This is a genomic window from Oceanisphaera submarina, assembly GCF_046521305.1.
GTDB lineage: Bacteria > Pseudomonadota > Gammaproteobacteria > Enterobacterales > Aeromonadaceae > Oceanimonas > Oceanimonas submarina.
This window is the reverse complement of the sequence record NZ_JBKGFN010000013.1, coordinates 57,055-113,892: the sequence shown is the minus strand read 5'-3', so window position 1 is coordinate 113,892 and position 56,838 is coordinate 57,055. Positions and strand designations below refer to the sequence as shown.

The window sequence follows — 56,838 nt, the reverse complement described above, 5'->3', positions numbered from 1 at the left end:
CTGGATGAGCAGGTGGTGGTCATTACCGCCACCGATGCAGGACTGGCAGAAGAGCTGGCCGGCTCCATCACCCGTGGCACCCTGCCCCCGGTGGCGGCAACGGCTCCCCCGCTGGTGCTGGTACTGCTCTATGCCCTGCTCGGCGGCCTGATCCTCAACATCATGCCCTGTGTACTGCCGGTGCTGGGGCTCAAGCTCAACAGCCTGCTGCTGGGGCACCGCACCCGATCAGAAGTACGCCGTCCCCTGCTGTGGTCCGCCCTCGGCATCATGCTGTCGTTCTGGGCGCTGGCGGGCTTTATGCTGGCGCTGACCTGGTCCGGCGCTCAACTCGGCTGGGGCATACAGTTCCAGCAACCGGGCTTTATCGGCTTCATGCTGCTGGTCACCGCCTTGTTTTCGCTTAACCTGTTCGGGCTGTTCGAACTGCGCCTGCCCACGGCCATGAGTACCTGGCTGGCCACCCGTCCCGGCCACGGCAACGGCGGCCATCTGCTGCAGGGCATGTTCGCCACCCTGCTCGCCACCCCCTGCTCGGCCCCCTTCCTCGGCACCGCAGTCGCGGTGGCGCTGGCGTCTTCGCCGCTGGTGCTGATTGCCATCTTCACCGGTCTGGGGCTGGGCATGGCGCTGCCCTGGCTGGTGCTGGCGCTGTTCCCCGGTGTCATCGGTCTCCTGCCCAGACCCGGCGCCTGGATGATCAAGGTGAAGTGGCTGTTCGGCCTGATGCTGCTCGCCACCAGCCTCTGGCTGCTGTCGCTGCTGCAATATACCCTGGGTAGCACCGCCACCCTGGCGCTGGCCATCCTGCTGATCGCGCTGCCGATAGGGTCACTGCTGCGTCATTACGGCGCCCGGGGTCTGGTGTTCAGCCTGGCCGGCCTGATGCTGCTGGGCGCCGCCGGGGGCGTCACCGCCCTGCTTACTCAATCTCGTTGGGTCAGCCCGGTGAAGGATGAGCTGAACTGGCAGCCGCTGGATCCGGCGCGTATCGAACGCGAAGTAGCCGCCGGCAAGCGGGTCTTTGTCGACATCACCGCCGACTGGTGCATTACCTGCCAGGCCAACAAGATAGGCGTGACACTGCGTGACCCTGTCTACTCGGCCCTGCAGGAAGACGACATGGTGCTGATGCGCGGCGACTGGACTCGCCCCGACGCCGCCATTACCGATTATCTGCATGCCAACCGGCGCGCCGGTATTCCCTTCAATCAGGTGTTCGGCCCCGGCCTGCCTCAGGGCAAGGCACTTGAGGTGCTGCTGACCAGCGAGAAGGTGATCGATGCCCTCAATGAGGCAAAACCGTGAGGTCGAAGACGAAAAGCGGCAGCTGGGGCAAGCAAATAGGCTCAGGCTTTATCTACCTGCTGTTGATTGCCACAGTGGTAACGGCCGCCGATCTGTGGCGCAGCCGGGATCTGCCCACCGAGGTAGCGGCCCTCAGCAGCATGACCACGCTAAGCGGAGACACCATCGACCTCGATGCCATGAGCCGGGAACAACCTGTGCTGGTCTATGTGTGGGCCAGTTGGTGCGGCGTGTGCAGGCTGGTGTCACCCATGGTGAATCTGGTCGGCGCGCCGGTCGTCAGCATCGCCATCGCCTCGGGCCCGGATGCCAAGGTCGCCGGCTATGTACGGGAAAAGGGATATGATTTTGCGGTGGTGAACGACAAGGATCATCGACTGGGCCAGACGCTGGGCGTCGGCGTGACCCCCACCCTGATGGTGGCCAGCCGGGGCAAGCTGCGTTTCGCCACCGCCGGCATCACCACGCTGCCGGGCATGTACCTGCGATTATGGCTGGCCCGCTTGATGGGCTAAACTCATTTGCTAACTGATAAAACCAGAACAAAAGGCCGTACTCATAAAGAGCACGGCCTTTTTATTTCGGATCGATACCGACGGCTACAACCAAACAGAATAAATAAAGGCAGAACCCTGCCGACGAACCCGGTGGCATGCCTCCATTCCGCAGATTCTAGCGGAAAACCAGGAGACCCGGGTGTCTGCCAATCCTGCTTCTTGTAGCCAAAGAGGTTCAGCATTCTTCGCTCACTCCTATGTTGATCATACTCACCCAGCGCCCGCCAGGTTTGCTTCATATATGTCGATATCTATTCCTGAATAGGTATAATACAGGGTGACTTATAACCAAAAGTCATATCCTAAGGGGTGGCAGCCATGACTGCCTGAGATGCGAATGATGCGAACCCTTTGAACCTGATCCGGCTAATACCGGCGTAGGAATAGGAAGCCGCAACGCCCTGCCCTGCTCTTGTTGTTACCGGGTTTTCGTACCTATACGGAGACTTGAAGTGCCCAAATTGATCCCTTTTTTCCCCTCCGCCATTGCCTTGAGCATTATGGCTGCGCTGCCTGCGTATGCTGCCGATAACCAGGACGGGGTTTACACCCTGGCACCCACCCTGGTGACGTCCAGTTTTCGCGAAGACAGCCTGCAAGGCACCGCCAGCAGCGTCAGCGTGCTGGATGAAGCCGAGCTCAATAAGCCCGGCAACAACCATCTGGAAGATGTGCTGGCCCAGACGCCCAACGTCAACCTGAGTGCCGGCGCCTCTCGCGGCAAGTACTATCAAATTCGCGGTGTGGGCGAGCGCAGCCAGTTCATCGGCGTGGTTAACCCCTCGGTGGGCGTGCTGGTAGACGGCATAGACATGAGCGCCATGACCATGGGCGCCACCCTGCTGGATGCAAATCAAGTGGAAGTATTACGAGGCCCGCAAAGCAGCCTCTATGGCGCCAACGCCCTGGCCGGCCTCATCAACATTCGCGCCAACGAGCCCACAGATACTCTGGAAGGCAATGTGGAACTCACGGTGGCCGAGTACGACACCCATAATCTGGCCGCTGCCGTGGGGGGGCCGCTCAGCGACAAGGTGGCGTATCGCATCGCCGCGCAGCGTAATACCAGTGACGGCTTTATTAAAAACGATTATCTGAGTCGCGACGATACCAATAACATCGACGAGACGCTGCTGCGCACCAAGTTCCGCATTGCCGCCAGCGACGATCTGGACCTGGATCTGACCGCCTTCTACGCCAATATCGACAACGGTTACGACGCCTTCTCCCTCGACAACAGCCGCCACACCCTGTCGGATAATCCAGGGCACGACCGCCAGGAAACCCTGGCACTGTCGGGCAAAAGCAGCTGGTATGGCAACAGCGCCTTTACTCTGGAAACCGCTATCAGCGTGAACAAGAGTGAACTGGAATACGGCTTCGATGTGGACTGGACTTACCCCGGTTTGCACCCGGACACCTACAGTGCCACCGACAATTACTACCGCGAAGAGCGCGGTGCCACCGCCGATGTACGCTTCATCTCCACCGAAGAATCCATGCTGTTCAACGACACTACCGACTGGACCGGCGGCCTCTATTACTTTCATCGCAGCTCGGACCTGAACCGCGAGTACACCTATCTACCCAGCAACTTTACCAGTGAATATGAAGCTAACCGATTTGCCGGCTATGGCGAGCTGGAAACGGCGCTCACCGACAGGCTGACCTGGATCAATGGCCTGCGCCTGGAGCAAGACCGTACCTTTTATAGCGACAGCGACGGTAACCGCAGCAAGCCCACGGATCTGTTGTGGGGCGGCCGGGTAGCGCTGGAATATCAGACCAGTGACAGCCAAATGTTGTACGCACTGATCGCCCGGGGCTACAAGGTCGGCGGCTATAACTCAAACGGCGACCTGCCCAACGCACTACGCGATTTTGCCGCCGAAACCCTGTGGAACTACGAACTGGGCGCCAAGCACAACTTGCTGAATGACAGCCTGCAGACACAAGTAGCGGTGTTCTTTCAACAACGAGACGACGCACAAATCAACGCCTCGCGCACCGTAATACGTCCCGACAACTCCAGTACTTATACCGACTACACTGCCAACGCCGAGCGGGCCTACAGCTATGGTCTGGAAGCCCAGGCTCAATGGCAGGCCACCGACGCCATGCGTTTGCACGCCAGCCTGGGTTTGCTGAACACCCAACTGAAAGAGCCCGACGCCAACTTTGATGGCCGCGATGCGGCGCACGCTCCCGAATATCAATTCGCGCTGGGTGCAAGCCTGGATCACGGCCAGGGCTGGTTTTCCGGTCTTGATGTAGAAGGAAAAGACCAGTTTTACTTCTCCGACAGTCACAGTGCGCGATCTGATGCCTACGCTCTGCTACACGCCCGTCTGGGCTACCAGCAAGATAACTGGAGCGTCACCCTGTGGGGCAAAAACCTGACCGATGAAGAGTACGCGGTGCGTGGCTTTCAGTTCCCCAACGATCCTCGCAAGGGCTATATCACAGAGCAATACGTACAGCTGGGTGCGCCCCGCATGTTTGGTGTGACCACCAAGCTCTCGTTTTAAACCACGCCGGCGTGAAACGTCATACCGGCTGACCCCGTTGGTTACCCCTAAAAAAGCCGCCCTTGTCACGAGGGCGGCTTTTGGCTGGCTGCCCGCTTGAAACTCGCTGTACATTTTGGTGCATCCAGGCCAGCCACACACTGCCGGAGACAAGCGAGCGGGAGGGAGCAGCGATTTTATAGTTCTAGATTCATCTGCCGGCCATAAAAAAGGCCGTACTCTTGAAGAGCACGGCCTTTTTCTTTCACCGACTGAACGTTAGCCTAAAACAACACTCGTCGGCCCTTGATGCAGTCCCGGCATACGGGTTCGCCCTGCAGGGAACCCAGCAGCTCGGGTGCGCAGCGTTTGCCGCAGCTGCTGCATTCGTGAAACGACTTCAGCCTCAGGGCTATGGTGTCTTCTACCAGCATCATCAACTGTTCCAGGCTGCCATTACGTGCCTCTACCACCCCCTGGGAACGGGGTTTGACGGTATGAATGTCGTGATGACGCCACTGCATGGCCGGTAGCAGCACCTCTACCCTGTCGTGCTGAAACGCCACTATGACCAGAGCAGGAGCTCCGATAAACAGCGTCTGTGCTCCCTGTACCGGATAGGGCAGCTGGCTCTTGAGGTGTTGCCGCCACGACTCAAGAGTGGCAGGTAGCGGCATTGCCAGCAGCAGGGCGTCCAACAGCTTGGATGGCATAATATCCTCTCTTCACCATGCACCGGCGACCAGGGTCGCCGGTGTGTCTATTCAGCAATGTGCGATTAGTCGCGGATCAGGTAATCCGCCTGGCCTATCCACTTGTAGCTGGTCAGCTCTTCCAACCCCATGGGGCCGCGGGCATGCAGCTTCTGGGTCGAGACCGCCACTTCGGCACCCAGACCAAACTGAGCGCCGTCGGTAAAGCGGGTAGAGGCATTCACATAGACCGCCGCCGAGGGGGCGCCGTTGATAAAGCGCTCGGCATTGCTCAGGCTGCTGGTGAGAATGGCATCGGAATGACTGGCATTATAATCGCGCAGATGCGTCAGCGCCTCATCCACGCCCGATACCAGTTTTACGCCCAGGGTCAGACTCAGCCACTCGGTGTCGAAGTCCCCTTCCACGGCGGCACGCACTCGGGCCGCCCCCGTCGTCAGAAGCGCCAGCGCCTCGTCATCGGCCACCAGCTCCACACCCTTCACCGCCATCCTTTCACTCAGCTTAGGCAACAGCTCGACTGCTATCCCCCGATCCACCAGCAAGGTATCCAGGGCGTTGCAAGCACTTGGCCTGTGGGTCTTGGCGTTATCGATGACCTCGATAGAACGCACCAGATCGGCGCTGTCGTCGACGAAAACATGGCTGATGCCGAAGCCGCCGATGATCACCGGTATGGTCGCCTGTTCCTTACACAAGCGATGCAGACCGGGGCCACCGCGAGGAATGATCATGTCCACGTACTGATCGAGCTTGAGCAGGCCGCTGACCCACTCCCGGCCCGGCTCGCTGATGTACTGCACACAGCCTTGCGGCAGTTGGCTTGCCGCCAGCGCCTGCCGGATCACCTTCACCAATTCCTGATTGGTATGAAAGGTTTCCCGACCGCCGCGCAGAATGCTGGCGTTACCCGTTTTCAGACAGAGGGCGGCGATGTCGATGGTGACATTGGGGCGTGCTTCATAAATCACCCCCACCACGCCGAGCGGTACCCGGCGACGCGACAGTCGCATACCGTTTTCCAGCACCCGCGAGTCCAGCTCGCTGCCCACCGGGTCAGGCAGTGACACCACGTTGCGCACGTCGTCGGCAATGGCCTTGAGCCGCGCCGGATTCAGCATCAGCCGATCCAGCATGGCATCGCCGATACCGTTGTCACGGGCCGCGTCCAGGTCCCTGGCGTTGGCAGCCAGAATATCCTCTGCGGCCGCCTCGAGGGCGTCGGCCATCACCAGCAGGGCCTGATTCTTGGCCCGGGTAGAGGTTTCGGCCAGGGTATAGGCGGCAGCGCGCGCGGCCTGTCCCATCTGTTCCAGATTCATACTATCTCCTACAAGAGCACCAGATCGTCGCGATGAATGGCCACGTTGCCGTAGCCATAGCCCAGCACCGATTCAATCTGCTCTGAGTGTTGTCCTTTGATTCGATTCAGGTCGAGTGCATCGTAACGACAGATGCCTCGTGCCAGCTCCCGCCCTTCGGGATTGACGATACGCACCGCCTCACCCCGGCGAAAGCGTCCTTCTATACGTACTATGCCCTTCGGCAGCAGGCTGGATCCTTTCTCGCGCACCGCCTTGACCGCCCCGGCATCGATATGGATTTCGCCGTGCGGAGGGGGACCGGCCAGGATCCAGCGCTTGCGACTTTCAAGCGGGGTAGCCAACGCCGGAAAACGGGTACCGATACGATCACCCTCGGCCAGGCGGCCGATCACTTCCGGCACCTGGCCGGTGGCGATCACCACGTCGATACCGGCGCGGCGGGCTACATCTGCCGCCTGCAGCTTGGTGGCCATGCCACCGGTGCCCAGGCCACCTATGCTGCCACCGGCCAGTTTACGCAGGGTGTCGTCTATGGTCTGTACTTCTTCGATCAGTTGCGCCTTGGGATCGTTACGGGGATCGGCGGTAAAGAGTCCCTTCTGGTCGGTCAGCAGGATCAGCAGATCCGCCTCGGCCAGAATGGCGGCCCGGGCCGATAAATTGTCGTTGTCGCCAACCTTGATTTCGTTGGTCGCTACCGCATCGTTTTCGTTGATCACCGGAATGATACGATGAGCAAGCAAGGCCCGCAGGGTGTCGCGGGCATTAAGATAGCGTTCCCGGTCTTCCAGATCGGCCCGGGTCAGCAGGATCTGGCCCACATGCAATCCATAGAGATTGAACAGTGACTGCCAAGTCTGGATCAGCTGGGTCTGGCCCACGGCGGCCAGCATCTGCTTGTTGGCCATGGTGCTGGCCAGCTCGGGAAAGCCCAGGTGTTCGCGTCCGGCGGCAATGGCCGCCGAGGTCACCACAATAATCTGATGGCCGGCCCGGTGCAGGCTGGCACACTGGCGCACCAGCTCGACCATGTGGCCCCGATCCAGATGACGGGAACCGCCGGTGAGCACACTGGTGCCCAGTTTTACAACAATGGTTTTGCCTTTCATGGAACGCCCTGCGGCTCCTTACTAACAGCAATGCCGGCAGAGCCGGCAATATAATAAAATGAGGCGCATCCGGGCCACGGATAGTAACGGCTATCGCCGCAAATGATGATCGGCTCAGGCTACGCTCAACAGATGATTGTTTCCCAACGCGGGAGAAGGACGAGCAGTAAGCGACAAGCCGTCCAGGCAAACGCCCAGCTTGTCGTAAAAATCACGCAGCGTACGAGCCACCTCCGCTTCATGTTTTTTGGGCAAGGCTCGCCGTTGCCACTCTCCGCTCGCATCAAAAAAACCGAGCTGATAATGAAACTCGAAATTCACGCCGTCTTCGGTGCTCAGTGTCAACCACCAGCCCCAGAACTCACGCGCCTCCGGCTCGGCCTTGGCACTGACACACACCGACAGGCAGTCGAAAAAATATTGCGATTCACTCGACTTCAGTTCCCGCAGATAGGGACCGATGGCGGTGAATTTTCGTACCAGTTTACGATGAGCAACCTTGTCTATGGTCATGAACACCTCCCTGTTAACTTGCCTATATGTAACGTTTTTTTGGACGGGGGTAAAGGCCGCCCTTGGTCCTTGCCATAAAAAACGCCATCGGCAGTCAAGGGGAGTGACACGTCTCACTCAATGACGGCTATAAAAAAGGCTCCAGAGGAGCCTTTTATCACGCTTTGTCTTGCTCGCACAGCGGCGGAGCAAAAACCACCCCCATGTCCCAGGGCTGCTCTATCCAGGTATCCTGGCCCACGCGCACTTCAAAATCATCCACCAACGGCTCGCCCTTTGGCTTGGCAAACACGGTAATGAACCTGGCTTTGGGATACATCTCGCGGATGATTCTGGCGGTATTGCCGGTGTCCACCAGATCGTCGATGATCAGAAAGCCTTCTCCATCACCTTCCGCCTGTTTGAGCACTTGTAAATCAGAACGCTGCTGATTGTGGTCGTAGCTGGAGATACACAGGGTATCTACATGACGGATGCCCAGTTCCCGCGCCATGATGGCGGCCGGTACCAGACCACCACGACTGACGGCGATAATCCCTTTCCACTGACTGGCTGGCAACTGACGTTCGGCCAGCTTACGCGTTTCGCGCTGAAATGAGTCCCAGGTGACGACGAATTTGTTGGACATAAAAAAGAACCTTTGGGTGTTAGCTTTCAAGACAAGATGGTCACCGCTGCTCACTGCCCTCTTTCAGACCACGCCTAAATTCGGCCAGCCTCAGTCAAACAACGAGCAAACAATGGTCGCATTATAGAGATCCCTCCCATTCTTGACCAGAGTTACAGCTTTTTATTGCGATACCCTTGCTTACACCGAAGAGCCATTCCTGGCCTTCATGGGCCGGTATTCTTCCCGGAGGTGGTTAATGAATGGATAAAAACACCACTGGAGCGGTAAGCTATCGATCTCATCCGTTGATTCAAACAAGGTATGCCATGTCCCCTGTCAGCCAACTTTCCCCTCGCCTGCTATGGCAATTTTTCGACACCCTGTGCGGCATTCCCCACCCGTCCGGTCACGAGGCCGCCCTGCGTCAGTGGATTGCCGGTTGGGCGGTTGAGCAGGGGCTCGACGTGATACAGGACACCATCGGCAACCTGATTATCCGCAAGGCAGCCACCGCGGGTATGGAAAAGTGTAAAGGGGTGATATTGCAAGCCCACATGGACATGGTGCCTCAGGCCAATGCCGATACCGTGCATGATTTCACCCGGGATCCGATACAGCCTTATATCGATGGCGACTGGGTGCGCGCCCGCGGTACTACCCTGGGTGCCGATAACGGTATCGGCCTGTCCGCCTGTCTGGCGGTGCTGGCCGATGACCAGGTTCAGCATGGTCCGCTGGAAGTACTGCTGACCATAGACGAAGAAAGCGGCATGACCGGCGCCTTTGGTCTGGCGCCTGGCATCCTGAAGGGCGAGATCCTGCTCAACACCGACTCCGAACAGGACGGTGATGTCTACATGGGCTGTGCCGGCGGCGTCGACGCCAACATAGTCCTGCCCTATGAGCCGGAGCCGGTACCGGCCGGACACCAGGCCCTGCGCCTGACCATCACGGGTCTGCGCGGCGGCCATTCCGGCATCAATATTCATCAGGGCCGGGCCAGCGCCAACAAACTGCTGGCCGAGCTGCTGACGGATATCAATCAGCATGCCGGGATCCGTCTGGCCGCACTCGACGGCGGTACCCTGCGCAATGCCATCGCCCGGGAGGCCTCGGCACTGCTGACGCTACCCGCCGGCGCAATGAATACCCTGTCTGCCTTACTGGAACGGCGCCAACAGCAATACCGACGCGAGTTTGCCGGGGTCGATGATTTCATCAAACTGGAGCTGGTTCCGGCCACTCTCCCCGCCCGGGTCATGAGCATCTCTCTGCAACAGCGACTGAGCGCCGCCCTGCTCGCCTGCCCTCATGGAGTCATGGAAATGAGTCGCGGCATGGACGGCGTGGTACAGAGCTCTACCAACCTGGGGGTGATCGGCACCCAGCCTGAGCATATTCATGTGCAGTGTCTGATCCGTTCACTCAACGATGAGGGCCGTGATCGGGTCGCCGAGATGACGGCGGCGGTATTTCGCCTGGCCGGGGCCAGTTGCCATTTCGACGGCGCCTATCCCGGCTGGCAGCCGGATCCGGACTCCGCCGTGATGCAACTGCTGCTGGATACCCACAAGAAACTGTTTGGCGTACTACCCGAGGTCAAGGTGATCCACGCCGGGCTCGAATGCGGCCTGTTCAAGGCGGTCTACCCCGAATGGGACATGGTTTCTTTCGGACCCACCATTCAGGGCGCCCACTCACCGGACGAACGGGTACACATAGAAGCGGTCTCCCGATTCTGGCAGTTATTGGTGCGGGTGCTGAAGCAAATACCTGAAGTTTAATAAACATACGGTGTGAGACCGTCTCTTGGGCACCAACCATCAAGCGCTGGTTTCCCCACGATAAAGAGGCAACACGGCTACCTCTCCCGATACGCAACCAGTACATCCATGCCGGCTCGCACCTGTCACCCATAACATGTGCCGGTCGGCGTAGCTGATCCCTATCATTCTCACTGATGACGACACAACAGGCGACGCCGGGGCGGGCTTTTTGGGCGATACTCTGGGTCATGCCATGATTCAAGGCGTCAGTAATCGGCCCATTCCCTGCCTATGCGGTATTCAAGCAGCGTCATTTGGCTTATGCTTGCGGGCAGAATCTAACGGAGGTAACCGCCATGAAAAGCGTCCCTTTCTACCTGCTGCTGACCTTGCTGGCCACGCCGGCGATGGCCGGTAACCCATTCAGTAGCATCATCGATTTTGGTCGCGAGGTGCTGGACGAAACTCGCAAGCTGGCCCCCGGTATCCAGCACGACAAACGCAATGAAACACCCCCTGTTGCGGCAACGGCACCGGATGATGGCCGTGACAGCCCGGCGCTAGACGGTTCGGCAGCCAGCCATTCCGCGGCCAATAAGGCCACCGTGGTTATAGCGCCACCCGCCGCCGCTTCACAGCCTGCACCGCCTTCCGCCAACCATGGCTGGCAGTTCGTCGAAGAAGACCATATGAACGGCGGCAAATCCTGAATCGGATGAGTATTTATTTGTACTCAATACCCGACGATAGTTCCTGCCCCTCTGGATTTCGTCGGATTTTACAATCTATTTCAAAATGTTAAGGTAATTAGACATCAAAGCTTAATAAGGAGCCCAAGATGAAAACACCTTCCATTGCCCTGTTCCTGGCCCTGAGCGCCGGTTATCTGGAGGCCGCCTCGGCCGAGCCCTTACCGAACAAGGCGCAACAAGCCGACAAAAAAATCGTGGAAAGCAGTGGCGAACATGACAGCGTTGGCAAACAGGATGCGGTCGATAAAACCCTGGCTCCTCCGCGGAAAAACGGCGCCCAGGAAGACTGAGCAACCGCCGGCCAGGAGCAAGTCGAGCTTACCAGTCAAAATTCAGTTGCTCGGCCTGAGCGACCTGCTCATTGCCTTCGTGAGACAACTCGACACTTACCCCCACCAGCCGAACTCCTCGCCCCCGCGCACGCTCCCAGGCTTCGATACACAGTCGTTCGGCCAGAGACACTTGTGGGCTGAAGCAACGGCGTGACAATGTGGTCTGGGTAAAGTCATCGAATTTCAGCTTGATGCAAAGTCCCTTGATGGCGCGACCGGCCAGGCGTCGTATCAGCTCGGGCCACAAGCGCAGCAAGACCTGTACCCCCTGCTCCGGCTGATGAATATCGGCTACCAGGGTGGTTTCGACCCCCACCGATTTTCTTACCCGCTCGGTCTGCACTTCCCGCTCGTCGATGCCCTGACCGCGCTGCCACAGCAGCCGGCCGAACTTGCCGAAGCGACGGATCAGCTCCGTCTCGCCCACCTCAAGCAGCTGACAGCAATGCTCCAGCCCCAGGGCGGTGAGCTTTTCCGCCGTCTTGCGCCCCACCCCGGGCAGCTTGGCCAGCGGTAACTGACGGACAAAGTCGGCCACCGCCGCGGGCGGCAGCACGAAAAGCCCGTTCGGTTTATTTTCTTCCGAGGCGATTTTGGCCAGAAACTTGTTCGGCGCCACCCCGGCCGAGGCGGTCAGTTGCAGCTCGTCATTGATGGCTCGGCGAATGTCTTCGGCTATCAGGGTGGCACTGCCGCCAAACCAGGGGCTGTCGCTCACATCCAGATAGGCTTCGTCCAGCGACAGGGGCTCGACCAGCTCGGTATAGCGATGAAAGATCTCCCGGATCTGCCGTGATACCGCCTTGTACTCGGCCATGTTGCCGGGGATCAGCAACAGCTGTGGGCACCGTTGCAACGCCTGATGGCTGGCCATGGCCGAGCGTATCCCGTAGGCCCGGGCCGGATAGTTGCAGGTGGCGATGACCCCGCGCCGGCTGGCGCTGCCGCCGATGGCCAGCGGAATGTCACGCCACTCGGGATGATCCCGCATCTCTACTGCGGCAAAGAAGCAGTCCATATCGACATGAATGATTTTGCGCATTGACCGAGCTGGATAAACAGACAGTAGTTAAATACTAACCCGGAGTCGGTGCAGCGAAAAGCGCCAGGTGACATTTTGAGAAGGTGGAGGGAATATCGGCACCGGCGAAGGCCGCCGGCGCCGGATAGATCAGATGATGCGGTTTTCTCCCAGCATCTGCCGGCGGGCTTCTTCCTTGGCCATTTTCTTCTTGCGGCTTTCGCAAGGGTCCGGACAGTCGCAGGCTTTTTCTATCCCTACACCACCCAGGCCGCCACAGGAGCCGGCAATGGTCTTGCGCTGCACTATATAGCCGATGGCCATGGCAAAAATCACCAGGGCAAAGACCGCGAAGGTAATCAGAAAATACAACATATCAACCTCTTGAATACTTCTTGAAGGCGCTGGTCATGTCCACTCTGAAGCCGTCATCCGTCTTGGTCAGCAGATACACCGCCAGCCGGTGTTGCTCGGCAAACGCCAGTGCCTGCTCGGGCCCCATGACCGTCAGTGCGGTCGCCAAACCGTCCGCAATCATACAGGATGGATGGATCACTGTCACCGATGCCAACTGATGGGTAATGGGCTGGCCGGTCCTGGGATCTATGGTGTGAGACAGCCGTTGCCCGTCCAGCTCATAGTAATTACGGTAGTCGCCGGAGGTCGCCACGCTGCTGTTGCCCACCGCAATCACCTGTTGCACCGAGCCGGTAGCGGGGCCCGGCTTTTCCACCGCTATGGTCCAGGGCTGGCCGTGACGATTGAGGCCACTGAGCCGTACCTCGCCACCGATTTCCACCAGATGATCGGTCACCCCCTCTTCCGCCAGGTACTCGGACACCATGTCCACCCCGAAGCCCTTGGCGATGGCGGACAGATCCACATAGAGCTCCGGCAATTGCTTGTACAGATACTCGGCTTCACTGTCGATCCCCACCCGCAGGTGCTGCAGCCCGGTTCGCGCCCGGGTCTCGGCCAGCAACTGCAGACTCGGTATCCGGCTCGGCCTGGCGTCAGGACCGAAGCCCCACAGGTTGACCAGAGGACCGACGGTGACGTCCAGCGCGCCGTCGGTCATTCGCCCCAGTTGCAGTGCCGCCGTCACCACCCGGGCGGTGTCGGCAGACACAGGAACAGGATCCGCTCCCTGATGCCGGTTGAAGCGACTCAGCTCCGAGTCTTCCCGATAGGTGGACATCTGATCGTTGAGCTGTTCCAACCGGCGGTCTATCTCCGCCTGCAGCACCCGGGCCCGGGACGCATCGACATCCACTACCTTGACCGAGTAGTAGGTGCCCATGGTGTTACCGGTCAAATGCTGCTGCGGCCGCTCGACCGTCGCCGGTTTACAGGCGACCAATAAAAAGGCCAGCCCCAGGGGGGCCAGCCATTTGATTACATAAGAATTCATCAGTGTTTAACCACCAAAGTCATCCAGCAGAATGTTGTCTTCTTCCACACCCAAATCCTTGAGCATGTTGATGACGGCGGCGTTCATCACGGGCGGACCACACATGTAGTATTCACAGTCTTCGGGCGCGTCGTGATCCCGCAGATAGTTTTCATACAGCACGTTGTGGATAAAGCCGGTGTGGCCGGTCCAGTTGTCTTCCGGCAGTGCGTCACTCAGTGCCACATGCCACTGGAAGTTCTCGCATTGCTCCTGCAGACCGTCGAAGTCTTCCACGTAGAACATTTCGCGCTTGGAACGGGCGCCGTACCAGAAGCTGATCTTGCGCTTGGAGTTCAGGCGCTTGAGCTGATCGAAGATGTGCGAGCGCATCGGCGCCATACCGGCACCACCGCCGATAAATACCATCTCGGCGTCGGTATCCTTGGCGAAGAACTCACCGAAGGGACCGGAAATGGTGGCCTTGTCACCCGGTTTCAGCGACCAGATATAGGAAGACATCTTGCCCGGAGGCGCGCTCCAGTTACGTGGCGGCGGGGTCGCAATCCGCACGTTGAGCATGATGATGCCTTCTTCTTCCGGATAGTTGGCCATGGAGTAGGCGCGGATGGTTTCCTCGTCTACCTTGGACTCCAGCTCGAAGATCTTGAACTTGTCCCAGTCTTCCCGGTATTCCTCGGGCACATCGAAGTCTTTGTACTGGATGTGGTGAGCCGGCGCTTCAATCTGAATATAACCACCGGCACGGAAAGGCACGCTTTCGCCGTTGGGGATCTTCAGCTTCAGTTCCTTGATGAAGGTGGCCTTGTTATCGTTGGAGATAACTTCACAATCCCACTTCTTGATGCCGAACACTTCTTCCGGCAGCTCGATCTTCATGTCCTGCTTGACGTTGACCTGGCAAGACAGACGCTCACCTTCTCGGGCCTCGCGCTTGGAGATGTGATCCTGTTCGGTCGGCAGTATTTCACCGCCCCCTTCCAGAATGCGCACCCGGCACTGGCCGCAGGTACCGCCGCCACCACAGGCAGAAGAGACGAAGATGCCATTGGCCGCCAGCGCGCCCAACAGCTTGCCGCTGGCACCGGTGGTGATCGCCTTCTCGGGATCGTCGTTGATGCTGATAGTCACATCCCCTTCCGCGACCAGCTTGGACTTGGCAAACAGGATAATGCCTACCAGGACCAGCACGATCACGGTGAACATGACCACGCCTAGAATGATTTCCATCGATTATTCCTTTTCTATCACTGGGTTTACAGGGATATGCCAGAGAAAGACATGAAGCCAAGCGCCATCAGGCCGGCGGAGACAAAGGTGATCCCCAAGCCACGCAGACCGTCAGGTACATCCGAATACTTCATTTTCTCACGCAGACCGGCCAGCAAGACGATTGCCAGCATCCAGCCAATGCCGGAGCCAAAGCCGTATACGATGGACTCGGCGAAGTTATAGTCCCGCTGTACCATGAAGGACACACCACCGAAGATGGCGCAGTTCACGGTAATCAACGGCAGGAAAATACCCAGCGCGTTGTAGAGTGCCGGGAAAAACTTGTCCAGGGTCATTTCCAGGATCTGAACCAGAGCCGCAATTACCCCGATAAAGGTAATGAAGTTCAGGAAACTCAGATCCACCCCCTCGACCAGGGCGCCGTCTTTCAGGATGAAGTTGTAGATCAGGTTATTGACCGGTACCGAAATGGTCAGTACCACCACAACCGCTACGCCCAGACCGAACGAGGTCTTGACCTTCTTGGACACCGCCAGGAAGGTACACATCCCCAGGAAGAAGGCCAGAGCCAGGTTTTCGATGAAGACGGCACGAACAAACAAACTCAGAAAATGTTCCATCTATTACTCCTTCGCCTCCACCTGTTCCGGACGCAGGGTACGCAGTACCCAGATAATGCCACCTATGATGAAGAAGGCGCTCGGCGGCAACAGCAGCAAGCCGTTGGCCTGATACCAGCCACCGTTCTTGATCAGCGGCAGTATTTCGATGCCGAACCAGGTACCGGAGCCGAACAGCTCCCGAATGGTCGCCACCACCAGCAGGATCAGGCCGTAGCCCAGGCCGTTACCGATGCCGTCCAGGAAGGACATCATGGGCGGGCTCTTCATGGCATACGCCTCGGCACGTCCCATTACGATACAGTTGGTGATGATGAGTCCAACAAATACCGACAGCTGCTTGGAGATGTCGTAGGCATAGGCCTTGAGGATCTGGTCAACCACGATAACCAGAGAGGCGATAATCGCCATCTGGGCGATAATTCGCACCGAGTTGGGGATCTGATTACGCACCAGCGAGATAAACAGGTTCGAGAAGGCCGTTACCGCGATAACCGCCAGTGACATTACGAATGCGGTCTGCATCTGTGAGGTCACCGCCAATGCCGAACAGATGCCCAGCACCTGCAACGCAATGGGGTTATTGCCGATGATAGGTCCGAACAGCACCTTTTTCATTTCAGCTTTATCAGCCATTGTTCAGCTCTCCTTTACGAACCTTCGCCAGGAAAGGACCGAAGCCTTGCTCACCCAGCCAGAATTCAAAGGTGTGTTGCACGCCGTTGGAGGTCAGGGTAGCGCCGGACAGGCCATCTACACTGGAGGGAGCCCCTTCGGGCGCACCACCTTTCACCACTTTCAGGGCCGGCTTGCCGCTTTCATCAAACAGCTGCTTGCCGACAAACTGGGCACGCCAGTTGGGGTTTTCTACCTCACCACCGAGCCCGGGGGTTTCACCCTGCTCGTAGTAGGTAATGCCCTTGATGGTGTTGCCATCGGGTGCAACGGCGACGAAGGCGTACATGGTAGACCAGAGGCCCTGACCATGCATGGGCAGTATTATGCTGTCCAGGTTGCCGTCTTCATCTTTGGCCATGTATACCGGCACCAGATTGGCACGGCGACGAATGCTCGCCGGATCTTCACTCTGGCTCAGCTTGATGCTGGTCGCGGGATCCTTGGCGGCATTGCGCTGGTTGTAGCCCTGTACCGACTTGTCCGAGAACTCACCGGTAGTCAGGTTCAACAAGCGGGCATCGATGAAGCGTTCGTAGTTTTCGGCCACATTGGCACGACCCAGACCCGCCACATCGACGATGTTGGTCTGTACGTCCAGGGCCTGGTTACGCTGCTGGGTCGGTTTCAGCAAGACTGCTGCACCGGATACCACCACAGAACACACCAGACACAAGACGCCGATTACGGCAAAGGTTCTGCCGACAGTTTCTTTCTTAGCCACGAGCCAGTCTCCGTTTGATGTTAGCCTGCACCACGAAGTGGTCAAACAAGGGAGCGAACAGGTTGGCGAACAGAATGGCCAGCATCATGCCTTCGGGGAAGGCCGGGTTAACCACACGGATCAAAACCACCATGATGCCGATCAGGGCGCCATACCACCATTTACCCTTGTTGGTAAAGGAAGCGGATACCGGGTCGGTTGCCATGAACATCATGCCGAAGGCAAAGCCGCCCAACACCAGGTGCCAGTACCAGGGCATGCTGAACATGGCGTTGGTATCGGAGCCGAGGAAGTTGAACAGGGTTGCGGTGGCAATCATGCCGATCATCACGCCCGCCACGATACGCCAGGAGGCAATCCCCATATAGATGATGAAGAGGCCGCCCAGCAGAATCGCCAGGGTAGACACTTCACCAATCGACCCTTGAATGTTACCGATAAAGGCATCCATCCAGCTGATCATGGAACCGGTGTTGGCATCCATCAGCGCCGCCTGACCACCAGAAGCCCACTGGCCCAGGGCGGTAGCGCCGGAGAAGCCGTCAACGGCGGTCCAGACGGTGTCACCTGAAATCTCGGCCGGATAGGCGAAGAACAGGAAGGCACGGCCGGCCAGAGCCGGGTTGAGGAAGTTTTTACCGGTACCGCCGAAGATTTCCTTGGCCATCACCACGCCGAAGGTAATACCCAGCGCCGCCTGCCACAGGGGCAGAGTCGAGGGCACGATCAGCGCGAACAGCACAGAGGTCACGAAGAAGCCTTCGTTCACTTCATGCTTGCGTACGGTGGCAAACAGTACTTCCCAGAAACCACCGACGATGAACACCGTCAGGTAGATAGGCAGAAAGTAAGTCGCACCCAGCAGCATCTTGCTGCCCCAGCCGGCCCCCTCACCCAGGGTAGCCCCCAGGCTCTGTGCCAGACCATAACGCCAGTTACCGTCAATGACCGAGGCCAGATCTGCCGGGCTGTACATGTTCATCAGGGCATTGATGGTCTGCCCGCCGGAGTTGTACATACCGAAGAACATGGCCGGAAAGGTCGCCATCCACACCATGATCATGATGCGCTTCAGATCGATACTGTCGCGCACATGAGAGGCGTTGCGGGTAACCATGCCCGGGGTATAGAGCACGGTGGCAACCGCTTCATAAAGGGCGTAAAACTTTTCGTATTTACCACCCGGCTCGAAATGGTGTTCGAGCTTTTCCAGAGTGTGTTTCAAGCTCATTTACTTAGCCCTCTAGCTCAATCGTGGTCAGACACTTGCGCAGGGCCTGGCCATAATCGTATTTGCCCGGACACACATAGGTACACAGTGCCAGATCTTCTTCATCCAGCTCCATGCAGCCCATGGTCTGGGCGCTTTCGGTATCGTTGGACAACAGATCACGCAGCAGCAGGGTCGGCAGAATATCCAGCGGCATAATGCGCTCATAGTTACCGATGGGTACCATGGCACGGGCTGAGCCGTTGGTGGTGGTGGTCAGGTCGAACAGCTTACCCTTGGTCAAATGACTCAGGTAGGCGCGGGTCACAGAGAATTTATTGGCACCCGGCGCAAGCCAGCCCATAAATTCTTTTTCGCGACCTTCGGCCAGTACCGATATCTGCAGGTGATAACGTCCCAGATAGGCATGAGGACCATAGGCAGTGGTGCCGTACAGCACAGAACCGGAAATAACACGGTTCTCACCATCCTGCAGCTCACCCGCGGTCAGTTCACTCACGGAGGCACCGATGCGGGTACGCAGCAGACGGGGCTTCTGTACCACGGGGCCACCCAGGGCGACAACGCGATCGGTAAACAGCTCACCGGTAGTGAACAGCTTGCCGAAGGCAATCACATCCTGATAGTTGATATACCAGACCACCTTACCGGGCACGATGGGGTCGATAAAATGAATGTGAGTGCCCGGCAGACCGGCTGGATGCACGCCACCGAACACTTGTTCCGTGATGTTGCCAGCCTGAGCCTGAGGCAGACTGCCTTCGCCCTTACAGACGTGCACCTGACCTTCGGTCAACCGACTCAGCACCTGCAGACCATCGGTAAAGGCCTGGGCACTTTCCTTGATGATCAACTCGGCGTTCGCGCTCAACGGATTGGAGTCCATGGCGGTGACGAAGATGGAGCTAGGGGTGGAACCGATGGCCGGCACCTTGCTGAAAGGGCGGGTGCGCAGCGCCGTCCACAGGCCGGATTCAACCAGCTGTTCGCGAACGGTTTCGGGTTCCAGTTTGGAAAGTTCAGCAGAAGCGTATTTTGAGAAAGTAATCTGATCTTCGCTGTCATCGACTGCAATCACGACCGATTGCAGTATGCGTTTGGCGCCACGGTTGATTTCAACCACGGTACCGCCGGCAGGAGCTGTGAACTTAACGCCCGGGTTCTTCTTGTCTTCGAAGATCACCTGACCTTTTTTGACACGATCCTCTACCTTGACATACATGGTAGGGCGCATGCCCACAAACTCCTCGCCCAGCGTAGCAACGCGCTTGATGGCAGGACCATCGTAGATTACTTGCTCTGGGGCCCCGGAAATCGGGAGGTCCAGTCCTTTTTTAATTGTAATCATACTCACTTGCACTACTTGTTAGGGGAAGACAGGTACTTGCCATGCCAGACATGACAACATGCTGATGAGTCGCTACCGGTCTGCCTCTATCGTGTTGAAACAGCATGACTACAGTCCGGTAACATCCAGCCCGATATAAAAGGCGCATAATTCTAGCACTTTTAACGCGGCGGCTGCCATGGCAATTACCATAATTTACCGCCTCTTTCGGTTAATCCCGGTTGTACGAAGTTTCACCTAGCAAAAATAAGGCCATGATATTTGGCCACTTATTATGCTTTGGTCTTATGGCGACCGGGCAGACTCACGGCCAGAGGTGCAACAAAACTCTCAATGTCGAATAACATTCGTTGTCAGCCCGACACGCCGCTCTGACCACGACAGGCCGGGCTGTCGAGCACGCCTTCGCGCGCCTGCCATTCGGCGGGGGTCAGGGTGTGCAACGCCAGGGCGTGAACACCACCGGCCAGTTCGTCGGCCAGCAGCGTATTCAACGCCCTATGCCGGGCCAGCAGACGCTGTCCCTCGAACTGCTCGCTGACCACCACCAGCTTGAAGTGGGTCTCCGATCCCGGCGCTACCCGGTGCATGTAGCTTTCGTTGATCACTTCCAGATGCGTCGGCGCCAGCGCCGCCTGCACCTTGCTTTCGATAAGGCGTTGTATCGACATAAGGAACTCCTGAGTAAACGACAATAATGCAAGACTGTGGAGATGGGGCGTTCTCCCCTCCCCCCTCTTTATATCAAATAACGAAACGTCAGATTGATGCGTGCCCTGTCTGCCGCTCCGGCTCTGGGCAAGGCATGCTGCCAATGATGCTGCATTTCACCCGCCATCACCAGCAAACTGCCGTGGTTCAGCTGCAGCTGACGACGCTCGCCGTTGTGGTGGCGCAACACAAAGCGCCGCGTCGCGCCTAGACTGACCGAGGCAATCACCGGCTTTGGCCCCAGCCCGGGCTCGTTGTCCGCGTGCCAGCCCATGCTATCCCGGCCATGGCGATACAAATTGAGTAGCACACCGTTGAAGGGCTGTTCGCAGATGGCTTGCACCTGCTTTCGAATCTCGTTTACCAGCGGGTGCCAGGGAGTGGGTTCCCGGGTCTTGCCGGAATAACGGTACGCCGCCTCCCCCATCCAGCAAGACAGCCGGGGCTCGTCGTGTTCGCGCCCGAACAACTGCAACCGATGCTGCTGCCAGGGGATCTCGGTCATGAGTTGCCCGAGCCAGGCATCCGCCTCGGAGATGAAGGCATCCGGCCACCACAGCAGCCGCCCCTGAGGCAGGGATATCCATTCGGGCGAGTCGGCCCACAGCTCCATACTGCTTTCTCCCATTAACTGCTAAAATGCTCTTTTTTCTGTCGAGCCATCGCATCATGAATCTTCACCTTCCCCTGCCCGAGGGGGGCGAGCTGCAGTTGCAGCGCTACCCTCGCTCTGCCCAGCACAGCCTGCAAGCCTGGGATGCGGCCGATGAATATATCATAGCCGAGCTGATGACTCGGGAATGGGACCAGAGCGCTCCCCTGCTGATCCTCAACGACGGCTTCGGCGCCCTCACCCTGGCGCTGCATCAACATAGTCCCTGCAGTTTTACCGACTCGCGCATTGCCGAGCTGGCACTGGCCGCCAATGCCCGGGACAACAACCTCGAGCCGGGCTGGCAGCCGCTGAACAGCCTGTCAGACGGGCCACTTGTCGATGAGCAGGCGCCGGGGCTGGTGCTGATGAAGCTGCCCAAGACCAACGCCATGCTGGAATATCAACTGGCTGCCCTGAGCCGGGTGATGGGACCCAACACCCTGCTTATCGCGGGCGCCAAGGCCAGGGATATTCACAGTTCGACCCTGAAGCTGTTCGAGCACTATCTCGGCCCCACCCATACCAGCCTGGCCAGGAAAAAGGCCCGGCTGATCTTCTGCCGGCCGGATTCGAACAAGCGCCCGGCACCGCTGCCCGCTCCCCTGGCATGGCCGCTGGAAGGCACCGATTTCATCATTCACAACCATGCCAACGTATTTTCTCGCGCCAGCCTCGATATCGGCGCCCGCTTCATGCTGGAGCATCTGCCCGCCAACCATGACGGCGAGATCATCGACCTGGGCTGCGGCAACGGCGTACTGGGACTGATGGCCCTGGCGCGCAATCCCGAAGCGCGGGTTACCTTCGTGGATGAATCCTATATGGCCATGGCCAGCGCCCGCCTCAACGTGAGCGAAAATCTGCCCGAGGCCGAGTCTAGGGCCCGTTTCATGGTCAATAACTGTCTCGACGGCGTAACCGCCGACAGCGCCGACTTGATACTGTGCAACCCCCCGTTTCACCAGCAACAGGCCATTACCGACCATATCGCCTGGCAAATGTTTGTCGATGCCAAACGGGTACTTCGCCACGGTGGCGACTTGCTGCTGGTAGCCAACCGTCATCTTGATTACCATCAGAAGCTGAAGCGTCTGTTCGGTAATCAACGGGTGGTGGCATCCAACCGTAAATTCGTTATTCTCAGAGCCACCAAAATCTCTTAAGGAACTCTTTTCATGAAATCCATCAAATGGTTAATGACCGGCATGCTGGCCCTGAGCCTGACGGCCTGTGCCAGTTACTATCCCATCGCGGTTGATGTCAGCCCCTCGGTACAGACCAGTGCCGGTGTTTACCGGGGACAGCCGGTGTCGCTCGGCAGCAAGGACGGCCGCCAGAACGACTACATCATTCAGATAGAACAAAAAGGCAAGGCACCGGTGGTGGTGGGCGCCAGCAACAACCTGAAGGTGCAGCTGGAGCAGGCGCTGGCTCAGGGGCTGAGCACCCAGGGAGCCTTTATCGAGAACGGCGCCCGCACCCAGGCAGAGTTGGAATTGCAGGAAGTGCTGGCCCGGGTGATCCGCGGCCACATCAGCTACGACGTGGTACAGCAGCTGCGCATACAACTGACCCTGAAACGCGATGGTCGCACCATCACCAAGCAGTATCGCCGCAGCGCCCAGGCCGAATTTCCCGGCCGCCTGCATCCGGAGCTGGACAAGGTAAAAGAGGCCTTGAACGAACAGCTGTCGCTGCTGATGCAGGACATTTTGGCCGACCGGGACGTACAGCAATTTATCGGGGGTAACTAAATGAAACGTTTTATCTTGCTGGCCGCCGGTCTGCTGGCGGCCACCTCCGCCCTGGCCGGCCCCAGGGTCGAGCTGGTCACCAATATGGGCGTCCTCAAAGTCGAGCTGAACGAAGAAGCCGCTCCCGCCTCCGTGGCCAACTTTCTGCGCTACGTGGATGATGGCAGCTATAACAACAGCCTCTTTCACCGGCTGATCCCCGGTTTTGTGGTACAGGGCGGCGGCTTCGGCTCCGATCATGAATCCTTGCCGACCTACTCCCCCGTGATAAACGAGTCCGGTAATGGCCTGTCGAACCTGACCGGCACCATCGCCATGGCCCGAACCCAGGATCCCGACAGTGCCACCCGCCAGTTTTACATCAACCTCGGCGACAACCACTCACTCGATGGCGGTCGCAAGGCCGGTTACACCGTGTTTGGCAAGGTGATCGACGGCGAGCAGGTGCTGCAGCAGATGGCACGGGTTCCCACCGGCATGAACCTCAAGCTGCGGGCGCGGGACGTGCCGGTGCAGGACATTATACTGCAGCAGGTTCGCCGACTGGATGACGGCGGATCGGCGCATTAACGTCTTGAGCAAAGACAGATGGACACAGCAACTGGCGCTCTATGCCGAGCGCCGGGTGCTGACCCTGTTTGCCCTCGGTTTTTCCTCCGGGCTGCCGCTGTTGCTGGTGTTCGGTACCCTGTCGTTCTGGCTGCGGGAAGCCGGCGTCAGCCGCACCAGCATCGGTTTTTTCAGCTGGGTCGCCCTGGCTTACGGGGTGAAATGGCTCTGGTCGCCGCTGGTCGATCGCCTGCCCCTGCCCTGGCTGTCACGCGCCATGGGCCGCCGCCGCAGTTGGATGCTGCTGTCTCAGTTGATCATCATGGCGGCGCTGGCCGGCATGGCCTACTCCGACCCGGCCACCCAGATGGTTAACCTGGCGCTGTTTGCCCTGGCGGTGGCTTTCGCCTCCGCCACCCAGGATATCGTGATCGACGCCTATCGCATCGAGGCCGCGCCGGAACGACTTCAGGGGGCGCTGGCCGCCGCCTACATGACCGGCTATCGGCTGGCGATGATCATGGCCGGTGCCGGTGCCCTGGCTATTGCCGCCTGGGCCGGCTCCGATCTGGGATATGATCCCCTTGGTTGGCAGACCGCCTACCTGTGCATGATGGCTTTTATGCTGGTGGGGGTGATCACCTGCCTGCTGCTGCACGAACCCGATGTCGACTTGCGCCAGCAGCAACAGGAACAGGCAGACCACCGCCAGCAGCTGCTCGACCGGGGCTACCCCCGCTTGCTGGCCGGCCTGTTGGCCTTTTTCGCCAGTGCCGTGGTAGCGCCCTTTAGCGAGTTCTTTCATCGCTTCGGCCGTCAGGCGCTGGTAATACTGGCGCTGATCGCCTGTTATCGGGTATCGGATGTGGTGATGGGGGTCATGGCGAACCCCTTCTACGTGGACATGGGCTTCAGCAAGTCACAGATTGCCACCGTGACCAAGGTGTACGGGGTCATCATGACCCTGGTGGGCGCGGCGCTGGGCGGTATCATGGTCAGTCGCTTCGGCACCCTGCGCATCCTGATGCTGGGGGCTGGGCTGGCGGCAGGCACCAACCTGATGTTTGCGCTGATGAGCCAGCTGGGCCCGGATGTTCGGCTGCTGACGCTGATCATCTCGCTGGACAACCTCAGTGCCGGTATCGCCACCGCCGCCTTTATCACCTATCTGTCCAGCCTGACCAACGTGGCGTTTTCCGCCACTCAGTATGCGCTGTTCAGCTCGGTCATGATGTTGCTGCCCAAATTCCTGGCCGGCTTCTCGGGAGTGGCGGTAGACGCTTACGGCTATGCGCCCTTCTTTATCGGCTCCGCCGCCATCGGCCTGCCGGTGCTGTGGCTGATCAGAAAAGTAGGAAAAACAGCGCCCGGCGCCCAACAAAACCTATAAGCCCAACATACTGCACGGATGTAGGCGATGCTTCAGCTTCGCAATGTGGCGTAGCCACATCCCTGCCCTATTCATCGTACAGGGATGAACCTGTGCATGGGATCCGGCATTGCCGGATTTCGCGGCTAAAGCACGCGACTACATTCATGCTATATGCCAGTATTCGTGCTGGGCGCCGAATGTTCGGCGCTACACAATCAATCGCGGAAGTTGTTGAACTGCAGCGGCTGCTCTTGCTCACCCTGGCGCAACAGCGCCATCACCTGCTGCAGATCGTCACGCTTCTTACCCGTGACCCGCAGCTGTTCCCCCTGAATGGACGCCTGTACCTTGATCTTGCTGTCCTTGATCAGCTTGACCAGCTTCTTGGCGAGGGTAGTGTCGATACCCTGCCTGAAACCCAGTTCCTGAATATGACGCTTGCCCGAGCGCACTATACTACCCGAGTCCAGCACCCGAACGTCGATGCCCCGCTTGATCAAGGCCCCCCGCAATATATCCCGCATCTGCTGTAGCTGAAGCTCCGCATCGGCACCCAGTTTCACCTTCTCGTCTTTCAGCTCGAAACTGGCCTCGACCCCGCGAAAATCGAAACGGGTATCCAGCTCTCTGTTGGCGTTTTCCACCGCGTTGCGCACTTCATTCATCTCAACTTCAGACACAATATCAAAAGACGGCATCCTGGACTCCTTTAAACGGTTTTGTTAACCGGTAGCGACAAAAAAATACGCTGGCAACAACGACGCTTCGCGGCTAACGTATAGGCTCAAACAAAGAGAGATAATAACAAAATTCAGGGGATAGAGTGATGACGGAATGGACCATTCTCGGGGCCGGCGCCCTGGGTTGTGTAATCGCAGGCCTGCTGCGCCAGCGAGGCGAACGGGTCGGCTTCATGTTGTCGGCGCGTCACCGCGGCCATTTTCACCCCAGTCTGGATCTAATCACCCTCGGTGGTCGCCATGAGCTGATCCAGAGCCAGCCACGTTTTCCCGAGCAGGCCCGGCAAGTAGAGTGCCTGCTGGTGTTCACCAAGGCCTATCAGGTGCTGGAAGCATTAAAAGGGCTACAGCAGCTGCCAATCACTACGCCCATCATTCTGTTTCACAATGGGTTGGGCGTGGCAGAGCAGGTGCAGGAACTGTTTCCCCACAACCCGCTGATTGCCGGGGTCAGCAGCCACGGCGCCATGAAAGAAGGCGACTGGCTGGTGCGCCATACCGGCAAGGGTGAAACCTGGCTGGGGCCGCTGAATGAAGCCGCCAACGCCTGGTCTCATCTGATCCGGCCGCTGGCGGCGGCACTGGGGCATGCCGAGTGGAGTGAAGACATTCTGCTGCATCAGCATCGCAAGCTGGCACTCAATGCGGTGATCAACCCACTGACCGCCTGCAACAATATCCGCAACGGCCAGTTGCTGGAACCCCGCTTTGCCGACGTGCTGGAACAGCTGAGTGAAGAGGTGTTTCAGGTCATGGCGAGCCTCGGCAACACCGAAGAGCAAGCCGACTTTCGCCGACGCCTGCAGCTGGTGATTGAACTCACCGCCACCAATTATTCTTCCATGCACCAGGATCTGGCTCATGGCCGAAAGACCGAAAATGACTACATTACCGGTTATATCCTGGCTCATGCCGGCACACAACCGGTACCGGTCAGCAGCCAGCTTTACGAGGAAATAAAACGCAGAGGCGGATGAAACAAAACGGGAAGCTATAAGCGGAACACCGGAAGGCAAACCGGTGGTGTGCATCCGTAGGGGCGATGTCAATCGACCAAGGCCGTAGCTCGCTGATTCGGGCGGTCGAATGAATTCGACCGCCCGAAATATTACACCGGTGTTTTCTGTTTTACTTACCCCTTAGGGCTGCTGTTAAGGCTTGTACACCTTGACGTTATCGAAGCCCTGCTCCTTGAGGTGGATGGCCTGCAGACGGCTCATGACCCCACGGGCGCAATACAGCAGATAGGTCTTGCCCGGGTCCAGCTCGGTAAACTGACTCGACAGCTTGAAAAACGGCATGGTAACGACCTTATGGCCGGGAACGCTCAGTGGCGCCTCTTCTTCTTCTTCCGGAGAGCGAATGTCGAGGATCACCTCGGCCAGATCCTCACCCTGGCTGAACTCCACTTCCGGCAATTCCCACTTTTGTTCCAGTTTGCGCACGTCTTCCACAAAGGCAGCCTGAATCGCGGTGTCGAGCACGGCAAAATCAAAATTGGTTTCTTCATGCTCCACCTTGCCCAGCTTGGCCTTGATGGTGGGGCTCTGGGAAATAACACCACAATATTCCGGCATTTTTTCTGCGTAGGCGGCGGTGCCAATCTGGCGGGCGATATCGATGATATCCTGCTTGTCGGCGGCAATCAGCGGTCGCAGAATCAGGGTATCGGTAACCCTGTCTATCACGTTGAGGTTGGTGACGGTCTGGCTGGATACCTGCCCCATGGACTCGCCGGTGACCAGGGCGTTGATCGCCAGCTTTTCGGCCACGGCAGCGCCGGCGCGCATCATCATCCGCTTCAGCACCACGCCCATGTGGCCATTATCGACCTTTTCCAGTATTTCGCCGACCACCTCTTCGAAAGGAACCGAGATAAACTTGACCCGGTGCGAAGAGCCGAATTTCTTCCACAGGTAGTACACCACTTCACGTACGCCCGCTTCGTGCTCGGCGCCACCGAGGTTGAAGAAGCAGTAATGGACCCGGCTCCCACGCTTGATGAACTGATAGGAAGAGACCCCGGAATCGTAACCGCCGGACATCAGGCTGAGCACGCTTTCCTGAGTGGCGATGGGATAGCCACCCAGGCCCGCATGCTGCTGGCTGATCAAATAGAGGCGTTCGCCGTCCAGCTCCAGGTTGATCTGAATATCCGGTTTTTTCAGCTTCACGCCGCCGGTATCGCAACGCTGGTTCAAGCCACCGCCTACGTAACGCTCCACATCCAGCGAGCTGAACGACTGCTGGCCACGGCGCTTGGCGCGAACGCAGAAGGTCTTGCCGGCCAGCTGATCGCCAAACATCTCCTGCGTCAGGGTCAGAATCTCATCCAGCGATTCAACCTTGTGCTCTATCACTTCCAGAAACGACTGAATGCCGGGAATACAGGCCAGTGACTCGATCAAGGCCAGACGGTGAGATTCGGTAAAGATATTGGTGCGGACGATCAGCTTGTCCCAGTCGGACCGGATCTTGATGTTTTCATCCAGGGGCTTGAGCACATTACGAATATTGCTCTGCAAGATCTTGCTCATGCGCTGGCGCACCGACTTGCTCTTGATCGTGATTTCCGGATGCAGCTTGATAATAAATTTCATAAATTCGGTACGCCTAGGACAGCAAAAAAATAGAACAACAAGAAAATAAAGCCCGGCATTATACACGATAATGACGGGCTTTTGCTCACATAATAACGGCTGCCTTACGCCTTCCACCTCACATCTTTTATTGCGGTGAAAACAGATCCAACGGCGGAGTAAATCTGGGCTTACCCTGGGAAATAGTGATCTCCACTCGCCGATTGCGACGTCGATTTTCGGAGGTATCGTTGGGCTCCAGCGGCCGGGTTCCGGCCATCCCCAGCACCACCATGCGCTCGTCTTCAAAACCCTCCACCCGCATCAGCTGATCCGCCACCGCCAGCGCCCGCTGGGACGACAGTTCCCAGTTGGAACGAAACAGCTCGTTGCGGGTCTGAATATCATCCGTATGGCCGGACACCAGGATCTCGCCGGGAATATCCTTGAGCAGCTTGCCGATCCGGCGCACTACCGGCCAGAACTGAGGCTGCAGGAAGGCAGAACCTGCCGAAAAGGAGGCGTTTTCCTTGATACGGATAATCACCTGCTGCCCCAGCGCTTCTATCTCGATCGCATCCTGCTCTATCGATTCATTCAACGCCTCGGCCAGCTCCTGCGCCAGTGTCATGGTTTGCGGATCGATCTGGGGCCTGTCGGACTGCTCTGCGCCACTCAGGTTGCCGTCTTCTCGGCTTTGCCCGGCCGATCTGTCTTCTTCACCGGGCTGAAAGTCCAACTCGGCCTGGGTGGAATCTGTGGTGTGCTGCATGATGACATCGATGGGTGTCGGCTGCGGCTGTCCGGGCCGAAACTCCAGAGCGATGACCGAAGTACCCTTGGGAATTTCGGTCACTTCAAGCTGGTTCTGTACCCCGAAGGCATACTTCATGCTGCCGGCGACTTGCTTGAACTTGACCACATCCATCTCGGCAAAGGCCAGCAGCAGTACGAAAAAGCTCATCAATATGGTAGCAAGATCGGCAAAGGTCGCCATCCAGGCCGGGGCGCCAGCCGCCGGGGCCTTGCACTTTTTGGCCACTACTCCTCCTTCGTCCGCTTGGTATCGGCCAGGTAGTTTTCCAGCAGTCCCTGCAGTACCCTCGGATTCTGGCCGTCCTGAATGCCCAACACCGCATCCAGGATCAGGGTGCGGTTAAGCCGCTCCTCTTCGGAACGCAGCTCGAGCTTGTCGGCAATGGGCAACGCCAGCATGTTGGCCAGCATGGCACCGTAGAGGGTGGTCAGTAGCGCAATCGCCATGGCCGGGCCTATGGCCTTGGGGTCATCCATGTTCGCCAGCATGGCGACCAGACCAATAAGGGTGCCAATCATGCCCATAGCCGGCGCCACATCCCCCAGCGCCCGAAATATTTTCGCCCCCTGTTCTTGCCGCTCGGCGGTGAGATCGATGTCTTTTTCCAGCGCAGCCTTCACCACATTCTGTTCATGACCATCCACCAGCATGTCCACCGCTTTCTGCAGGAAGGGGTTGGTGATTTCCGCCTCTTCCAGCGCCAGAAAGCCACCTTTGCGGGCCGAGTCAGCCAGCACCACGACTCGCTCTATCAAGTCCTCGGGCTTTTCCAGCTTGAACATGAAGGCCTTGGCCGCCACCTTGGTGGCACCCAGGAACTGGCCCAGGTTGAATTTCATCATGACAACGAAGAGAGAGCCGACAAATACGATAAAAAACGATGGCACATCCACATAGAGGCCAAGGCTGCCGCCCAGGACCATGGCCATGCCGATAAAGGCCATACCGCCGATCAATCCGATAATGGTTGCCAGATCCAAAGCAAGGTCCTCATTGGTTATAACGTGGTTTAGTACGAGGTTGGTACTGTCATAATGGGCCCCAATGTTACCCTGTTACGCCGTGCCTTGTCGCTGTTGGTGTTATCGGCAGCATCAATATTTTCTGAACCAGCAGCAGCGAATCGACCTTTGGAACGAGTCTATATGTTTCGCCAAAAGCGGGACGGCAATGGTACTATTGCCCCCCATTTTGCCGCATAAATGACAGAGGATGCCCGTGGCTACCAAAAAACCTGAAAATATGGATTTTGAAAGCGCCCTCGCAGAACTGGAAAATCTGGTAAACCAGCTGGAAGAAGGTGACCTGAGCCTGGAACAGTCGCTCAAGTCATTCGAGCGGGGCATTCAACTGGTGCGTGCCGGCCAGCTTCGGCTGACCCAGGCAGAACAGCAGGTACAGATACTGCTGCAACAGGACGAAGAACGGCTGGTGGCCTTTACTCCGGGTCAGGAGGAACGCTGAGGTGGGCTTTATTCAATTGCAGCAGCACTACCATGAGCGCATAGCACGGGTACTCGTCACGGCCATCTCCAACCTCGACAACCTGGCCCCCGAGCTTAAAGCCGCCATGGAATACGGCCTGTTACAGGGTGGTAAAAGAGTGCGTCCCATGCTGGTATATGTCAGCGGCGAGCTGCTGGGGCAGGCAAATACCACGGCGCTGGATGCCGCCGCCGCCGCGGTGGAATGCATTCATGCCTATTCGCTGATCCACGACGACCTGCCGGCCATGGACAACGACGATCTGCGACGGGGCAGGCCTACGGTACACAAGGCCTTTGACGAAGCCACCGCCATTCTGGCCGGTGACGCCCTGCAGGCACTGGCCTTCGAGCTGCTCAGCCGGCACCAGAATGGCCTGGGTGCCGAGCGCCAGTTGCGCATGGTGCAGGAGCTGGCCCGGGCCAGCGGCTATAACGGCATGTGTGGTGGCCAGGCACTGGATATCCAGTGCGAAGGCAAAGCCATCGACCGCGCCACCCTGGAAAGCCTGCACCGCCACAAGACAGGCGCGCTTATCCGTGCCGCCGTGCGCCTGGGCGCGCTCTGCGCCGAGAACATGGAAGAAGCGCACCTGACGGCACTCAGCCGTTATGCCGAGGCCATCGGCCTGGCGTTTCAGGTGCAGGACGATATTCTGGATATCACCGCCGACACCCAGACCCTGGGCAAAACCCAGGGCAAGGATCTGGTGCAGCAGAAAAGCACCTATCCCGCCCTGCTCGGCCTCGACGGCGCGCGCGGGCTGGCGGACGAGCTACACCGGCAGGCGTTGTCGGCGCTGGCTGATATCCCCTATCCTACTCAAACACTGGAAGCATTCGCTCACTACATCGTTAAACGCGATTTTTAGGGCGAGGACAATAATAAGCTTATGAGCCTGAATATTGCCGATTACCCGACCCTGGCGCTGGCCAACCTGCCCGATGAGCTGCGCAGCCTGCCCCAGGAGCGGCTGCCCGCCCTGTGCAAGGAGCTGAGATCCTACCTGCTGCATTCGGTCAGCCGCAGCAGCGGCCACCTGGCCTCCGGCCTGGGGGTGGTGGAGCTGACCGTGGCCCTGCACTACGTCTATAACACCCCCTTCGACCGTCTGGTGTGGGATGTGGGCCATCAGGCCTATCCGCACAAAATCCTCACAGGCCGGCGCGAACGCATGGCCAGCATCCGCCAGTATCAGGGGCTGCACCCCTTCCCCTGGCGGGGCGAGAGCGAATACGACACCCTGTCGGTCGGTCATTCCAGCACCAGCATAGGGGCGGCACTCGGCATGGCCATTGCCGCCGGTCAGGAGCAGCAAGGCCGCAAGGTCGCGGCCATTATCGGTGATGGCGCCATTACCGCCGGCATGGCATTCGAGGCCCTGAACCACGCCGGTGACATTCACAAAGACATGCTGGTTATCCTCAACGACAACGAGATGTCGATTTCGGAAAATGTCGGTGCGCTCAACAATCACCTGGCGCGGATCATGTCCGGCTCCCTGTACAGCAGCCTGCGCGAAGGCGGCAAGAAGGCGCTGGAGATACTGCCGCCGCTGAAAGAGCTGGCCAGACGCACCGAAGAACATCTCAAGGGCATGGTCATTCCCGGCACCTTGTTTGAAGAGTTCGGCTTCAATTATGTCGGCCCCATCGACGGCCACGACATCAATACCCTGGTCGAGACCCTGCGCAACATGCGCAAGCTCAAGGGTCCGCAGTTTCTGCACATCATGACCCGCAAGGGCAAGGGCTACCTGCCGGCAGAGCAGGATCCTATCGGTTACCACGGGGTACCCAGATTCGATCCGGCCGAGAGCGCGCTGCCGAAGACGCCCTCCTCCGGCCCCAGCTATTCCACCATTTTCGGCAACTGGCTATGCGACATGGCCCGAGCCGATGACAAGCTGATGGCCATTACCCCGGCGATGCGTGAGGGCTCCGGTCTGGTGCGTTTTTCGCGGGAATTTCCCAAACGCTATTTCGATGTGGCCATCGCCGAACAACACGCGGTGACCCTGGCCGCAGGCATGGCCATCGAGGGCAGGAAGCCGGTGGTGGCCATTTATTCCACCTTCCTGCAACGGGCCTACGATCAACTGATCCACGACGTGGCGCTGCAGGAGCTGGACGTGCTGTTTGCCATCGACCGGGCCGGTATCGTCGGTGCCGACGGTCCCACCCATCAGGGAGCCTTTGATCTGAGCTTTATGCGCACCGTGCCCAACATGGTGATCATGACACCGGCAGACGAAAACGAGTGTCGGCAGATGCTCTACACCGGTTACCAGTATCGGGGACCGGCGGCGGTACGTTACCCGCGCGGCAACGGCAGCGGAGCCGACATCGTCGAGCAGATGACGGCACTGGAACTGGGCAAGGGCCGGATTATCCGCCAGGGCAGCAACATCGCCATGCTGAACTTCGGCACCCTGCTGGCCGAGGCCGCCGCCGCCGCCGAACAACTGGATGCCACCCTGATAGACATGCGTTTCGTAAAGCCGCTGGACGAAGCCCTGCTACTGTCGTTGCTGACGGATCACGAGCTATTGGTGACGGTGGAAGAAAACGCCATCATGGGCGGCGCCGGCTCGGCAGTAATCGAGTGCCTGATGCGCAATAAAAAACCGGTACCGGTACTGAACCTGGGACTGCCCGATGTTTTTGTCGAGCAAGGCAGCCAGCAGCAGATTTTGTCCAAACTGGGACTGGATGCCGAGGGTATGGTGCAATCCATTCGGGAATACCAGCAACGCTGAGTTTCAACAAACCTCATTCCGGCCTTGAGCCGGAATCTTCCTGCATACCACTCCAGACCACAAGCGAAGCCAACCGGCTTCGCTTTTTGTTTGCCCGGCGAAGCTGGCAAACGAACAAGGGCCTGCGACGCAGGCCCCGTCGGCTAAAGCGACGGCCACAGACATACTGTTTATAAACCGGGGCCTTTCATGACCAGTGGCAAGCCTGCCGCGGTAAAAATGACTCGCTGGCAGCGGGCGGCCACCGCCTGATGCAAAAAGCCGCTTTCATCGACAAAACGGCGTGAAAGTTCGCCCAGCGGCACTATGCCCATACCGACTTCATTACTGACTATGACCAGCTCACCGCTAAAGTTTTCCAGCGCATTTAAAAAATCCTGCCGCTGTTGTGGCCAGCAGCCTTGATGCAGGCAGTTGCTCAGCCACAGGGTAAGGCAATCTATCATTACCGCCTCGTAATCCTGCAGTACCTCCAATGCATCGGCAAGTGCAACAGGAACTTCAATGGTGTGCCAATGCGCGGGCCTTTGCTGCCGATGTTGGGTAATACGCGTATCCATTTCGGCATCGTTCAAGGCTTTATTGGCGGTCGCGATATAGGCAACCTTGTCACCATGGTGAGCGCAGAGCCGCTCTGCCAGGCTGCTCTTGCCTGACCGAGCCCCACCAAAAACAAATTGTTTCATACAAATCCCATCTTCACTGTTTATTCCAGGCATAAAAAAACCGCTGCCGGAGCAGCGGTTTTTATCAAAGAACTAGCGCTTTACACCAGAATTACTTCTTGGCGTCAGCTGCTTTGCGTTCTTTAACCTGAGCAACAACTTTTTCGGATACGTTGGCCGGGCACGCTGCGTAGTGTGAGAACTCCATGGAGAACTGACCACGACCGGAAGTCATGGTACGCAGTGAACCGATGTAACCAAACATTTCGGACAGGGGTACGTCGGCCTTGATGCGAACACCAGTTACGCCGGCATTCTGATCCTTGATCATGCCGCGACGACGGTTCAAGTCACCGATAACGTCACCCACGTTGTCTTCCGGGCTGAACACGTCAACCTTCATCACCGGCTCAAGCAGTTGCGGCTTGGCTTTGGCGATAGACTGACGGAAGGCGCCTTTAGCAGCGATTTCGAACGCGATGGCCGAGGAGTCAACTGCGTGGAAAGCACCGTCGGTCAGTTCGAATTCAACGTCCAGTACCGGGAAGCCGGCAATGGTACCGGTGTTCATCATGCTGGCGAAACCTTTCTCGACAGCAGGCCAGAATTCCTTCGGTACGTTACCACCAACAACGGATGACTTGAACACGAAACCGGTGTTGGCTTCGCCTGGACGGATGAAGTAGTCGATCTTGCCGTATTGACCGGAACCACCAGACTGCTTCTTGTGGGTGTAGCTGTCTTCCACTTCGGCGGTAATGGTTTCACGGTATGCAACCTGCGGCTCACCCACGATCAGTTCAACACCGTAGGTACGCTTCAGGATGTCTACCTTGATGTCCAGGTGCAGTTCACCCATACCTTTCAGGATGGTTTCGCCGGAATCGATATCGGTTTCTACGCGGAATGACGGATCTTCGGCGATCATCTTGCCGATAGCCACGCCCATTTTCTCGGAACCGCCTTTATCTTTCGGCGCAACGGCGATGGAGATAACCGGCTCGGGGAATACCATGGCTTCCAGGGTACAGGGGTGCTTGACGTCACACAGGGTGTGGCCGGTTTGCACGTTCTTCATACCGATGATGGCGATAATGTCACCGGCCTGGGCCGATTCCAGTTCGTTACGTTCGTCAGCCTGCATTTCACACATGCGACCAACACGTTCGGTTTTACCGGTAGCAGAGTTAAGGATGGTGTCACCCTTCTTGATGCGGCCGGCATAGATACGAACGAAGGTCAGGGCGCCGAAACGGTCATCCATGATCTTGAACGCCAGCGCTTTCAGCGGCGCGTCGGCATCAACGATGGCGAATTCACCGGTCTCAACACCTTCTTCGTCGGTCAGCGGCTGCGGCTCAACTTCGGTTGGGCTCGGCAGGTAGTCAACCACGGCGTCCAGTACCAACTGCATGCCCTTGTTCTTGAACGCAGAACCACAGTAAGTCGGGAACAGAGCCAGGTTACGAGTACCCTTGCGGATGCAACGCTTGATATCGTCAATGGAGGGCTCAACACCTTCCATGTAAGATTCCATCAGGTCATCGTCCTGCTCAACGGCACTTTCAACCAGCATTTCACGGTATTCTTCTACCATGTCAACCATGTCGGCCGGAACGTCTTCGATGGTGTAGTTTTCGGCTTCACCGCTTTCGTCCCAGATCCATGCTTTACGGGTCAAGAGGTCAACAACACCCTTGAACTCGTCTTCAACACCGATAGGCAGCACCATCACGATGGGGTTGGCGGCCAGTACATCACGGGTCTGCTGAACAACGCGCAGGAAGTCGGCACCGATACGGTCCAGCTTGTTGACGAAGATGATACGCGCAACTTCAGAGTCGTTCGCATAACGCCAGTTGGTTTCAGACTGGGGTTCAACACCGCCGGAACCACAGAATACACCGATACCGCCATCCAGAACTTTCAGAGAACGATAAACTTCAACGGTGAAGTCAACGTGTCCGGGGGTGTCGATAACGTTGAAGCGGTGGTCTTTCCAGAAACAGCTTACGGCTGCAGACTGAATGGTAATACCGCGCTCGGCTTCCTGCTCCATGAAATCGGTAGTAGATTCACCATCGTGAGTCTCGCCCGACTTGTGGATTTTACCGGTCAGCTTGAGGATACGCTCGGTGGTCGTGGTTTTGCCCGCGTCAACGTGAGCGAAGATACCGATGTTTCTGTATTTGGATAATTCGGACATGATGCAACTTTTATGGTTGATTAAAGAAGTAGACGGAGCATGTGAAGAGTACCGACACACCGCACATCAGGTTTTTTAGGCGCGTATTATGCATTAGAACCTTGCGGGGCGCAAACGCCAGGACGAGATTGCGAGCGCTTTTTGAACAGTTCAAACACCCGCAGGCGAGCCACCATTGTACCCCCACGGACAGACCGGCCAGACGCTGTCTCCGACTTCTGTCTTCGGCTGCAGGCTCGAGCAAACCTTCGTTTTGTAATCAATGTCTTGCTCTCATATCAGAGGGCACCACTGGCCACTTTGCAGTACACCCAGGCAAACAGGCCGGCAAAGATCAGTACGGTCAGTAACACCTTGAACCAGATAAATTTCACGGTTTTCTCCTGCAACGGGCGCCGACACCGGCGCCATCGATTCCAACGCCTGAATGTTACACCAGAGCCATGATTAATCCACACCGAGCAAAGCGGCCAGCGCCCAGATTGCCAGCACCACCAGCACCGACATCAAGCCCAGATAACTCAGGTTCCAGCGCATGATCTGAAAGGAGTCCACCCCGTAGCGGCCCTGAAAAGCCAGGTTGATGCCGGACAGCGGCCCGGTAGAGGTACCCACCGCCCAGGACGACAAAAACACCAGCGCCAGCAGCGTATGATCAGGCTCAAGCGGGCTTAGCACAGAGCCCGCCAGCGCGATACAGATAATGGGGTGAATGCCCAGTAAGGACAGCAGCACTATCACCAGATAGGTCAGGCTGGCCTCGGTGGCACCAAAGCCGCCGAATGGCAGGGTGCCGCCCCAGCTGGACAGCAGGCTTTCCAGCCCGTAAGCCAGTACACCGGCGGCGAGAAACAGCGCCAGCTCGTTGCCCATCTGGGGCAGGCGACCATTGACCAGTTGCCCCAGCCCCGCCACCGGCGATCGTCTGCCCGCCGCCAATACCAACAGGCTGAACGGGGGCGACAGCAGGGTGATCACCGACAGAATGGACAGCCCTGGCCATAATTGATGAGACAGCAGCACGGCCGCCGCCAGCAGAACCGGCAACATCAGCCCGGTGGCATGCAGGGGATAACCGACAAATTCATTCACCGGTGTCGCCTCCTCCCCGGGTTTCTGGCGGTCCAGCTGCCACCAGGTCAGTCCCATGGCCAGCAGTGCCAGCGGCATGCTGACCAGCCATAGGAAAGCCAGCTTCGCCTGTGGCGCCACGCTTAATGCCACCGCCATGGCGGCGAAAAAGGGCGACCAGAAGGCGGCTGCGGTAAAACCGCGGATCAGCACTATCGCCTGTTCCCGGCTGACACTGCCGTTGCGCGACAGTCGGTCACCGATGATAAACACCGATGACAGATTAATCACTGAGCCAAACAGATGCACTGCCCCCAGGGTCGAGGCGACCGCCTGTCGCCCCCTGGGAAAGCGGGCTTCGCCTTCCTCCCCGGGTCGACTCACCAGCCCGAGAAAACTGACCGCCACCAGCATGGACAACAGACTGCTGTTGCCGGCCACTATGCGCTCGATATCCACCTCGGCGCCCAAGCGCCGGCTCAGCGCCAGACAGCAGGCCCCCACCAGCAGCAGCAACAACGTCTGAATACGATTACGCCGGGCCAACCCCGGCCACAACAACGCCGCCGCACACCAGTACCCAGCACCGGCCCAGCCCGGTGCCACCGGCAGTCCCACCAACCCCGCCACCACCAGCGCCATGGACGTCATGATCAGTATTCCAGCCAGCCGACGGCGCAAAACGAGGGGGAATAACAAGTTCAGGGTGGCGAGCAAGATGGGGCTCCGGAGTGAAAAGCATAAAGGCGGCGATCATACCCTTTGGAGAGGTGCAGGCAAGCGGTAAGCTGCAAGTGGGTGGTAATGGCAGGCACCGCTTTAGCCGGCGCAATCCTTCGGGCACGTCCAGCTCCCGGGCCTGCTGCCCAGCCCCTGCCAGCTGAAGCGGCAGCTACAAAAATGCCGGCTCAAAGGCCGGCATGGCTTACAACGCCGGGCGACTTAAAGCTGACCGCTTGCGGCTACTCATGTTTAGCCTTTGTACAACTTGGGGTTGAACACGTCGCGCAGCCAGTCGCCGAGCAGGTTTATCACCAGCACCAGTATCACCAGATAAATACCGGGGAAGGCGGTGATCCACCAGGAGCCGGAGAAGATATAGCTGAAGCCCATGCTGATCAAGGATCCCAGCGAGGGCTTGTCCACCGGCAGGCCCAGGAACGACAGCGCCGCCTCGCTCATGATGGCGTTGGCCACCTGCACCGTGGAGATCACCAGTATCGGCGACAGGCAGTTGGGCAGTATGTGGCGAAACATGATGCGCATCGACTTGAACCCCATCACCCTGGCCGCCTCCACATACTCCTTTTTCTTTTCCGCCAGCACGGTGGCGCGAATGGTACGGGCATACTGGGGCCACTCGGCCAGGCCGATGATCACCACCAGCATCAGCACCGCATATTCGGCGTAAAAGTCCGCGCCCAGAGTTGCCTGAAACACCGCCGACACGATGATGGCCACCATCATGGTCGAGAATGACAACTGCACATCGGCTATCCGCATCAGCAGGTTGTCGATGCGGCCACCGAAGTAACCGGCAGAGAGGCCGACCACGATGCCGATCACCAGCTGCAGAGCCACCGCGCCCAGGCCGATAATCAGCGACACCCGCGAGCCATAGAGAATGGTGCTCAGAATATCCCGGCCCTGCACATCGGTGCCCAGCACAAAGCGCTCGTCGCCCATCTGCTGCCAGCTGGGCGGCAGCTCCGAGTCCAGAATATCGATGGTTGCCAGATCATACGGATTGTGCGGCGCGATAATCGGCGACAGCAAGGCGGCGGCCAGCAAGGCCACAAACACCGCAAAGCTGACCATGGCCACCTTGTCACGCCGAAAATGATACAGAAAATCCGACTGTCTGAAACGGGCCCACCGGCTCGGGTTAATGTCTGTCGTCATCAAGGTTATCCCTTCGCGGCCAGGTTAACGGTCGGGTTGATCAGACCGTAGATCAAATCGACGATGGTGTTGGTCACCACAAAGATAAAGCCGACGAAAATCACATAGGTGGTGATCAACGGCGTATCCACCCGGTTGATGGCGTCGAGAAACAGCAGGCCAATGCCCGGCCACTGAAACACGGTTTCGGTCAGTATGGTGTAGGCCACCATGGTGCCGATTTGTACCCCTCCTACGGTGATCAATGGCAGCAGGGTGTTCTTCAGCGCATGGATAAACCAGATGCGATACTTTGCCAGGCCCTTGGCCCAGGCAAACTTGACGTATTCCGCACTCAGCTGCTCCAGCATTTCCGAACGCACCAGGCGGATAAACAAGGGCAGCATGATGGACGACAGCGCTATGCTCGGCAGTATCAGGTTGCGAAAGCCCTGCCAGTTGAACAACCCCGACTCCCAGCCCAGCGGGCTGGTCAAGTCGCCGCGGCCATAGGCGGGCAGCCAGCCCAGCTCGATGGAAAACACATACATCAACAGAATCGCGGTGAGAAACACCGGCACCGATATTCCGATAATGCTCACTCCCATCACGGCCCGGGATAAAAACGCCCCGGGCTTGATGGCGGAATAGACCCCCAGCGGTATGCTGAGGGAGATAATGAGGATGCTGGCACAGAACACCAGTTCCAGGGTGGCGGGCAACTTCTCGAAAATCACCTCCAGGGTAGGCTGCTTGTAAAAATACGAGGTGCCAAAATCCCCCTGCAGCGCGTTGCCGATAAAACGGCCGAACTTGATCATGAAGGGATCGTTCAGACCCATTTCGGTACGCATTTGCTGGCGCACCTCTTCCGATACCGACTGACCGACCAACTCGCGCAAGGGGTCGCCCAGATTATCCTGAATCGAAAACGCCACCAGGCTGATAACGAACATCACGATCAGAACCTGAAAGAACCGTTTCAGTAAAAACGTTAGCATGATTTATTCCAACTGCCGGAGGGGAATATAAAACGGGGATCGGACAGCCCTCCCCCCAATGCCATCATCCTTCGCCTGGCTTATTCCTTGACGACCAGGTCACCCAGATACGGGAAGTCCATGGCGTTGACCACCGGCTCGGCTTCTACGTTGTTGCGCGTCCCCCAGGCCAGATTCTGCCAGTGCAGCGGCACGAAGGCAGCGTCGTCATAAAGGATTTTTTCGGCCCGTTGCAGCATCAGTTCCCGCTTGTCGCCGTCGGTTTCCAGGTTGGCGGACTCGATAAGCGCGTCCAGTTCGGGGTTGGCGTAATGACCGCAGTTGTACTGGCCACGACCGGTTTCTTCGTTACGGGTCATGGTCAGGAATTCGGAGAAGTTGGCGCTATCTTCGGTATCCGAGTGCCAGCCAATCATCAGCATGTCGGCGGCACACTTGTCGAACTCCGGCCAGTACTGGGCTACCGGCATCGTCTTGAGATCCACCTCGATATTGATGCGCGCCAACATCGCCTTGACCGCCTCGGCAATACGGTAGTCGTTCACGTAGCGGTTGTTGGGCGCGATCATGCTGATCTTGAAGCCATCTTTATAGCCGGCGTCCGCCATCAACTGCCTGGCCTTGTCGAGATCATAACGCGGTGTCAGCTCGGGGTTGTGGCCCACATAACCGGCAGGTGCCTGCTGGCCGGCGGTGGTGCCGAATCCGCGCATGATACGCTTGACGATGCCTTCCTGGTTAATGGCATAGTTCACCGCCTGGCGCACACGCACGTCTTTGAAGGGCTCGAAGCGTTCCTGGTTCAGCTGGAAGGTAATGATGCGGGTACCCGCCTCGGTTACCAGCTTGACGCCATCGGCAGACTCGACCCGGGCGTGATCGTTGGGCGATACCGGCTTGATGAAGTCCACGTCACCGGCCAGCAGCGCCGCCACGCGGGTGGCGTCTTCCTTGATTGGCACCAGCACCATCTTCTGTACATTGCCGGGCGATGTGGTATCCCAGTAATCGGCATTGCGCTCGTATTCCACCTTCACGCCCTGCTGGCGAAACTTGAGTTTGAAGGGGCCTGTGCCCGACGGGTGGGTCGAGGCAAAGGAACTGCCGTGCTTGATCACATCGGCCTTGTTCTTGCCGTCTGCCGTGGTACCGCTGTAGAACTTCGAGTCCATCGGGAACAGATAGGTCGCGGTATTCAGCACCAGCGGAAAGGGTCCCTTGGTCACCAGATCTACCGTGTGGTCGTCGACCCTGGTGGCGGCGCTGAAAGGTTCGAAAATGGCCTTGAAGTCGGGAGACTCCTTCAGGCGCTTGAAGGTCCAGACCACGTCATCGGCGGTCAAGTCGTTGCCGCTGTGAAACTTGACGCCCTGACGTAGGTGAAAACGCAGGGTATTTTCATCGATGCGCTCCCATTTTTCTGCCAGCCGCGGCTCAATCTTGAACTCCTTGGTCCAGCGCACCAGGGGATCAAACAGCAGGTGCGACATTTCCATGGTGGCGCCGGACAACTGCTCGTGCGGGTCCATCGATACCGGATCCGCGTCGTAGGCGATGGTGATATCCGCCGCCTGCGCACCGAATGCCAGGCCGGCCGCCAGCAGCGCCGCCGTTACTTTGTTGAGTCCTGATTTCATGAAACACTCCGTTGACATCATTAATGTTGGCCCCCTTGGGCATTGGAAATGTCCAGGCCTTCCCGTGACATGCCCTTGAATTCGGGCATCAATGCAATCAATGAGCGGCTGTAGGGATCCGCCGCGTCGGTAAACAGTTGCTCTGTGGGTGCCACCTCCACCAGGGTGCCTTTCTTCATCACCCCGATGCGATCACACATCTGGCGGATCACCGGCAAATCGTGGCTGATGAACAGCATGGTCAGCTTCAGCTCATCCTGCAAATCCTTGAGCAGATTCAATATTTGAGCCTGAACCGACACATCCAGCGCCGAGGTGGGCTCGTCGCAAATCAACAGCCTTGGCCGGGTGGCAAGGGCCCTGGCGATGGAAATGCGCTGGCGCTGACCGCCGGAAAACTCATGGGGAAACTTCAGCCCCGCCGCCCGTCCCAGGCCGACGTAACCGAGCAGATCATCGACGATGCCGCGGATCTGCGCCTGATTCTGTGCCAACTGGTGAAAGTGGATCGGCTCGGCAATGATATCTGCCACCCGCATGCGCGGATTAAGCGAAGAGTAGGGATTCTGGAACACCATCTGCATCTGCCGGCGCAGGGGACGACGCTCCTGCTCGCTCTTGATGGCGGTCAGCTCGATCCCTTCGAACCAGATCTTGCCGGTATCGGGTGGATACAGGCCGGTAATGGCACGGGCTATGGTGGATTTGCCTGAACCCGATTCTCCTACCAGACCGAAGGTTTCTCCTTCATTAATCTCGAAGCTGACGTCGTTGGTCGCCTGCAGATACTGGCGACGTGAAGGAAAAAACGAATCCTTGGTGACGAAGCGCAGGTTGCAGTGCTCTACCCGCAGCAAGGCCCCCTGGTAGCCACGCTGATCCTGGCTCTGGCCCAGCCAATGATGCTTGAGATCCAGGCAGGCTTTTTCTTTGGCGTCTTCGATGTAGGACACCAGCGGAAAGCGCCGCAGCTTGACGTCGGAACGGGGCACGGCGGAGATCAGGCTCTTGGTGTAATCGTGCTCCGGCGTGCCCAGCACTTGGCTGGTGGGGCCGATTTCCATCAGGCGGCCGCGGTACATCACCGCCACCCGGTCGGTGACGTTAGACACCACCCCCATGTCGTGGGTGACCAGCATGCAGCCCACGTTGCGTTCTTTGCACAAATTGCGGATCAGGGTCAGTATCTGATCCTGAATCGACACATCCAGCGCCGTGGTCGGCTCGTCGGCGATGATCAACTCGGGGTCGCAAGACAGGGCGATGGCAATCACCACCCGCTGGCGCATGCCGCCGGAAAACTGGTGCGGGTACTGCCTGATGCGCAACTCCGGCTGGGGTATTCCCACGGCATCGAGCAGCGAAACCGCTTTCTGACGCGCCTGCTCCCGACTCATGTCGGTATTGGCCAGCAGAGTTTCGACCATCTGATATTCCACCGTAAACAGCGGATTGAGCGAGGTCATGGGATCCTGAAAGATAAAGCCGATGCGACTGCCACGGATGGCACGTATCCCGGTCGGGCTCAGGCCGGATATTTTCTCGCCATCCAGATAAACCTCGCCATTGGCAATGCTGCCCGGCGGGCTCAATAGATCGATGACTGCATTGCCGATGGTCGACTTGCCGGCGCCGGACTCCCCGACCACGCCGAGTATTTCGCCTTTTTCGATACAGAAGGAAAGATCATCCACTGCGGCCATCACGCCATGACGGGACGGATATTCAATTCGCAGATGTTTTACTTCTAACAGGGACATGCTCATCCTTAATCGGGCCCGGGCCCTCGCTTGCGCATCCTTCAGCCGAGCAGGCCTCAATGGCAGCCGGTGTGTTGTTGCCGAGCATGGACAGCCGGCAACAAAAAAGCAACATTTGAACGCCATTGTAAGCCTGTCTTCACTCCAAGATAAACCGCAGTTATAGGGATGCAGCTCACAAAATCAGCAAGATATTTCATCTGTTGAATAATCAATAGTATTTATGACTGGATATGTCGTAATAACCAAAAGACTGGCGATAAAAAGTAGGTTTTTGACTCTAAAAATGGCAATAACGCGCGTAAAGTGACAGACAGCGGATACAGGGCAAGCATGGCGTCAGGATATGAATGCTCGACAGGGTTACCATTCGTTGCAAGACCTGCTGGCCTGAGCGAGTGCAACGCGGCTGTCCGAGGTTTGAATACTTGAAGGTTTGACAGCAAGGAAGAATACCGCGCAGCCAGAAACAGAAAGCTGCGCGGCCAATGATTACAGCAGTGTTGCCAGCCCCTGCAGGCAGCCCAGGGCGAACAATCCGGCGATCACGTCGTCGAACATGATGCCGAAACCGCCGTGTATCCGCCGATCGAACCAGCGAATGGGCCAGGGTTTGACGATATCGAAAAACCGGAACAGCACGAAGCCGACCAATATCCACACGGCACCGGCCGGGGCCGCGAACATGGTGATGCCAAAACCGATGATCTCGTCCCAGACAATGGCACCATGATCGTGGCGACCGATAGCTTTGGTAGCCGCATTGCAAATCCAGATGCCGCCCACAAAACCCAACACCAAGATCAGCAGATACCACAGCGGCGACAGCCCCTGTATCAGCAGATAGAGCGGAATCGCCGCCAGGGTACCCATGGTGCCCGGCATAAACGGACTCAGGCCGGAGCCAAAGCCCAGGGCCAGCAGATGCAGCGGGTTGGACAGCTTCAGCGCCGCCAGCTCAGGCTTTCTCATTCGTCACCACTGCGAAAATGATCCCAGCTTTTCGATGCCAGCTGATAAGGACGCCCCTCGGATGTGAGCTCGACGCCCGCTTCACCGGCCAGCATACGCCCGACACGGGTAAACTTGACGCCACAATGAGCCAGCGCGGTTTCGAGCAGTCCCCGGTGCAACTCGGGCACGGTAAAGCACAGCTCGTAATCGTCACCGCCGGTCAATGCCAGCTCCCAGGCCCGCTCCCGCGACACCGTAGCCAGCATGGCCGCACTCAGCGGCAGCTGCTCCAGCTCCAGCTGGGCGCGCATGCCGGAAGCGCGGGCCACATGGGCCAGATCACCGGCCAGACCGTCGGACAAGTCCAGCGCGCTGGAAGCGATATCACGCAGCGCCTGGCCCGCCAGAATCCGCGGATGAGGATGCTCGAACTTGGTGCGAACAAAGTCCCGGTGCGGCTCGGGCACTGTCACCTTGCCCAGCACCTGTTGCAGACCCAGCGCCGCATCGCCCAACGTGCCGGTGACATAAATGCCATCGCCTACGCGGGCGCCGTTGCGCCGCAGCCCCTTGCCTTCCGGCAGGGTGCCATGGACTGTCACGGTAATGGACAACGGACCTCGGGTCATGTCGCCGCCGACCAGCGCCACATTGTAATATTCCGCCAGCTCGAAGAAGCCGGCGCAAAATCCCTTGATCCAGCTTTCGTCGACCTCGGGCAGTGTCAGGGCCAGCGACACCCAACAGGGATCGGCGCCCATGGCCGCCAGATCCGAGAGGTTGACCGCCAGCGCCTTGTGACCCAGGGCCATCGGATCCATATCGGCAAAGAAATGTACTCCGCTCACCAGGGTATCTGTGCTGACTGCCAGCACAGAACTGGCCGGCAACTGTAACAGAGCACAGTCATCTCCCGGGCCCATCAGCACATCCTTGCGGTGACTGGCGACGGTAAAGTAATGTTTTATTATATCGAATTCATTCATATAAAATGAAAAGCCAGCGACTGCTGGCTTTTTTCCCGTGCTTATTGTTATTTTTTCAACTGCTTGATGACTTTATCGAGTACACCATTGACGAACCGATGGCTTTCATCGGCGGCAAAGGCCTTGGCCAGTTCAATGGCCTCATTGATCACCACCCGATAAGGTACATCCTCACGCCGGGTCAGCTCATAGGTGGCCAACCGCAGCACCGCCTTATCCACCATATCCAGCTCGGCCAGCGGGCGCGACAGATAAGGTGAAAACACCGCATCCAGCTCTTTGACATGAACCGAGACCCCAAACAGCAGATCTCGGAAATAATCCAGATCCACCCCTTTGGTGTCCTGTTCCAGCGCAAACTGCTGGGCAATGTCGGCCACGTTATCCTTGGTCATTTGCCACTGATAAATAGCCTGGGTAGCGAGACGGCGGGCCTTACGGCGTTCAGACGGTTTCAATGCAGTACTCCTCTTAGTCCAGCGCTTGCAGGACGTTAATCATTTCAAGTGCGCTGAGGGCAGCTTCCGCGCCCTTGTTACCCGCCTTGGTGCCAGCACGCTCGATGGCTTGTTCTATGCTTTCGGTGGTCAGAACTCCGAAGGCAATCGGCACTTCGAAGTCCATCATCACGCTGGCCATGCCCTTGCTGTTTTCATTGGCGACCAGGTCGAAGTGGTAGGTACCACCGCGGATCACGCAGCCCAGAGCAACGATGGCATCATAGTTCCCGCTTTTGGCGAGCTTTTTACACACCAGCGGCATTTCTATGGCACCCGGTACTCGTACCAGCGTGATGTTGTCATCTTTTACCTGACCCTGGCGCTTGAGCACATCCAGCGCTCCAGCCACCAGGCTGTCGTTGATAAAGCTGTTGAAACGGGCGACGACGATCGCCACCTTGGCCTCGGGAGTGGCCATCAGCCCTTCGATTACCTTCATGGAAATCCCTGTTTGGACAAAAGTGCGCACATTCTAGCACAACCAGAGGGTGACAAAAGCCCAAACACCGGGAGGAAGTTGACACGAGCATTTCACTGAGAATCCCCCTACTCCTCGCTCGGCTTCCTGGAGGATGTCTTGTCCGCTGATGGCGTCTTGCGTTCCCCCTCGGCAACCACGGTTTGATCGCGCAACAGACAGAACCTGGTTTCTCCCATCCCCTGTGATATCCCTGGCGCCGTATCAGTCGCCGACTCAGGGCGCCAAGACCATAAAACAGGGTCAGCACCACCAGGGCCAGCAAGATGTTCGGCAGCAGGCGAATGCCGCCATCCAGCCAGGTATCGAGGCGTTCCAGTATCACCCCCGGGTCCACATCGATGTGTTGCGGCACATCCTGCGGCGTGGCCGCCCCGCTCCCGGCTTCCGTCTGCTCGGCCATCACTGCTTCCTTCTCATCGTCATGAGTCCAGAAAGCTTATGCAGATGAAAGCAGCTTCGCCAATAAAGCCCATTAGTGTCGCCAGCATCACAGGACCTGACGGCTCTGTGTGCAAATAGAGTGAAATAGCATAAAGTAGGGCACTGCCGGCCGTATCCATCATCCCTGCTATGGAACCGCGTACTTCATCCGGCATACCGGCCTGCCTTACCCGCTTTTACCAGAACATGACGAGGGCTATTTATGCTGCCAGAACGGCGCGGCGATCTGTTTATTTTAACGGCGACTCTGCTGGCGTCTGCCGGCTGGCTGTTTTCCAAGGAGGCGATCGCCGGCCTGCCCCCCGCCGGCTTTGTGGGCTGGCGCTTTGTGCTGGCAGCCCTGCTGCTGCTGCCGTTTTGCTATCGTCAGTTGCGCCAGACTTCCACAGGGCTTTTGCTCAAGGCTGCCGCCATCGGCCTGGTGATGACCCTTAACCTGATATTCTGGATTCAGGCTATCTCCCACAGCGAGGGCATCGGGGAAGGCGCCTTTATCATGAGCCTGGCCATGCTGATGGTGCCCCCCCTGGCCTGGTTGATCTTCAGGGAGCGGCCAAACCGGCAGTTCTGGCTGGCCTTGCCCATTGCCATCGCCGGTCTGTTTCTGCTGACCATGGGCTCGGGTCTGAGTCTGTCTCTTAGCCAGTTATTGTTTTTGCTGGCCTCTCTGTCGCTGGCCCTGTATTTCAACCTGAACAGCCGCTTTTCCCGACGCATAGATCCCATGGCGCTCACCTGCGTACAGCTGGCGGTAACCGGCGTCATGCATCTTGGTTATTCCGTCCTGTTCGAACAGTGGCCCGAGGTTATCGAGCCCGAAATATGGGGATGGTTTGCCGCCAGCGTGCTGCTGGCCACCTCGCTTCGATTCGTCTGCCAGAGCACCGGACAAAAATACAGTAACGTGGCCAATGCGGCACTTATCATGATGCTGGAGCCCATATGGACGGTGCTGATCAGCGTGTTCTGGTATCAGGAGCCGATGCCGATAGAGAAGGTGTTTGGCTGTGTGCTGATCCTGCTGGCCTTACTCAGCTATCGCAGTCGCAACCTGCTGGCCTGGTATCGCAGCCGCCAGGCGTTAAATGTGGGAGCTAAGAGATAAGCGAAGCTGGCGGCGGGGCCCGGATTCAAGCGCGCTTCAGCCGGCCGGCCCCTTTTACCAGCAGCAGTACCAGAATGCCCGCCAGAATACCGACGATGCCGTTCAGCAGCATCGGCGCCAGCCAGGACAGCGACCCGCCCAGTAACGACAGCCCCTGGGTCCAGTCTTGGATCTGGGTCTCGGCGCCGGGGATGCCGTGCACCAGGATGCCGCCCCCCACCAGAAACATGGCGGCGGTGCCCACCACCGACAGGCCTTTCATCAGATAGGGGCAGGCCGACAGCAAGGTCCGGCCCAGCAGCTGCAACAAACCGGTTTTCTGGCTCAGGTAAAGACCCAGATCGTCCAGCTTGACGATACCCGCCACCAGACCGTAAACCCCAACCGTCATCAGCAGGGCGATACCCGTCAGCACCGCCACCTGCAATCCGAAACCGGCGCCGGCTACCGTGCCCAGGGTGATGACGATGATCTCGGCCGACAGAATAAAATCGGTACGAATCGCCCCCTTGATCTTGTCTCGCTCCAGCGCCACCAGATCCACCGTCCCCTGCTTTTCCATTTGCTGGATCCCGACCAGATGACGATGTTCGTCACTCGCCCTGTGCAGAAAGGAATGCACCAGCTTTTCCACGCCCTCGAAGCAGAGAAAAGCGCCGCCCAGCATCAGCAAGGGAATGATGAGCCAGGGCGCCAGCGCGCTGATCAACAGCGCCGCCGGCACCAGAATCAGCTTGTTGCGCAGCGATCCCCTGGCCACGGCCCATACCACCGGTATCTCGCGCTCGGCCCGTACCCCCGAGACCTGCTGGGCGTTGAGCGCCAGATCGTCTCCCAGCACGCCGGCTGTTTTCTTGGCCGCCACCTTGGTCATCAGCGATACATCATCCAGCAGGGTGGCGATATCATCAATCAGGGTCAACAAGCTGGCAGCGGCCATGGCAGTATCCTTTTGTGCTCGGGAGTTATCAGGCTTTAGGCGTTAACGGCTGACCGGCAAACTCGATACCACCCCAGCCACTGTTGATGAAGTTACGGATATTCTGATGATCCTGTCCACCCGGATTGCCCAGTACATCATCCCGATAGAAGGCGCCGAAACAGGCCAGGGTCTGCTGCTGGTTGAAGCCCTGCAGCCTGGCGAAGGCGAACAGCTTGCAGGAGCCGTTGTTCTGCCCGGCCTCGTTACGTACTTCACCGTTGGTGAAGCCGGTGGGGGTAAAGTCGTACAGGCTCTCGATCACCGCCATGGTGTCGGCAAATTCGATGATCTCGGGGTGGTTGTCCAATTGCTGCTGCAGTTCATTCAGGTTCATCTTGTTTCCTTGATAATACGATTAAAAATCAGCTCTTGATTAACGCCGGCCATCAGTCCTGCAACTGCAGACAATGGCACAGGAAGCGGGAGATATCGGCAATTTCGGCGGCGCACACGCTGTGCTCCATCGGATAGCCGTGGTATTCGGGCACAAAACCCCATTGCTGCAACTGCTGACAGGCTCGCTCGCCCAGCAGTTCCGGCACCACGCCATCCCGGCTGCCGTGCAGAATCTGCACCGGCAGATACTGGTTGGCCTCATGGCGCTGCAGGCTGTCGGCGGTGGCGAGGTAGGTGGACATGGCAATCAAACCGGCCAGCGGCCGGTGATAGCTTAATGCCGCCTCATAGGCCACGGCGCCCCCCTGGGAAAAACCGGCCAGCACGATGCGGCGGCTGTCGATGCCCTGGGCCGTCTGCTGTTCGATCAGTGCCTGTATCGCCAGGGCCGAGCCCCGTAACTGCGGCTCATCCACTTCCCGCTCCAGGCTCATGGCCAGAATGTCGTACCAGGCCGGCATCGGCAGCCCGCCGTTGATGGTCACCGGGATTTTGGGGGCATGAGGGAAGATAAAACGGATGGCGCTGCCTTCAGGCAAGTTCAGCTCGGGCACAATCGGCTCGAAGTCGTGACCGTCGGCACCCAGGCCATGCAGCCAGATCACACAGGCGTCCGGGGTCGGTACCGTGTCTCGCACAATAAAATTCAGTGTTGTCATCTCAGACTCCGCTCAGAGGGTAAAGGGTGATATCGACCAAGATGGCACCCTGCTCGTCGGCAGCCAGATCCAGGCGGTCGCCCGGTGCCAGCACCCACAACTCGGGCTCGGCGTTCTCGCCGGTCGAGTGACGATACAACAAACGTGGTGTCACGCTGTTGCAACGATAAATCTGCCCCGGCGCCAACTCATGCACCTGCACCCCGACGCGCCCCCAGCGACGGTCGGTCATCACATTGAAGTCCAGACACTCGCCGCCCAGCAGTCGGCAGTTCACCGCTTCTTCGCCGGCAAAGGCCAGCGGCACGAAGGGGGTATCCATGATTTGTTGGCTACCGTTCATGTCCAGCTCGAAGCCGGCGCCGTCTACCAGCATCAGGATACGGTCGATGCCGGGAAAGAAAGAAAAGGGGCCGCTTTGCCCCACCCGGGCCATCGACACCCGCAGGCCGAAGTCGGCCCCCTGCTCGCTCGGCAGCCGATACAGCTCCCGGGTGACGCCACCACCGTTTTTCCAGGGCATGTCGATAAAATCGCTCGGTCCCAGTCGTATTGCCATCGGTTATAACCCCGTATGCTGCCGTGATAAGAGAAGGGAGTCATTGTTGACGCTCACGCGGCAAAACTCAATCGTCGAATACGAAAAAGCCCGCTGTCGCGGGCTTTCAAGCCGGTTATCCAGGGTCTTTTGTCCCTGATCATCAGTCGATGATGTAGTCGACCACTTCCAGGCCGAAGCCGGACAATGCATGGTAGCGCCTGGGTGAGCTGAGCAGCTTCATCTTGCCCACACCCATGGCCTGCAGTATCTGCGAGCCGACGCCGACCCGGCGGGAAGTGCCCTGGCGCTTGGCGCCTTCCGGGCGCTCGCCACGATCCACTGCCTCGAACTGGCGCACTAGCGACAACAGGTGGTCCGGTGTTTCTTCCCGACCGAGGATCACCAGCACACCGCCTTCGTCGGCGATGCGGGCCATCGACTTGCCCAGCGGCCAGGTACGCGCCGAGTGACGATCTGTCATCAGCACATCGGTAAACATGTCGTGAATATGCACCCGTACCAGCGCCGGCACCTCGGGCTTGATTTCGCCTTTTCTCAGGGCGAAATGCACCTGATTGTCGATGGTGTCACGAAAGGTCACCAGCTCGAAATCACCGTACTCAGTGGGCAGGCTACAACGGGCTACCTGCTCTATGGTGGTTTCGTTCTGGTTACGGTATTCGATCAGATCGGCGATGGTGCCGAGCTTGATACCGTGCTCCTGGGCAAAGACTTCCAGATCCGGGCGCCGGGCCATGGTGCCGTCTTCGTTGAGGATCTCGACGATCACCGACGAAGGCTCGAGTCCGGCCAGTCGAGCCAGATCACAGCCCGCTTCGGTATGACCGGCGCGGGTCAGCACACCACCGTTCTGGGCCTTGAGCGGAAAGATATGCCCCGGCTGCACCAGATCGGACGGCTTGGCATCCTTGGCCACGGCCGTCTGTACCGTATGGGCGCGATCGGCGGCGGAAATGCCGGTGGTCACCCCTTCGGCGGCTTCGATGGACACGGTGAAGGCGGTGGAAAACTGCTCTGTGTTACGGCTGACCATCTGGGGAATATCCAGCTGACGGCAACGGGCTTCGGTCAGTGTCAGGCAAATCAGGCCCCGACCATATTTGGCCATGAAGTTGATGTCTTCCGGCCGCACATGCTCGGAAGCCATGATGAGATCACCTTCGTTTTCCCGGTCTTCATCATCCATCAGAATGACCATTTTGCCCTGACGGATATCGTCGATGATTTCCTGGGTACTACTTAAAGCCATGGGATTCTCCCTTCTTATTTCATAAAACCGCTGGCGGCCAGGGTCGCCAGCGTCAGTCCGCCCTGTTGTGGCTCGGACGCAGCGGTCAGCAGACGTTCAAGATAGCGGGCAATAATATCCACCTCAAGATTTACCTGGCGGCCGGGCCGCCAGTCGTCGAGGGTGGTTTCCTGTAATGTATGAGGTACCAGGGTCAGTTTGAACGCCGCCCCTTCCACGTCGTTGACCGTGAGGCTGATGCCGTCCACGGTAATGGAGCCTTTTTCGGCGATATAACGGGCCAGCTCCGCCGGGGCCTCGACCCACAGCTCCACGCTGTTGCCGAGCGCGGTGCGGCGGCGAATATGGCCGACACCGTCCACATGACCGGACACCATGTGGCCGCCCAGCCGACCGGTGGCCAGCAGGGCTTTTTCCAGATTGACCGCCTGGCCGGTGCGATAGCCGGCAAAGCCGGTACGATCTATGGTTTCGCCGGACACGTCGGCACAATAATAATCCGCGCCCAGCTCGGTCACGGTCAGGCAAACGCCGTTGGTGGCAATGGAGTCACCCAGTTTCACATCCGACAAGTCCAGCCGGGGACAATGAATGCGAATAACCGACTCATTACCCTGTCGGCGAATATCGGCCAGTACGCCGGTGGCTTCCACTATTCCGGTAAACATCAGTTTATTACCCTTGCTGTCAATTTAAGATCGGTGCCGACCCGGCGGCAGTCTCGCCACTCCAGTTGCGGCACCTGGTCCATGGCGGTCAGTTCGGGCAAGTCGAACAGCCCGCGGGCACCGCTGCCCATCAGACTGGGCGCCTGATACAACACCAGCTCGTCCACCAGTGCCGCCCTCAGCAAGGCGCCACAGAGACGAGCCCCCGCCTCGACCCACAGATGATTGATCTGCCGACGGCCCAGCTCGGCCAGCAACAGCGGCAGGTCGAGCCGGCCGTTGTCTGCCAGCGGCAATACGCATTCTTCCACCTGGTCGCCGAAGCCACCGCTTGCCCTGCCGCGCAACAGCAATATAGGTCCGGGCAGACCAAACAGTTTCAGGCCCGGATGCAGACGGTTACGGGTGTCGATAATGACCCGCAGCGGCTGGCGCAGCCGGTCCTGCTCATATTCGGTCTGTATCGATGCGGGCAGCTCGCTCCAGCGTACATTGAGGCCGGCGTCGTCGGTCAGTACCGTATCGGCACCGGACAGAATGGCACAGCTCAGGGCACGATGACGCTGTACGTCCCGGCGGGCGGCGGGGCCGGTAATCCACTTGCTTTCACCATTGGCAAGCGCAGTACGGCCATCCAGGCTGGCCGCCAGCTTGACGGTAACAAGGGGCAGGCCGGTGCGCATACGATGCATGAATCCGGTATTGACCGCCTCGGCCGCCTCGCTCATCAGTCCCGCCTCGGCGCTAATGCCCGCCGACTGCAGCATGGCCAAGCCTCGGCCCGCCACCTGCGGGTTGGGATCAACCGAGGCCGCCACCACTCTGGCCACACCGGCGTCAATCAGTCCCTGGGCACAGGGCGGAGTACGACCATGATGGGAGCAGGGTTCGAGCGTTACATAGGCGGTGGCGCCACGAGCCTTGCTGCCTGCCCGTCGCAGGGCAAACACCTCGGCATGGGGGCCGCCGGCCTGCTGGTGATAGCCTTCGCCCACCAGGGTGCCGTTACGCACTATGACACAACCTACCGACGGGTTGGGGCTGGTAGTAAAACGCCCGCAACGGGCGAGTTCTAGCGCCCTGGCCATCCAGCGCGCATCTTCGGAATTAAACACTCATTGCTCCAGTCGGGCTATTTCTTCGCCGAATTGGCGCAAGTCTTCGAAACAACGATACACGGAGGCGAAACGGATATAGGCGACCTTGTCGAGCTGCTTGAGCTCTTCCATCACCAGGTTGCCGATATGTTCGGATTTGACTTCCCGCTCGCCGGTAGCACGCAGCTGAGACATGATGCGGCTGACCGACTGCTCGATGGACTCGGTACTGACCGGACGTTTTTCCAGCGCCCGCTGCATGCCGGCTTCCAGCTTGTCTTCGTTGAAGGGCTCGCGAATGCCGGTGGTCTTGATCACCCGTGGCATCACCAGCTCGGCGCTTTCGAAAGTGGTGAAGCGCTCCTTGCAGGCGTTGCATTCCCGCCGGCGACGCACCTGCAATCCTTCCCCGACCAAGCGGGAGTCGATGACCTTGGTTTCGGTTGCGAGACAGAAGGGACAGTGCATGGCGCCTCCGTAGGCTGAATTCGGTCGTTAGTGTAAATAAGCAGGCTACAGATTGCCAGAATGAAACACTGTTGTAAGCGTGAAGCTGTCAGCAAAACGGGGCCGGCGAGCCACCCGGCCAGCTTATCGTTTAAAGCAATGTTTGTTCCGGATACAAAAACGGGGTCCGAAGACCCCGTTTCTTATTCATCAAGCGGTCATGCGATCATGCATAAACCGGATGGCGACGGCAGATGTCCAGCACCTGCTCTTTCACGCGGGCTATGGTCGCTTCGTCGTTGATGTCGTCCAGCACATCACAGATCCAGCCGGCCAGCTCGCGGACGTCGGCTTCATTGAAACCACGACGGGTCACCGCAGGGGTACCGATACGAATGCCGGAGGTCACGAACGGAGAGCGCGGATCGTTGGGAACGGCATTCTTGTTCACGGTGATGAAGGCGCGACCCAGAGCGGCGTCGGCTTCCTTACCGGTGATGCCCTTGTCGATCAGATCGAGCAGGAACAGGTGATTGTAAGTACCGCCGGAGACCACCTTGTAGCCACGCTGCTGGAAGGCATCGGCCATGGCCTGGGCATTTTTCAGCACCCGGCCCTGGTATTCCTTGAACTCGGGCTCCAGCGCTTCCTTGAAGGCAACGGCCTTGGCGGCAATAACGTGCATCAGGGGACCGCCCTGACCGCCGGGGAAGACGGCGGAGTTCAGCTTCTTCTCCAGTTCTTCGTTGTTGGCGGCAGACAGCACCAGGCCGCCACGGGGGCCGGCCAGGGTCTTGTGGGTAGTGGTGGTCACCACGTGGGCGTGGGCGATGGGGCTCGGGTAGTGACCGGCGGCAATCAGACCGGCAACATGGGCCATGTCTACCATGAACCAGGCACCGACCTTGTCGGCGATTTCACGCATGCGCGCCCAGTCGACGATACCGGAGAAGGCGGAGAAGCCACCGATGATCATCTTCGGCTTGTGCTCGACCGCCAGGCGCTCCATTTCTTCGTAATCGATCACGCCGGCTTCGTTGATGCCGTAAGGTACTATGTTGTACATCTTGCCGGAGAAGTTGGCCGGAGAACCGTGAGTCAGGTGACCACCGTGTGCCAGGTTCATGCCCATGACGGTATCGCCGGGCTTGACCAGCGCCATGAAGACGGCGGAGTTGGCCTGGGAGCCGGAGTGCGGCTGCACGTTGGCATAGGTGGCACCAAACAGCTGCTTGGCGCGCTCGATAGCCAGCTCTTCGGCGATGTCGACATATTCACAGCCGCCGTAGAAACGCTTGCCCGGATAACCTTCGGCATACTTGTTGGTCAGCTGGGAACCCTGAGCCTGCATCACGCGCGGGCTGGTGTAGTTCTCGGAAGCAATCAGCTCGATATGCTCTTCCTGACGCTGGGTTTCATCACAGATGGCCTGCCACAGCTGAGGATCATAATCGGCGATATTCATGTCACGCTTTAACATCCGTTTCTCCTGACTCACATGGGGGTGTTCACTGAAGTCCCGAGTTTACCCTTAAGGCCGGGTTCGGCCTAGCCCCGGGAGACCAGTTAACAACATTTATTTATCTTTAAGTTGAAAATTTTACAAAAAGTTGAATATTAAGCAACATTTAAATACCCGTCGCTTCACCGGCGGCCAGGGTAGATCTGGCCGTTAAACCCGATAGAATAGAGTCTTTTAGCCGGAACCTCGGCCCAAGGCTGACCGGCACCCAAACCGCCGTTGAGGATAATATGCAAGATTTCATGGTGACCTCGCACCGCCGAGCCGAGCTTTATCACTGGTTTACCGCCCTGTTTGCGGCTCCGCTGACCGATGAAGAAATACGCGAGTTCGATGGTTATGACATGCATGCCTTCCTCGATAGTCTGGCCACGCTGGATCCACTGCATGACGCAGCCGAAGCCTTTCGCCGACAGGCCGGCCGAGTGCTGGAACTGAGTAAGCCCGAGGGCGAATTGAGCGAACATTACCACCGGCTGTTTGGCACTGCCTCGCTGCTCGATACCGCATCCCTGGCTCAGCCGGAAGACGAGGCGATGATACTGATGAGCACACTGCTGCATCAGCACGGCACCCGCCTGGAAGACGACGACCCGCTCAATGCCTGCAACCAGCTGGAGATGATGGCCTCTCTCGCCCTGGCCGGTGCCGCCGCCGACAACGAAACCGACCGCATCGCCCTGCTGGACAAGCAACGGGAGCTGGCCAATCAACTACTGATCGACTGGTTGCCGCCCTTCGTGAGTGCCTGCGAAAAAAAAGACTCGTTCGGCTTCTATTCCGCCGCCGCCGGCCTGTTGCTTGCCATGTTCAGCATGGATATTCATTATCTCAACAATGTGGCACAGTGATGGTGGCGCAATCATGGTGGCCCAATAATGGCTTATAACAAGCACCGGAAAGCCGCCCCCTCGCCCGAGACTCAGGAAGAGGCCGAACGCATCGCCAGGGCGACCCAGCGTCCGGGGCAGACCAAGGAGCAGACCCGGCTGATCAATCAGGGTATCCAGAAAGGCATAGAAGAATACAAGAAGCAGCACAAGGCCCGGGCGCGCGCCGCCGACAAGGCCAAAAAACAGCAGCTTCGCCAGCAGCGGCCCGATGACCGGAACCAGAGCGACGAGCAGGAAACGGCACCGGAGCCCAGTAGTTTCCCGGCCTGGCTGCCCTGGTTGCTGCTTGCCCTGAGCTGGGCCGGCTTTATCTTTTACTGGTGGCTGAACCAGACTGATTAGTCCACAGGAGCAACCATGGCACTCGGCTTACCCGAACACAGATACACGGCGTCCGGCCAGGAGCGGCGTCTCGGCGTGGAGCTGGAGTTCAACGGCCTGCCCCTGCCCCGGCTGGCCAGGCTGGTAGCCGATCAACTAGAAGGTAGCCTGAGGCAAAG

Annotated in this window: 58 protein-coding genes and 1 riboswitch (2 of these 59 cut by a window edge); of the genes, 18 read left to right on the top strand and 40 right to left on the bottom strand. The window is 58.4% G+C overall.

The features are described from left to right. From ACLEIV_RS13360 to ACLEIV_RS13350, 3 genes are all read left to right on the top strand, one after another. Window positions 1-1,308: the 3' portion of a protein-disulfide reductase DsbD family protein gene (locus ACLEIV_RS13360; RefSeq protein ID WP_410457133.1), read on the top strand. 744 nt of this gene lie to the left of the window's left edge; only the last 1,308 of its 2,052 coding nucleotides appear in the window; its start codon lies off the left edge, out of view; its stop codon occupies window positions 1,306-1,308. Beyond that, a complete protein-coding gene (locus ACLEIV_RS13355; RefSeq protein WP_410457132.1) occupies window positions 1,305-1,823 on the top strand; it encodes a protein disulfide oxidoreductase in 519 nt (172 codons plus the stop codon). The genes ACLEIV_RS13360 and ACLEIV_RS13355 overlap by 4 nt, the downstream gene beginning before the upstream one ends. A 337-nt stretch (window positions 1,824-2,160) precedes the next feature. Then, a riboswitch (TPP riboswitch) is annotated at window positions 2,161-2,266 on the top strand. Window positions 2,267-2,317: 51 nt separating this feature from the next. Beyond that, entirely contained in the window at window positions 2,318-4,393 is a 2,076-nt protein-coding gene (locus ACLEIV_RS13350; RefSeq protein WP_410457131.1) for a TonB-dependent receptor, read from the top strand. 263 nt (window positions 4,394-4,656) lie between these two features. Here the strand turns inward: ACLEIV_RS13350 and ACLEIV_RS13345 are convergent, their stop codons facing one another. The 5 genes from ACLEIV_RS13345 to gpt all read right to left on the bottom strand — a co-directional run bounded on the left by ACLEIV_RS13345 (window position 4,657) and on the right by gpt (window position 8,660). Continuing rightward, window positions 4,657-5,085: a hypothetical protein gene (locus ACLEIV_RS13345; RefSeq protein ID WP_410457130.1), complete on the bottom strand. Its 429-nt coding sequence runs from the start codon at window positions 5,083-5,085 to the stop codon at window positions 4,657-4,659. Window positions 5,086-5,150: 65 nt separating this feature from the next. Continuing rightward, window positions 5,151-6,407, bottom strand: a complete 1,257-nt coding sequence (locus ACLEIV_RS13340) for a glutamate-5-semialdehyde dehydrogenase (RefSeq protein ID WP_410457129.1) — start codon at window positions 6,405-6,407, stop codon at window positions 5,151-5,153. Window positions 6,408-6,415: 8 nt separating this feature from the next. Further along, window positions 6,416-7,519 (bottom strand): glutamate 5-kinase, encoded by a 1,104-nt coding sequence (proB, locus tag ACLEIV_RS13335; RefSeq protein WP_410457128.1) that lies wholly within the window; start codon window positions 7,517-7,519, stop codon window positions 6,416-6,418. A gap of 114 nt (window positions 7,520-7,633) precedes the next feature. Further along, on the bottom strand, window positions 7,634-8,032 hold the full coding sequence (crl, locus tag ACLEIV_RS13330) for a sigma factor-binding protein Crl (protein WP_410457127.1): 399 nt from the start codon (window positions 8,030-8,032) through the stop codon (window positions 7,634-7,636). A gap of 157 nt (window positions 8,033-8,189) precedes the next feature. Continuing rightward, window positions 8,190-8,660, bottom strand: coding sequence for a xanthine phosphoribosyltransferase (gene gpt, locus ACLEIV_RS13325; RefSeq protein WP_410457126.1), 471 nt, complete (start codon window positions 8,658-8,660; stop codon window positions 8,190-8,192). Window positions 8,661-8,968: 308 nt separating this feature from the next. Between gpt and ACLEIV_RS13320 the strand changes: the two genes are divergently transcribed. The 3 genes from ACLEIV_RS13320 (at window position 8,969) to ACLEIV_RS13310 (ending at window position 11,450) form a co-directional block, all read left to right on the top strand. Further along, window positions 8,969-10,426 (top strand): aminoacyl-histidine dipeptidase, encoded by a 1,458-nt coding sequence (locus ACLEIV_RS13320; protein WP_410457125.1) that lies wholly within the window; start codon window positions 8,969-8,971, stop codon window positions 10,424-10,426. 338 nt (window positions 10,427-10,764) lie between these two features. After that, complete coding sequence (locus ACLEIV_RS13315; protein ID WP_410457124.1) at window positions 10,765-11,118, top strand: hypothetical protein; 354 nt, start codon at window positions 10,765-10,767, stop codon at window positions 11,116-11,118. A gap of 128 nt (window positions 11,119-11,246) precedes the next feature. Then, window positions 11,247-11,450, top strand: a complete 204-nt coding sequence (locus tag ACLEIV_RS13310; RefSeq protein ID WP_410457123.1) for a hypothetical protein — start codon at window positions 11,247-11,249, stop codon at window positions 11,448-11,450. Between the two features lie 28 nt (window positions 11,451-11,478). Here ACLEIV_RS13310 and dinB read toward each other — a convergent pair whose 3' ends face one another. The 11 genes from dinB to ACLEIV_RS13255 form a co-directional block, all read right to left on the bottom strand. Further along, entirely contained in the window at window positions 11,479-12,534 is a 1,056-nt protein-coding gene (dinB, locus tag ACLEIV_RS13305) for a DNA polymerase IV (protein ID WP_410457122.1), read from the bottom strand. Window positions 12,535-12,663: 129 nt separating this feature from the next. Further along, window positions 12,664-12,888: a (Na+)-NQR maturation NqrM gene (gene nqrM, locus ACLEIV_RS13300; RefSeq protein WP_410457121.1), complete on the bottom strand. Its 225-nt coding sequence runs from the start codon at window positions 12,886-12,888 to the stop codon at window positions 12,664-12,666. A 1-nt stretch (window position 12,889) separates the two neighbouring features. Then, entirely contained in the window at window positions 12,890-13,924 is a 1,035-nt protein-coding gene (locus tag ACLEIV_RS13295; protein WP_410457120.1) for an FAD:protein FMN transferase, read from the bottom strand. 6 nt (window positions 13,925-13,930) lie between these two features. Beyond that, window positions 13,931-15,154, bottom strand: a complete 1,224-nt coding sequence (gene nqrF, locus ACLEIV_RS13290) for an NADH:ubiquinone reductase (Na(+)-transporting) subunit F (RefSeq protein ID WP_410457119.1) — start codon at window positions 15,152-15,154, stop codon at window positions 13,931-13,933. A gap of 26 nt (window positions 15,155-15,180) precedes the next feature. Further along, on the bottom strand, window positions 15,181-15,777 hold the full coding sequence (gene nqrE, locus ACLEIV_RS13285; RefSeq protein WP_410457118.1) for an NADH:ubiquinone reductase (Na(+)-transporting) subunit E: 597 nt from the start codon (window positions 15,775-15,777) through the stop codon (window positions 15,181-15,183). Window positions 15,778-15,780: 3 nt separating this feature from the next. Beyond that, entirely contained in the window at window positions 15,781-16,413 is a 633-nt protein-coding gene (locus tag ACLEIV_RS13280; protein ID WP_410457117.1) for an NADH:ubiquinone reductase (Na(+)-transporting) subunit D, read from the bottom strand. After that, window positions 16,406-17,176 (bottom strand): Na(+)-translocating NADH-quinone reductase subunit C, encoded by a 771-nt coding sequence (locus tag ACLEIV_RS13275; protein ID WP_410457116.1) that lies wholly within the window; start codon window positions 17,174-17,176, stop codon window positions 16,406-16,408. The genes ACLEIV_RS13280 and ACLEIV_RS13275 overlap by 8 nt, the downstream gene beginning before the upstream one ends. Beyond that, window positions 17,169-18,407, bottom strand: coding sequence for an NADH:ubiquinone reductase (Na(+)-transporting) subunit B (locus ACLEIV_RS13270; RefSeq protein ID WP_410457115.1), 1,239 nt, complete (start codon window positions 18,405-18,407; stop codon window positions 17,169-17,171). Before ACLEIV_RS13270 ends, ACLEIV_RS13275 begins: the two co-directional genes overlap by 8 nt. Window positions 18,408-18,411: 4 nt before the next feature. Continuing rightward, complete coding sequence (locus tag ACLEIV_RS13265) at window positions 18,412-19,755, bottom strand: Na(+)-translocating NADH-quinone reductase subunit A (protein ID WP_410457114.1); 1,344 nt, start codon at window positions 19,753-19,755, stop codon at window positions 18,412-18,414. A gap of 353 nt (window positions 19,756-20,108) precedes the next feature. Continuing rightward, window positions 20,109-20,426: a BolA family protein gene (locus ACLEIV_RS13260; RefSeq protein WP_410457113.1), complete on the bottom strand. Its 318-nt coding sequence runs from the start codon at window positions 20,424-20,426 to the stop codon at window positions 20,109-20,111. Between the two features lie 68 nt (window positions 20,427-20,494). Beyond that, window positions 20,495-21,094 (bottom strand): alpha-ketoglutarate-dependent dioxygenase AlkB family protein, encoded by a 600-nt coding sequence (locus ACLEIV_RS13255; RefSeq protein WP_410457112.1) that lies wholly within the window; start codon window positions 21,092-21,094, stop codon window positions 20,495-20,497. A gap of 41 nt (window positions 21,095-21,135) precedes the next feature. Between ACLEIV_RS13255 and ACLEIV_RS13250 the strand changes: the two genes are divergently transcribed. From ACLEIV_RS13250 to ACLEIV_RS13235, 4 genes are read left to right on the top strand one after another with little or no spacing between them, the layout of a single operon-like run. After that, on the top strand, window positions 21,136-22,284 hold the full coding sequence (locus ACLEIV_RS13250; protein WP_410457111.1) for a methyltransferase: 1,149 nt from the start codon (window positions 21,136-21,138) through the stop codon (window positions 22,282-22,284). 12 nt (window positions 22,285-22,296) lie between these two features. Beyond that, window positions 22,297-22,875, top strand: a complete 579-nt coding sequence (locus tag ACLEIV_RS13245) for a YajG family lipoprotein (RefSeq protein ID WP_410457110.1) — start codon at window positions 22,297-22,299, stop codon at window positions 22,873-22,875. After that, window positions 22,876-23,445 carry a peptidylprolyl isomerase gene (locus ACLEIV_RS13240; RefSeq protein ID WP_410457109.1) on the top strand — a complete coding sequence of 190 codons (570 nt, stop codon included), beginning with the start codon at window positions 22,876-22,878 and terminating at the stop codon, window positions 23,443-23,445. Next, a complete protein-coding gene (locus ACLEIV_RS13235) occupies window positions 23,441-24,814 on the top strand; it encodes an AmpG family muropeptide MFS transporter (RefSeq protein WP_410457144.1) in 1,374 nt (457 codons plus the stop codon). The genes ACLEIV_RS13240 and ACLEIV_RS13235 overlap by 5 nt, the downstream gene beginning before the upstream one ends. 197 nt (window positions 24,815-25,011) lie before the next feature. Here ACLEIV_RS13235 and ACLEIV_RS13230 read toward each other — a convergent pair whose 3' ends face one another. Next, the gene (locus ACLEIV_RS13230) at window positions 25,012-25,494 is read right to left on the bottom strand and encodes a YajQ family cyclic di-GMP-binding protein (protein WP_410457108.1); all 483 of its coding nucleotides are present in this window, start codon (window positions 25,492-25,494) and stop codon (window positions 25,012-25,014) included. Between the two features lie 128 nt (window positions 25,495-25,622). Here ACLEIV_RS13230 and ACLEIV_RS13225 point away from each other — a divergent pair, with 128 nt between their 5' ends. Then, complete coding sequence (locus tag ACLEIV_RS13225) at window positions 25,623-26,513, top strand: ketopantoate reductase family protein (protein ID WP_410457107.1); 891 nt, start codon at window positions 25,623-25,625, stop codon at window positions 26,511-26,513. A gap of 174 nt (window positions 26,514-26,687) precedes the next feature. Here ACLEIV_RS13225 and thiI read toward each other — a convergent pair whose 3' ends face one another. The 3 genes from thiI to pomA all read right to left on the bottom strand — a co-directional run bounded on the left by thiI (window position 26,688) and on the right by pomA (window position 29,912). Continuing rightward, window positions 26,688-28,136, bottom strand: a complete 1,449-nt coding sequence (gene thiI, locus ACLEIV_RS13220) for a tRNA uracil 4-sulfurtransferase ThiI (protein ID WP_410457106.1) — start codon at window positions 28,134-28,136, stop codon at window positions 26,688-26,690. Between the two features lie 127 nt (window positions 28,137-28,263). Beyond that, complete coding sequence (locus tag ACLEIV_RS13215; protein WP_410457105.1) at window positions 28,264-29,157, bottom strand: flagellar motor protein MotB; 894 nt, start codon at window positions 29,155-29,157, stop codon at window positions 28,264-28,266. Next, window positions 29,157-29,912, bottom strand: coding sequence for a flagellar motor protein PomA (gene pomA, locus ACLEIV_RS13210; RefSeq protein WP_410457104.1), 756 nt, complete (start codon window positions 29,910-29,912; stop codon window positions 29,157-29,159). Before pomA ends, ACLEIV_RS13215 begins: the two co-directional genes overlap by 1 nt. Window positions 29,913-30,150: 238 nt before the next feature. Here pomA and xseB point away from each other — a divergent pair, with 238 nt between their 5' ends. Genes xseB through dxs form a run of 3 tightly spaced genes read left to right on the top strand, consistent with a single transcriptional unit; the run spans window position 30,151 to window position 33,175 of the window. After that, a complete protein-coding gene (xseB, locus tag ACLEIV_RS13205; RefSeq protein WP_410457103.1) occupies window positions 30,151-30,396 on the top strand; it encodes an exodeoxyribonuclease VII small subunit in 246 nt (81 codons plus the stop codon). 1 nt (window position 30,397) lies between these two features. Beyond that, window positions 30,398-31,288, top strand: a complete 891-nt coding sequence (ispA, locus tag ACLEIV_RS13200) for a (2E,6E)-farnesyl diphosphate synthase (RefSeq protein WP_410457102.1) — start codon at window positions 30,398-30,400, stop codon at window positions 31,286-31,288. Window positions 31,289-31,309: 21 nt separating this feature from the next. Beyond that, window positions 31,310-33,175 carry a 1-deoxy-D-xylulose-5-phosphate synthase gene (dxs, locus tag ACLEIV_RS13195; RefSeq protein WP_410457101.1) on the top strand — a complete coding sequence of 622 codons (1,866 nt, stop codon included), beginning with the start codon at window positions 31,310-31,312 and terminating at the stop codon, window positions 33,173-33,175. Window positions 33,176-33,345: 170 nt separating this feature from the next. Here the strand turns inward: dxs and cobU are convergent, their stop codons facing one another. From cobU to ribH, 11 genes are all read right to left on the bottom strand, one after another. Beyond that, complete coding sequence (gene cobU / locus ACLEIV_RS13190) at window positions 33,346-33,861, bottom strand: bifunctional adenosylcobinamide kinase/adenosylcobinamide-phosphate guanylyltransferase (RefSeq protein WP_410457100.1); 516 nt, start codon at window positions 33,859-33,861, stop codon at window positions 33,346-33,348. 91 nt (window positions 33,862-33,952) lie between these two features. Then, entirely contained in the window at window positions 33,953-36,046 is a 2,094-nt protein-coding gene (gene fusA, locus ACLEIV_RS13185; RefSeq protein ID WP_410457099.1) for an elongation factor G, read from the bottom strand. Window positions 36,047-36,493: 447 nt separating this feature from the next. Next, window positions 36,494-37,768 carry a hypothetical protein gene (locus tag ACLEIV_RS13180; RefSeq protein ID WP_410457098.1) on the bottom strand — a complete coding sequence of 425 codons (1,275 nt, stop codon included), beginning with the start codon at window positions 37,766-37,768 and terminating at the stop codon, window positions 36,494-36,496. Between the two features lie 321 nt (window positions 37,769-38,089). Then, window positions 38,090-39,019 carry an ABC transporter permease gene (locus ACLEIV_RS13175; protein WP_410457097.1) on the bottom strand — a complete coding sequence of 310 codons (930 nt, stop codon included), beginning with the start codon at window positions 39,017-39,019 and terminating at the stop codon, window positions 38,090-38,092. A 5-nt stretch (window positions 39,020-39,024) separates the two neighbouring features. Next, the gene (locus ACLEIV_RS13170; RefSeq protein ID WP_410457096.1) at window positions 39,025-39,999 is read right to left on the bottom strand and encodes an ABC transporter permease; all 975 of its coding nucleotides are present in this window, start codon (window positions 39,997-39,999) and stop codon (window positions 39,025-39,027) included. Between the two features lie 80 nt (window positions 40,000-40,079). Beyond that, complete coding sequence (locus tag ACLEIV_RS13165) at window positions 40,080-41,636, bottom strand: ABC transporter substrate-binding protein (protein ID WP_410457095.1); 1,557 nt, start codon at window positions 41,634-41,636, stop codon at window positions 40,080-40,082. Window positions 41,637-41,656: 20 nt separating this feature from the next. Then, window positions 41,657-43,396, bottom strand: coding sequence for a dipeptide ABC transporter ATP-binding protein (locus tag ACLEIV_RS13160; RefSeq protein WP_410457094.1), 1,740 nt, complete (start codon window positions 43,394-43,396; stop codon window positions 41,657-41,659). Between the two features lie 492 nt (window positions 43,397-43,888). After that, window positions 43,889-44,368, bottom strand: a complete 480-nt coding sequence (locus tag ACLEIV_RS13155; protein ID WP_410457093.1) for a phosphatidylglycerophosphatase A family protein — start codon at window positions 44,366-44,368, stop codon at window positions 43,889-43,891. Beyond that, window positions 44,365-45,336, bottom strand: coding sequence for a thiamine-phosphate kinase (gene thiL, locus ACLEIV_RS13150; protein WP_410457092.1), 972 nt, complete (start codon window positions 45,334-45,336; stop codon window positions 44,365-44,367). Before thiL ends, ACLEIV_RS13155 begins: the two co-directional genes overlap by 4 nt. 47 nt (window positions 45,337-45,383) lie before the next feature. Further along, window positions 45,384-45,794, bottom strand: coding sequence for a transcription antitermination factor NusB (gene nusB / locus ACLEIV_RS13145; RefSeq protein ID WP_344964814.1), 411 nt, complete (start codon window positions 45,792-45,794; stop codon window positions 45,384-45,386). 13 nt (window positions 45,795-45,807) lie between these two features. Further along, entirely contained in the window at window positions 45,808-46,275 is a 468-nt protein-coding gene (gene ribH / locus ACLEIV_RS13140; RefSeq protein WP_477529391.1) for a 6,7-dimethyl-8-ribityllumazine synthase, read from the bottom strand. A gap of 685 nt (window positions 46,276-46,960) precedes the next feature. Between ribH and ACLEIV_RS13135 the strand changes: the two genes are divergently transcribed. Next, on the top strand, window positions 46,961-47,863 hold the full coding sequence (locus tag ACLEIV_RS13135; RefSeq protein WP_410457091.1) for a DMT family transporter: 903 nt from the start codon (window positions 46,961-46,963) through the stop codon (window positions 47,861-47,863). A gap of 25 nt (window positions 47,864-47,888) precedes the next feature. Here the strand turns inward: ACLEIV_RS13135 and ACLEIV_RS13130 are convergent, their stop codons facing one another. From ACLEIV_RS13130 to glyA, 9 genes are all read right to left on the bottom strand, one after another. Further along, window positions 47,889-48,803 carry a DUF808 domain-containing protein gene (locus ACLEIV_RS13130; protein WP_410457090.1) on the bottom strand — a complete coding sequence of 305 codons (915 nt, stop codon included), beginning with the start codon at window positions 48,801-48,803 and terminating at the stop codon, window positions 47,889-47,891. A gap of 28 nt (window positions 48,804-48,831) precedes the next feature. Next, entirely contained in the window at window positions 48,832-49,179 is a 348-nt protein-coding gene (locus ACLEIV_RS13125) for a HopJ type III effector protein (RefSeq protein ID WP_410457089.1), read from the bottom strand. Window positions 49,180-49,231: 52 nt separating this feature from the next. Further along, complete coding sequence (locus ACLEIV_RS13120; RefSeq protein ID WP_410457088.1) at window positions 49,232-49,900, bottom strand: alpha/beta hydrolase; 669 nt, start codon at window positions 49,898-49,900, stop codon at window positions 49,232-49,234. A 1-nt stretch (window position 49,901) separates the two neighbouring features. Then, a complete protein-coding gene (locus ACLEIV_RS13115) occupies window positions 49,902-50,459 on the bottom strand; it encodes a HutD/Ves family protein (RefSeq protein WP_410457087.1) in 558 nt (185 codons plus the stop codon). Between the two features lie 142 nt (window positions 50,460-50,601). After that, window positions 50,602-51,711, bottom strand: a complete 1,110-nt coding sequence (gene ribBA / locus ACLEIV_RS13110) for a bifunctional 3,4-dihydroxy-2-butanone-4-phosphate synthase/GTP cyclohydrolase II (RefSeq protein WP_410457086.1) — start codon at window positions 51,709-51,711, stop codon at window positions 50,602-50,604. Between the two features lie 14 nt (window positions 51,712-51,725). Beyond that, window positions 51,726-52,379, bottom strand: a complete 654-nt coding sequence (locus ACLEIV_RS13105; protein WP_410457085.1) for a riboflavin synthase — start codon at window positions 52,377-52,379, stop codon at window positions 51,726-51,728. Then, a complete protein-coding gene (gene ribD / locus ACLEIV_RS13100; RefSeq protein ID WP_410457084.1) occupies window positions 52,379-53,494 on the bottom strand; it encodes a bifunctional diaminohydroxyphosphoribosylaminopyrimidine deaminase/5-amino-6-(5-phosphoribosylamino)uracil reductase RibD in 1,116 nt (371 codons plus the stop codon). Before ribD ends, ACLEIV_RS13105 begins: the two co-directional genes overlap by 1 nt. Continuing rightward, entirely contained in the window at window positions 53,495-53,944 is a 450-nt protein-coding gene (nrdR, locus tag ACLEIV_RS13095; protein WP_410457083.1) for a transcriptional regulator NrdR, read from the bottom strand. A 205-nt stretch (window positions 53,945-54,149) separates the two neighbouring features. Next, window positions 54,150-55,403 carry a serine hydroxymethyltransferase gene (gene glyA, locus ACLEIV_RS13090; protein ID WP_410457082.1) on the bottom strand — a complete coding sequence of 418 codons (1,254 nt, stop codon included), beginning with the start codon at window positions 55,401-55,403 and terminating at the stop codon, window positions 54,150-54,152. A 272-nt stretch (window positions 55,404-55,675) separates the two neighbouring features. On the opposite strand from glyA, the gene ACLEIV_RS13085 reads away from it, so the two are divergent. The 3 genes in view from ACLEIV_RS13085 to ACLEIV_RS13075 are tightly spaced (at most 27 nt apart) and all read left to right on the top strand, a layout consistent with a single transcriptional unit that may run on beyond the window. Then, complete coding sequence (locus tag ACLEIV_RS13085) at window positions 55,676-56,296, top strand: molecular chaperone TorD family protein (protein WP_410457081.1); 621 nt, start codon at window positions 55,676-55,678, stop codon at window positions 56,294-56,296. Window positions 56,297-56,323: 27 nt separating this feature from the next. After that, window positions 56,324-56,680: a DUF2956 family protein gene (locus ACLEIV_RS13080; RefSeq protein ID WP_410457080.1), complete on the top strand. Its 357-nt coding sequence runs from the start codon at window positions 56,324-56,326 to the stop codon at window positions 56,678-56,680. Between the two features lie 15 nt (window positions 56,681-56,695). After that, window positions 56,696-56,838, top strand: the beginning of a protein-coding gene (locus ACLEIV_RS13075) for an amidoligase family protein (RefSeq protein ID WP_410457079.1). It continues 826 nt past the right edge of the window; 143 of the gene's 969 nt are visible here — the first part of the coding sequence; it begins with the start codon at window positions 56,696-56,698; its stop codon lies beyond the right edge, outside the window.

Bases quoted from the DNA above. Each gene is read 5' to 3' on its own strand.
- ACLEIV_RS13115 (WP_410457087.1), bottom strand. From the start codon at position 50,459: ATGGCAATACGACTGGGACCGAGCGATTTTATCGACATGCCCTGGAAA.
- nrdR (WP_410457083.1), bottom strand. From the start codon at position 53,944: ATGCACTGTCCCTTCTGTCTCGCAACCGAAACCAAGGTCATCGACTCC.
- ACLEIV_RS13105 (WP_410457085.1), bottom strand. From the start codon at position 52,379: ATGTTTACCGGAATAGTGGAAGCCACCGGCGTACTGGCCGATATTCGC.
- gpt (WP_410457126.1), bottom strand. From the start codon at position 8,660: ATGTCCAACAAATTCGTCGTCACCTGGGACTCATTTCAGCGCGAAACG.
- ACLEIV_RS13080 (WP_410457080.1), top strand. From the start codon at position 56,324: ATGGCTTATAACAAGCACCGGAAAGCCGCCCCCTCGCCCGAGACTCAG.
- ACLEIV_RS13345 (WP_410457130.1), bottom strand. From the start codon at position 5,085: ATGCCATCCAAGCTGTTGGACGCCCTGCTGCTGGCAATGCCGCTACCT.
- ACLEIV_RS13170 (WP_410457096.1), bottom strand. From the start codon at position 39,999: ATGCTAACGTTTTTACTGAAACGGTTCTTTCAGGTTCTGATCGTGATG.
- thiI (WP_410457106.1), bottom strand. From the start codon at position 28,136: ATGAAATTTATTATCAAGCTGCATCCGGAAATCACGATCAAGAGCAAG.
- ACLEIV_RS13155 (WP_410457093.1), bottom strand. From the start codon at position 44,368: ATGAGAAAGCCTGAGCTGGCGGCGCTGAAGCTGTCCAACCCGCTGCAT.
- crl (WP_410457127.1), bottom strand. From the start codon at position 8,032: ATGACCATAGACAAGGTTGCTCATCGTAAACTGGTACGAAAATTCACC.
- cobU (WP_410457100.1), bottom strand. From the start codon at position 33,861: ATGAAACAATTTGTTTTTGGTGGGGCTCGGTCAGGCAAGAGCAGCCTG.
- ribBA (WP_410457086.1), bottom strand. From the start codon at position 51,711: ATGGCTTTAAGTAGTACCCAGGAAATCATCGACGATATCCGTCAGGGC.
- ACLEIV_RS13340 (WP_410457129.1), bottom strand. From the start codon at position 6,407: ATGAATCTGGAACAGATGGGACAGGCCGCGCGCGCTGCCGCCTATACC.
- ACLEIV_RS13250 (WP_410457111.1), top strand. From the start codon at position 21,136: ATGAATCTTCACCTTCCCCTGCCCGAGGGGGGCGAGCTGCAGTTGCAG.
- ACLEIV_RS13260 (WP_410457113.1), bottom strand. From the start codon at position 20,426: ATGTCGATACAACGCCTTATCGAAAGCAAGGTGCAGGCGGCGCTGGCG.
- ACLEIV_RS13175 (WP_410457097.1), bottom strand. From the start codon at position 39,019: ATGACGACAGACATTAACCCGAGCCGGTGGGCCCGTTTCAGACAGTCG.
- ACLEIV_RS13280 (WP_410457117.1), bottom strand. From the start codon at position 16,413: ATGGCTGATAAAGCTGAAATGAAAAAGGTGCTGTTCGGACCTATCATC.
- ACLEIV_RS13320 (WP_410457125.1), top strand. From the start codon at position 8,969: ATGTCCCCTGTCAGCCAACTTTCCCCTCGCCTGCTATGGCAATTTTTC.
- dinB (WP_410457122.1), bottom strand. From the start codon at position 12,534: ATGCGCAAAATCATTCATGTCGATATGGACTGCTTCTTTGCCGCAGTA.
- ACLEIV_RS13230 (WP_410457108.1), bottom strand. From the start codon at position 25,494: ATGCCGTCTTTTGATATTGTGTCTGAAGTTGAGATGAATGAAGTGCGC.
- ACLEIV_RS13240 (WP_410457109.1), top strand. From the start codon at position 22,876: ATGAAACGTTTTATCTTGCTGGCCGCCGGTCTGCTGGCGGCCACCTCC.
- ACLEIV_RS13225 (WP_410457107.1), top strand. From the start codon at position 25,623: ATGACGGAATGGACCATTCTCGGGGCCGGCGCCCTGGGTTGTGTAATC.
- ACLEIV_RS13125 (WP_410457089.1), bottom strand. From the start codon at position 49,179: ATGAACCTGAATGAACTGCAGCAGCAATTGGACAACCACCCCGAGATC.
- ribH (WP_477529391.1), bottom strand. From the start codon at position 46,275: ATGAAGGTAATCGAAGGGCTGATGGCCACTCCCGAGGCCAAGGTGGCG.
- nqrE (WP_410457118.1), bottom strand. From the start codon at position 15,777: ATGGAACATTTTCTGAGTTTGTTTGTTCGTGCCGTCTTCATCGAAAAC.
- ACLEIV_RS13255 (WP_410457112.1), bottom strand. From the start codon at position 21,094: ATGGGAGAAAGCAGTATGGAGCTGTGGGCCGACTCGCCCGAATGGATA.
- ACLEIV_RS13120 (WP_410457088.1), bottom strand. From the start codon at position 49,900: ATGACAACACTGAATTTTATTGTGCGAGACACGGTACCGACCCCGGAC.
- nqrM (WP_410457121.1), bottom strand. From the start codon at position 12,888: ATGTTGTATTTTCTGATTACCTTCGCGGTCTTTGCCCTGGTGATTTTT.
- glyA (WP_410457082.1), bottom strand. From the start codon at position 55,403: ATGTTAAAGCGTGACATGAATATCGCCGATTATGATCCTCAGCTGTGG.
- ACLEIV_RS13160 (WP_410457094.1), bottom strand. From the start codon at position 43,396: ATGTCCCTGTTAGAAGTAAAACATCTGCGAATTGAATATCCGTCCCGT.
- ACLEIV_RS13265 (WP_410457114.1), bottom strand. From the start codon at position 19,755: ATGATTACAATTAAAAAAGGACTGGACCTCCCGATTTCCGGGGCCCCA.
- proB (WP_410457128.1), bottom strand. From the start codon at position 7,519: ATGAAAGGCAAAACCATTGTTGTAAAACTGGGCACCAGTGTGCTCACC.
- ACLEIV_RS13180 (WP_410457098.1), bottom strand. From the start codon at position 37,768: ATGACGTCCATGGCGCTGGTGGTGGCGGGGTTGGTGGGACTGCCGGTG.
- ACLEIV_RS13270 (WP_410457115.1), bottom strand. From the start codon at position 18,407: ATGAGCTTGAAACACACTCTGGAAAAGCTCGAACACCATTTCGAGCCG.
- nqrF (WP_410457119.1), bottom strand. From the start codon at position 15,154: ATGGAAATCATTCTAGGCGTGGTCATGTTCACCGTGATCGTGCTGGTC.
- ACLEIV_RS13165 (WP_410457095.1), bottom strand. From the start codon at position 41,636: ATGAAATCAGGACTCAACAAAGTAACGGCGGCGCTGCTGGCGGCCGGC.
- ACLEIV_RS13315 (WP_410457124.1), top strand. From the start codon at position 10,765: ATGAAAAGCGTCCCTTTCTACCTGCTGCTGACCTTGCTGGCCACGCCG.
- fusA (WP_410457099.1), bottom strand. From the start codon at position 36,046: ATGTCCGAATTATCCAAATACAGAAACATCGGTATCTTCGCTCACGTT.
- ACLEIV_RS13310 (WP_410457123.1), top strand. From the start codon at position 11,247: ATGAAAACACCTTCCATTGCCCTGTTCCTGGCCCTGAGCGCCGGTTAT.
- ACLEIV_RS13130 (WP_410457090.1), bottom strand. From the start codon at position 48,803: ATGGCCGCTGCCAGCTTGTTGACCCTGATTGATGATATCGCCACCCTG.
- dxs (WP_410457101.1), top strand. From the start codon at position 31,310: ATGAGCCTGAATATTGCCGATTACCCGACCCTGGCGCTGGCCAACCTG.
- ACLEIV_RS13295 (WP_410457120.1), bottom strand. From the start codon at position 13,924: ATGAATTCTTATGTAATCAAATGGCTGGCCCCCCTGGGGCTGGCCTTT.
- thiL (WP_410457092.1), bottom strand. From the start codon at position 45,336: ATGAATGAATTCGATATAATAAAACATTACTTTACCGTCGCCAGTCAC.
- ACLEIV_RS13135 (WP_410457091.1), top strand. From the start codon at position 46,961: ATGCTGCCAGAACGGCGCGGCGATCTGTTTATTTTAACGGCGACTCTG.
- ACLEIV_RS13085 (WP_410457081.1), top strand. From the start codon at position 55,676: ATGCAAGATTTCATGGTGACCTCGCACCGCCGAGCCGAGCTTTATCAC.
- ACLEIV_RS13245 (WP_410457110.1), top strand. From the start codon at position 22,297: ATGAAATCCATCAAATGGTTAATGACCGGCATGCTGGCCCTGAGCCTG.